This window comes from Xanthomonas sp. BRIP62418, from assembly GCF_003993495.1.
GTDB lineage: Bacteria > Pseudomonadota > Gammaproteobacteria > Xanthomonadales > Xanthomonadaceae > Xanthomonas > Xanthomonas euroxanthea.
The window spans coordinates 1-46,102 of the sequence record NZ_QEZG01000057.1 but is presented as its reverse complement, the minus strand read 5'-3'; the positions used below and the strand labels follow the sequence as shown (position 1 = coordinate 46,102).

The following is a 46,102-nucleotide window of genomic DNA, read 5'->3' as shown; positions in this document are numbered from 1 at the left end:
TGGCTGGGGCTGTGGCTGTGGCTGTGGCTGTGACTGTGACTGTGACTGTGACTGTGGCTGTGGCTGTGGCTGTGGCTGTGGCTGTGGCTGTGGCTGTGACTGTGACTGTGACTGTGACTGTGTCTGCGGCTGTGACTGTGACTGTGACTGTGGCTGTGGCTGCGGCTGTGACTGCGGCTGCGGCTGTGGCTGTGACTGTGACTGTGACTGCGGCTGTGACTGTGACTGTGACTGTGACTGCGGCTGTGACTGTGACTGTGACTGTGGCTATGGCTGTGGCTGTGGCTGTGGCTGACAGCTGATTCTGTAACGACCACTCTGGCTCGATCACCGTCACCGGCGCTACGCGGCAAGCTGCGATTCCAGCTCGACAGCAGCAGCCCGACGGGTGAAGGCCGCCTCGCCTTCCAGCTGCCCTGCCCGCTCGGCGCACTCGACAAGCTCGCGTCCGTGGATCGGCAGCAACCGAAACGAAAAACGCCGGGCAAGCCGGCGTTTTCCTGTGCACCATTCGATGGCGGCAGTTGGCAGATCGAAGCGTCGCCGCGTCAGCCCTGCGGGTCGGTCGCAGTCACCGCATCAAGCGCGACTCCCAGCGCGTAGCGAGCGGCCGTCAGATGGTGCGGCTGGCGCGCCCGGCACTGCAGTGAACGATTGGTCCATGCCGATTCCGGACAATGGCCGCGCCCACCTGACGGCTGCGCAGCAGTTTTGTCGGCCGCTCCGCGCCCGTGCATGCATGAGCGCACTCAGCCCAGCGCGCGTGCGCCCTGCTGTTGTTGCTGAGTCTGCGTTTGCTGCTGCTCCAGCGCCACCGACTGGCGGGCGGCGTTGTCGGCCACACGCTGGCTGCTCTGTTCCAGCGGGGTGTTCATCGCGGTCATGGTCTCCACGCTGACCCGCAGCTGCGCGGGGTCGTCCACGCGGCCCTGCACGGCGAAGGTGCGGGCGGCATCGGGGCTCATCATCACCGCGTCGATGCGCTGGCCGCCGGCGGCGTGCATTTCCGAGGCGAGCGAGCCGGACAACTGGGCGCTTTGCTGGTCGGGCGCGCGCCCTGCACGTGCGTCCTGCGCGTGCACGCCACGCTGCGCGTCCTGGAACAGGGCATTGCCCACATGCCCCGGTTGGTCGATACGCAGCGAGGTGTGCTCGTTGCCGTGCTCGCGTGCGTCGCGCCTGGCAGGCTCGCCCGGAGCGAGCGGGCCGCGGATGGCGTCGATGGCGTCCTGGCCGAGGCCGCGCGCGCTGCGCGTCAGGATGGTGGTGCCGGTGCGCAGCCCGTCCACATCGCTGCGGTATTCGTCGATCATGCGTGCGTTCTTTTCGGCAAGCGGACGCGCGTTGGGGTCGGTGAGCGCCGAATGCTCGCCCAGGAAGTTGCCCAGCTTGTGCGCGCCCAGCGAACCGCCGGCCGCCACCAGCGGGTAGTCGGGAATCAGGAAATTGGCCTTGCTGTTGCTGTAACCGGCGCCGCTCAACGTGGCGATTTCATCCGGCTTGGCGTAGATGCGCACCTGCCCGAAATGCGGCGAGGCCGCGCTGACCGGGTCCGACGCCATCACGTGGTTGATCACGCTGTTGCCGCCTTCGGGAATGCGGTAACTCAGGCTGGCTGCACCGTAGGCGTTGAAGGTTTCGCCCTTGAGGTCGTAGTGGTGCGCGGAGACCTGCGCAAGCGCACCGCCCAGGGAGTGGCCGGTGACGGTGACTTCGGGAGTGCGCCCCTCTTCCTTACCAAGCTCCTTTGCGTAGCCCAATGCGTTCTTGGTCAGCGCCAACGCATCTGCTGCTTGCGGGTTGGTCCGCGAGGTGACCATCTTCGCATCGGTGAGAACATCATTGACTGCGCCTTCGGTGCCTCGATGCGCAACTACGATCTCGCCACTGCCTTCGCGGCGATAGATGGTGCCTTGATAGCCGTTGGACTTGTTGTTGACGTGCTCGAGAACGGCGTAACGCTGCCCTTCAATCGTGACGACTTCTTCCTGGCCAGGCGCGCGCCGACCTACCGCGCGATCCTTATAAACATCCTCCGACAAGCCAGCGTACTGTTGAGATGGGATGGTCATGGCGCAACTTCCTTGGCAGCCAACGTGATGGTGAAGAGCTTGTCGCGAATTTCTGGCTTGAATTCTTCAGCGTTGTGCTTCCCCATGTCCGGGAAATCACTCATCTCTGAACGCGGATAACGCTCGCTCCAGTAATACTCAGTAGACGCCTGCTGCGCCTGCACCGTCTTGCCTTCGATAAACGACAGGAAGCGGGTCTCTTCCTCTGCACCGGTGGCCTTCAGCAGCACGCTGGCGCCGCTGAATTCCCAGTGGCAGACGCCGCGACCGTAATAGTCCTCGTCCTGCATCAGGTCCAGATAGACGGTGCCACGGTACTCGGTGTCGGAGATCTTCTTGAGCGCGAAGTCTTCCTGGCTGGTGATGCGCCCGGCGGTGCCGGTTTCGGGCTGGATCTTGCCGCATTCGGCTTCGTTGGTGACGTCGTACTGCGCCGCGCCCTGCACCAGGCCGAACGCACCGGGCGCCTTGTCCAGCGTCAGCGTGACCTCGTAGGCCTTGCGCGGGTTGGGATTCAACTTGGCAAGGCCGCGGCCACCGGCCTCCACGTCGGCTTCTGCGGCGGCCTCGGTTGCGGGGGATTGGGTCTGGGTCATGCTGGTCTCCGGGGCGTTACAGGCCGTAAGCAAAAGGGCCAGCAGGCTCGGGGTCAGAATCTGGCGCAAGGCCGGCCTCCATGGCGATAGGGGGAGTCAATCTAGTTCGCTGACCCGCCGGGGTCAATTTACGGCAGCTGAGGATGAGGCCCCCGTGAGCCAGTTGCCGGGCGGCGGAAAACTGCCATGATCGGGGCCATCCGCCGCCAGGAAGCGCGTCATCGCCACCGGTCCCACATCGCCAGCCGACGGCGTGGCCGTCACCCCGCGGGTGCACTGGCGGCACAGCCTGCGCATGCGGGTGTTGCTGGCCGCCACCGCGGTGCTGGTGGTGTTGCTGGCGGTGCTGGGCACGGTGTTCTACCTGGGCGCGCGCGCCGAGCTGGTGGAGGCGGCGCGCACCGAGGTGGATGGCCTGACCGAGCAGACCGCGCGCAGCCTGGCGGCGATGCTGGATTCGGTGCAGGTGAGCGGCCGCACGCTTGCCGCCAGCAGCAGTGCGGTGGGGCTGCAGCCGTTCAATCTGCGCGCCCTGCTGCTGGCCACGCTCAGCGGCGACCCGGATATCGGCGCGGCGCGTTTGATCATCGAGCCGCGTACGCAAAAGGCCCGCGACACCGGGTTTGTCTGGTACGTGCATCGCGACGGCACGCGCGTACTAGAAAAATCGGTGCAGGAGCTGGGCTACGACTACCGCGCGATGCCGTGGTACCTGCGCACCCAGCGCGAAGGGCGTGCGTGGTGGTCCGAGCCATATCTCAATCCCAATGGCGGCAGCGCGCTGTACACCAGCTACAACCTGCCGTTGCGCCGCCCGGGCGATGCGGTGGATGCCGCGCCGGTGGGCATGGTCAGCGTGGACCTGCCGCTGCAGCACCTGCGCGAGATCATCGACCAGCTGCCGCGCGACATCAGCATCCAGCCGATGCTGCTCTCGCCCGAAGGCATGCTGGTGTTCAGCCCCGACCCGGCGCTCAACCTGCGCTACACGCTGGAGCGCTACGTGGCGCATGCGCGGCCGGACCTGCTGCCGCTGCAGCGCGCGGTGGCGGCCGGCCAGCCGATCTCGTTCGCGCATACCGCCCCCGACGGCGAGCGCTTTCTGACCCATAGCGCGGCGGTGGGGCGCAGCGGCTGGACCTTTGTGCTGTCTGCCTCGGAAGGCTATGTGCTGGCGGGGCTGAACTGGCTGGCCGCGTGGGTGGCGCTGGCGGCAGTGCTGGGCGCGGTGGTGTGGTGGTGGCTGATGGGGCGGATCACGCGCAAGCTGACGCGGCCGATCGAGGAGCTGACCGACACCGCAGAGCACTTTCGCCGCGGCGAGTTCGACTACCCGCTGCCACACATCCAACGCCGCGACGAGGTGGGCGTGATGGCGCGTGCGTTCGACAGCGCGCGCGATGCGATCCGCGACCACATCGCGCAGATCGGCGAGATGACCGCCGCGCGCGAGCGCATGCACAGCGAGCTGCAGATCGCGCGCGAGATCCAGCAGGCGATGCTGCCTTCCGGGCGCACCTTCGACCGCGCCAATTCGCACCTGGAAACCTGTGCCTGGCTGGAGCCGGCCAAGGCAGTGGGCGGCGACTTCTATCACTTCGTGGAGACCGAGCCGGGGCTGCTGTGGTTCGTGGTGGGCGATGTGTCCGACAAGGGCGTGCCGGCGGCCCTGTTCATGGCGCGCGCGGTGAGCGTGCTGGAAATCGCCGCGCGCCGGCATACGCGTCCGGACAGCATCCTGATCGCCGCCTCCACGCGGCTGGCCGACAACAACGACACCTGCATGTTCGCCACGGTGCTGTGCGGGGTGATCAACGTGGTCAGCGGCGACTACTGGCTGGCCAGCGCCGGCCACGAGCCGCCGGTGCTGATCGACATCGACGGCACCGCGCGGCCGTTGCCGCTGGAGACCGGCGCGCCGCTGGGGATCGAGCCGCAGGTCGCCTACCCGGTGCTGCAGGGCCGCATGAGCGCCGGGCAGACGCTGCTGGGATACACCGACGGGGTAACCGAGGCGATGGACGAGCGTGGCGCCAGCTACGGGCTGGAGCGCCTGCTCGGCGCACTGCGGCCACGCCGCAGCGCGGCGGCGCAGTGCAAGGCGGTGATCGCCAACATCGCCCACTTCACCGGCCAGGCCGACCCGTACGACGACATCACCCTGCTGGCGATCCGGCTGCGCCAGGAGCATGCTGGGCGGGTCGCAGACGCTGGCCGGGACGCACCCGGAAAGGCAACGACCCGATGAAGCTCGATCTGGCCATCGCGCCCTCGCTGGCCCAGCTGGCCGGCGCCAACGACGCGCTGGAACACTCGCTCACGCTGGAAGGCCTGCATGCCGAGCGCATCGGCCAGGTGCGGCTGATCGTGGAAGAGCTCGGCTGCAATGTGCTCACCCACGGCCAGTGCGCCGAGCAGCCGCTGCGCCTGCAACTGCAGCTGGACCCGCAGGCGCTGGTGCTGGAGATGCACGACCCCGGCAGCGCCTTCGACCCCAGCGCCGCAGCGACGCCGGACCTGACTGCCGAGCTCGACGATCGCGAGATCGGCGGGCTTGGGCTGTTTCTGGTGCATCAATTCGCCGATCACATCGACTACCGCCGCGATGGTGCATACAACGTGGTGCGCGTCACCCTGCTCCATCCGTACGCCCCTGTCCCCGAGGCACTGTCATGACCACGCTCGCCATCCAGATCGACCCGCCGCAGGACACCCGTCAACGCGTCATCCTGACCGGGCGCCTGGACACCCACACCTACCAGGACCTGGACGCGGCGCTGTCGCCGCTGCTGGGCACGCTGATCACCACGCTGGTGCTGGACCTGACCGCGCTGGAATACATCTCCAGCGCCGGCATCCGCTGCATCTTCAAGGCGCGCAAGGCGCTGGCCACGCGCCAGGGCAAGGTGCTGGTGACCAACCCGCAGCCGCAGATCCGCAAGGTCTTCGACATGGTCAAGGCAGTGCCACTGAGCGATGTCTTCGCCTCCACCGAAGAACTGGATGCCTACCTGGCGGCGATGCAGCGCAAGGTCATCGAACAGCATGCGCAAGGCGATACGCCGATCATGCCGCATTTCGCCGAGGCATGAGGGTCGCTGACGACGAGTAGCCAACGGGCGTGGGGTGGATGCGCGTGCACCTGGTAGAAGTGCACGTGTGGTACGTGCCGAATCCCGGCATCGGACGCGCGCCTACCTGGCGATGATTGCAGTGGGTGTGCCGATCGCCTTGCGGTGTCGCCTCGCCTGCGCGCACACATATGGGTGTGCCTGCGTGCGGCATGTGCACGGCAATGGTTAGGCTATGCCGCCCTGATCCCTGCGTTGCAATGCCCAGACTGATCATCTTCGACTTCGACGGTACCCTGGCCGATTCGTTCGGTTTCTTTCTGAGCACGCAGCGCGTGCTGGCCGAGCGGCACGGCTTCCGCGCCGCGCAAGCGCATGAAGTGGACGCCGCACGCCGCCTGAGCACCCGCCAGCTACTCAAGCAATCGGGCCTGAGCAGCTGGCGCATCCCGCTGGTGGCTGCCGACTTCATCCGCCTGATGCGTGCCGCCCCGCCGATGGCCTTGTTCGACGGCATTGCCGAGGTGCTGCAGACCCTGCACGCGCGCGGCACCTGCCTGGCGTTGGTGTCGTCCAACTCGGTGGAGAATGTGCAACGCGCCCTGGGCGAGGAACTGAGCGCGACGTTCGCCGTCATCGACGGTGGCGCGCATCTGCTGGGCAAACAGCGCGCCTTGCGCCGCGTGCTGCGCGCCACCGGGCATACCGCAGCGCAGGCGGTGTACGTGGGCGACCAGGTCGCCGACTGGGAGGCGGCGCAGACGGTGGGCTTGCCGTTTGCCGCGGTGGCCTGGGGCTATGCGCATCCGGAGGTGTTTGCGGGATTGGCGGGGACGCAGCTGATCGAACGCGTGGATGCGTTGCTCGGGTTGGCGGAGTAGGCCGTTTTTTTTCGGCTGGGATTGGGGATTGGGGATTCGCTGGAGCGAGAAGCCTGCCGGTGCTGCGTGCGTGCCCTCATCCGCCCTTCGGGCACCTTCTCCCGGAGGGAGAAGGGAAGCGTATGGCGTGCACGGAATGGTCGCCGGGAGCCACGCGCCGACGTCTAGACCCCGCCCACGCGCGGTAATGGCGCCGGCACATTCAACATGCCTCCCGCCGCCACATACGCCGCCAAGGCCTGGCCCTGACTGAGCAGATGCCCGTGCATCGTGCGCTCGGCGCCTTCGGCATCGCGGCGGCGTACGCATGCCATCAGCTCGCGGTGCTCGGCCAGCGACTGCGCCATGCGCCCGGGCGTCAACAGCTGCCGGCCGCGGTGCATCTTGAGGATGCGGTGCAGATCGTGGGTGACGCGGATCAACCACGGGTTGCCGGCGTATTGCTGCACGGTTTCGTGGATCAGGTAATTGTTGCGGTAGTACTCGGCCAGGTCGCCAGCGGTGGCGGCGGCTTCCATCGCCGCGTGCAGCTCTTCCAGGCGCTGCACGCCGGCCGCGTCGATACGCTTGACCGCATCGTGCGCGCAGCGGCCTTCCAGCATGGCCATCACCGGGAACAACTGGTTGAGGTCCTCCAGTGTCAGCCGCGTGACCCGGCTGCCACGGCCGGCGTCCAGTTGCACCAGGCCTTCGGCAGCGAGCAGCTTGAGGCTTTCGCGCAGCGGGGTGCGGCTGATGCCGAGCTCCTCGGCCAGCGCCGGCTCGTCGATCCATTCGCCCGGCGGCAGCGCGTAGTCGTAGATTTTCTGGCGCAGGCGCTCGGCCACTTCCTCGTACAGCGGTACGCGCTTCTTGGCGCTGCGCGAATCAGGGGCGAGGGTCATGGCAGGCGGGTCGTCGATGCGGGCGTGGGGGCCCCCATTCTACGGGGGCGCCCCGATACCCTGCCGGACGCGGGCCGGATCACAGCCAGCCCGGCACCACGAACAGCAGCCAGGCCACCAGCGGCCCCAGCAACACCACCAGCCCGCTGTAGACCAGGAAGCGACGGAACAGCGCGTCGCGTTCTTCCTTGGCGGCCGAGGCCACCACCAACGCACCGTTGGTGGAGAACGGGCTGACATCGACGATGGTGGACGACACCGCCAGCGCGCAGATCACCCCGGCCGCGCCGAGCTGGCCCTGCATCAGGAACGGCACCGCCAGCGGGATGGTGGCGCCCAGCACCGCCGCCGACGAGGCGAACGCGGACACGATGCCGCCGACATAGCAGACCAGCAGCGCCCCCAGCAACGGCATGCCGATATGCGATACGCCGGTGCCGATGTAGTCCACCGCGCCGGCCTTTTCCAGCACTGCCACGTAGGTGACCACGCCGCTGATCAACAGCACCGTGGACCAGCTGATGCCGTCCACCGCGCCCTTCTGCGCGCTGGGCGAGATCAGCGCCAGTGCCACCGCCACGGTGATCGAGACCAGGCCGACGTTGAGGTTGTAGACCAGCGCGGCGACGCCCAGGCCGAGCAGGCCGACCAGCGTGATCACCCGATCGCGCGTGATGGCCACCGCCTCCAGCGCCAGCGGATTGGTCGACAAGGTGCCACCACCGGCCGCCACCAGGGAGCCATGCCCTTCGATCGCGAACGGGCGCTTGGAGGCTTGGTCGTCGGCCACCGCCACGTATTGCGCGTCGGCCAGCGACACCTCCTGCCGCCGCATCAGCTTGAGCCCGCCGAAGGCGCAGAAGCAGATGATCGCCATCATCAGGTTGAAGCCCAGGCTGGTGAGGAACACCGCCATCTCGGTGACGTCCAGCCCGGCCTTTTCCACCACCTTGTTGGTGATGCCGCCATACACGCTGATTGGCGAAAACCCGCCGCCCTGCGCGCCATGGATCACCAGCAGGCCCATCATCAGGGGATTGATGCGGTATTGCTTGGCAAAGCGCAGCGCCACCGGGCCGATGATGGCCACCGCCGCCGGCCCCAGCGCGCCGAACGCGGTGAGCAGGCCGGTGATGACGAACATCACCCAGGGAATCGCCACGATGCGCCCGCGTACCGCGCGCACCGCCCAGTGCACCAGCAGATCGATGGTGCCGTTCTTCTGTGCGATGGCGAACAGATAGGTGATGCCGACCAGGGTGAGGAACAGGTCGCCGGGGAAGCCGGCCAGCACCTCCTTGCCGTCCAGCCCCACCCACACGCCGCCGATGATGAAGGCCAGCGCGAAGGCCACCGCCCCCATGTTGATGGGCAATGCGGTGGCGACGATGAACATGATCACCAAGCCAAGAATCGTTGCAATTTGCGGGGTCATGCGCCCTCCCAGACACCTGATACGCGTACAGCACGGATGGCCACCCGCCACCCAAGGGTCACACCTGGTCAGACGCAGGGCGGCTGACAGAAATAAGGGGCAGCTGCCGGGCGGTTGCCTGCGCCACGCCCACATCGCCGCTCCTGGCGTTACTTCATGCCGCGCGCTCGCACGCGGCGTGGACCCACTCCACCACGCCCTGCGTGCTGTGGAAGTCCTCCACCGATCGCGCTTCACAGCCCGGCACGATGTCGCGCGCCATGCGCGCCAATGCGCTGCCTGGCCCCAGTTCGAGAAACACGCGCGCGCCGCGTTCGGCGGCCTGCACCAGCACGTCGTACCAGCGCACCGTCTGCGCGATCTGTGCGGCCAGCGTGTCCACCACCAGGGCCTGCGTGGTGACGGCACGTGCATCGATGCCGGCCAGCACGCGCAGCCTGGGCGCGTGCACGGCCGCGTTGTTCAACTCAACCGCGAAGGCATCGGCCGCCGCACGCAGCCAGGGCGTATGCGCCGGCACGCTCACTGGCAACTGCGTGATGCGTGCGCCCTGCGCCTGCGCTGCATCGCCCAGTGCCTGCAGCGCAGCGTGCGGGCCACCGAGCACGGCATGGTCGTCGCCATTGACGATGGCGATGGCCGCGCCGTGCGTCTGGCACAGCGCTTCGAGCACATGCAGCGGCAGGCCGGCCACCGCCATCAATCCGGCATGGTCCGGGCTGGCCGCGTCCATCAGGCGCGCACGGGTGGCAGCCAGCTGCAGGCAGGTGTCGATCTCCATGCTGCCGGCCACCGCATGCGCGGCCAGCTCGCCGACGCTGTAGCCCAGCACCAGCACCGGCGTGGGCAGCTGCGCACGCAGCAGCTGCCAGTGCGCCAGGGTGCCGGCGCAGACCAGTGGCTGCGCAATGGCATTGGTGTAGCGGGCATTGTCTGCGGCAAGCGTGTATGCCGAGGCGCCGAGCACCTTGCTCGCGGCAGCGATTACCTCGGCCGCGGCCGGCGCATCGGCAACACGCGCGAACATTGCCGCATGCTGCCCACCCTGGCCGGGACAGAGCACGGCCAGGCTCATGCGGTGGCCTGCTGGCAGGTAACGCCGTGCGCCGTGCGAGTGGAGTCCTGATCCGCCCTGCAGGCCTCGTCTCCGGGGACAGCGAGAAGGATGCCGTTTCCTGCTGCACTGAGAAGGGCAGCACGACTGCACGCGCGTGCGCACACTGCCTTCGCGGCTGCTAGTGGCCGGTGTGTGCTCATGCGCTCTCCTGACACTGCAGGAACCAGGCACAGGCCAGCAGGTCGGCGCTGCCGCCCGGGCTCAGACGCCGCGCGACGAACTGCCTGCCAATGGCGTTCAAGCGCGCGCGCCACTGCGGTTGTGCGATGCCGCCTTCGGCGAGAAATCCACGCGCCTGCGTCTTTGCGTAAGCCAGCCCTTCCTGCCCGCCGCGATGCAACAGGTTGAGGTCATCGACCTCGGCAACCAGGTGCATCAAGGTCTGCGCCAGTGCCGCTTCGCGCGTGGCGCCGCTGTGCACTGCGCTGCGCAGAGACGGCAACGCGATCTCGCGCAGCAAGGGATAACCGTCCGCGGCCTGCTCGCGCACGCCGCCGATCCGAAACCGTGCACGCGCGCGCTGGCCATTGCTGCGTGGATCCAGCGGCGCGGCGCGCAATGCATCGCGCCACTCCTGCACCGCGTTGCAGACGGCTTCGCCAACCGGGCGGCTCCCGTGCAGGCCACGCAAGCGCGCCGCCTGTGCAGTGAGCACGCCGAGGCTGAAGATCGCACCGCGGTGGGTATTGATGCCACCGGTGGCGCGCAGCATCGCCGCTTCGGCCGCGATGCCGAGCTGGCGCACATGCTCGAACGGCGCGTTATCGATGCCCGCCTGTGCAATCGCGACGAAATAGCCGCGCAGGGCAAACAGGCTGCGCAGGAATGTCGTGGCATCCATATCGGCATGGCTGCCGCTGTCGAACGGCGTGACCAGGCCGGGCTTGGGCGCGCAGCTCAGTTCCGCGTGCAGGGCGGCGACCGCGAGCCGCCCCAGACGGTGCGCCAGCGCGCTGGCGGTGCCGGCTTCGGCATGCCATGTGGCTTGTAGCGCGACGTTGTCTTGCACATCGCCATGCGTGCGTGCAGCACGCGACGGCGCGTAAACGAGATCCGAACCATCGCCTGGTGGAGCAAGGCGCAGTCTTGGCTGCTGGGATGCTTCTTGCGGTACTGCCTGTGCCAGTGCCGAGGGGATGTCCGCAGCAACCAAGCGCGTCGATGGGCTGTCTGCATCAGGCCGGGACGGCGCGATGCCCGTTTCTTTTGATGTTGTCGCTCGCGGCTGCCGCTCGGCCGCAGTGCACTGCGTCCCCGCGGGCCTGGCATCAGCAACGCGTTCGACCAATGCACTCATGCCGCGCTCCACACCGGAAACAGCGCGCTGCGCGGCAGCAGGCGGCAGCCATTGGTGGACTTCACCAACACCTGCTGCGCGCTGCCGGCGTACTCGCGCCAGTTCACCGCGGTGTCGTCGGGCAGCAACAGCTCGCCGTCTGCGCGCAATCCGTGGCGGTGTTCCCAGCGCTGCAGCAGCGTCACCACTGCCTGCGCCTGTTCGGGCGTGGCGATGGACCACAACAGATCCAGGTCCGATTGCGCATGCACATACGCAAGCCCGGTCAGGGCCTGCCATGCGAAGCTGCCAAAGACGCGCGGCTGCAGGGCGCTGGCATTGGCCTGCGCTCGCAAGGCCTGCAGTGCAGGCTGCAGCGTGGCGGGTGCGGCTGCGATCACCGCGTCCAGCGCCAGCGGCGCAGTGCTGCGCACGATAGCGTCCAGGCCGGCACTCAACGCCAGCCGCTGTTTGCCTTCGTTTGGCGGCAATGGCACGCCGAGCGGCACGCGGCCGGGCGCCTGGCTGCCATCGCCACGCGCCACCACCGCCGGCCACCCCGCGGCGAACCACTGCTGCAGCCGTGGCTGCGCACCTGGCGTCAGCGCTTGCCAGCGCGCGTCCGGATGCAGCCACACCAGTGCGTGGCGGGCGGGCATGCTCAGGCCTCGCCTGCGGCCACGGCGGCGGCGACATCGCGCGCCAGGGTGCGCCCGCCACGTTGCGCGCCAAGTGCCCGGCGTTGATCGTCATTGCCGGGCGCAGCCAGGGCGTCGAGCAGCGCCTGCGCCAGGTCGCCGTCCCAGAGCGACTCCACCGCGCCCATGCGCACGTAGTTCTCCACGCCCGGCGCGAACACCGGCGAGCTCTTGCTCAGCGCCTGCAAGGTGTCCACGCTCTGCTTGGTCACGCGCGCCATCGCGCGCAGATCCATCACCCGGATCTGCGCGTCCGGCAACGCGTGGATATGGTCGGCCATCAGGCCGAACGACAGGAAGCCGCCGCTGACCGATTCGCCATACACCAGTGTGACCAGCCGCGCGCCGCGCTTGCGCGCCAGATCCAGCGTGCGTGCCAGATGCGCGAAGTAGCCGTTGATGCCGAGCAGTTCGTCGCGGCGTGCAAGCCGTTGCCCGGCGGTGTCGGCCAGCATCACGATCGGCCGCTGCGGATGTGCGCGCGTGCTCGCCAGCACGGTCGCCGCCAATGCCAGCGCATGGTCCACGCCGACTTCCAGCTTGTTGGCGGTGCCGATCACCGTGACGGCGCCCGCGGCCGTGGTGGCGCTGCCGGTGAGCACATCGTCGTTGCAAGCGATGGCGTGGCCGAGCGGAAACAGCTGGTCCAGCAGTTGGCTCAGTTCCATGGCGTGCTCCGGTCGGCGGTGGCGGCAAGGAAGGCGTCGGTGTCCAGCAGCGGCAGCCGCTGCGCATCGACGATGCCCTGGCGTTGCCAGATCTCCAGCCCATCGCGGCAATCGCCATAGGCGTCAATGCGCTTGGACAATTGTTGATGCGCCACTTCCAATGCCTGCAATGCGGCCTCGCCCGCCGGCTCGGACAGGGTGTCCAGCGTCTGCGCGGCGGCATCGGCGAATGCAGCGATGCGGTCGGCCACCAGCGTCTGTGCCTCGCCCAGCAGATAGCGGTGCTTGCCGCCGGTGACGCGCCACACCAGGGCGCGGTCGCGGGCGTCGAACTCTTCCACGCCGCGTACGGTTTCGATCACGTCCGGGCCGGACAACGACAGGCGACCTTCTTCGGACATGATCACCGCGCTGCAGCAGCGCGCCACGATGCCCATGCCGCCGAAGGCGCCGTTACCGCTGCCGATCAAGGCCAGCACCGGTATGCCGGCGGCGCGCGTGTCCAAGGTGGCGCGCATGATCTCGGAGATGGCGATCAGGCCGGCATTGGCCTCGTGCAGACGCACGCCGCCGGTGTCGAGCAGCAGCAGCACTGCGTCCGGCTGGGTGGCGGTGGCGCGTTCGAGCAGGCCGGTGAGCTTGGCGCCGTGCACTTCGCCGACGCCGCCTCCCATGAAGGCGCCTTGCTGCGCGGCGATCAGCACGGTGCGCCCACGCAACGTGCCTTCGCCGACGACGATACCGTCATCGAAGGCGCCGGGCGTATCCAGTTGCGCCAAGTGCGGGCTGATCAGGCGGCGACGTGGGCCGACGAATTCGCGAAAGCTGCCGGCATCCAGCACGCCGTCGATGCGCTCGCGCGCGTCAGCCTCGTAATAGCTGCGCTCGGCCACGGGAATGGTGGTGCTCATACAAGTCTCCCAACGACATGCGTAGGAGCGCACCCGGGCGCGACCAGGGCATTACCGGGAAAGCCCGTCGCGCCCGGGTGCGCTCCTACGGGGTGACTGCGAAGTACCGGTGCGTCGTCCCTGCACTCGGCCACGGAGATGGTGGTGCCTAAGTGATTCCGGATGACCGGCGTAGGAGCGCACCCGGGCGCGACCAGGGCATTACCGTGAAAGCCCGTCGCGCCCGGGTGCGCTCCTACGGGGTGACTGCGGCGGTTCATGTGGTAGCTCCCTGCAGGACGTCCACCGCCTGCTCCAGGCGCAGGCTCACCACCGCGGGCGTGGCGCCGACATCGTTGATGCTGATGCGCACATCGCGCAGCGGATGGCGCGCGGCAAAATCATCCAGCACCGCCTGCCAGATCGCGCCGAAACCGCGTGCGGCGGTGAGGATCTCGATCTCCATCACGCCGTCCAGCGGCACGCGCTCGACCAGCACTTCCAGGTTGCCGGAGGCGACCACGCCGACCAGCGCATGGTCCAGCCCGGCGCGCGCGCCATGCTGGCCATCGAAGCGATACCGCAGGGTTTCCATGCCGTGCCCCTACCAGTTACGAAAACGTTTCGGCGGGTCGTATAACCCACCGGACCAGCGCACCAGATCCTTGACCGTGCGCGCGGCGAGCAGGTCGCGCGTGGCATCGCGCGGCCGGATGCCCAGATCTTCGGGCCGCCTGATGACACCGCGATCGCGCAGGTTCTCGACCGCGCGTTTGTCGCGGCCCAGGCCGACGGCGGTATACCCGGACACGCCACGGATGGCCTGTTCGCGTTCTTCGGCGCTGCGGCACAGCAACAGGTTGGCGATGCCTTCTTCGGTGAGCACATGGCTGACGTCGTCGCCGTAGATCATCACCGGCGGCAGCGGCATGTTGGCGCGCTCGGCCAGCTCCCAGGCATCGAGCCTGTCGACGAAGGCCGGCGCCATGTGTTCGCGGAAGGTTTCCACCATCTGCACCACCAGCTTGCGTCCGCGCGGCATCTCGCCGGGGCGCGCCGCCTCGCGCCCGGCCTTGAGCCAGGCGTCGCTGGCGTGCCGGCGGCCGCGCGCATCCGAGCCCATGTTGGGTGCGCCGCCGAAGCCGGCGATGCGGTCGCGCGTGGCGGTGGAACTGTTGCCCTGCAGATCGATCTGCAGGGTAGAGCCGATGAACATGTCGCAGGCGTACAAGCCGGCGGTCTGCGACAACGCGCGGTTGGAGCGCATGCTGCCGTCGGCACCGGTAAAGAAGATGTCCGGGCGCGCGGCGATGTAGGCCTCCATGCCCAGTTCCGAACCGAACGAATGCACCGAGTGCACGAAGCCCGATTCGATCGCCGGGATCAGCGCCGGATGCGGATTGAGCGCCCAGTGCCGGCAGATCTTGCCCTTCAGCCCCAGCGATTCGGCATAGGTGGGCAGCAGCAATTCGATCGCGGCGGTGTCGAAGCCGATGCCGTGGTTGAGCCGGTCCACGCCGTACTCGGCGTAGATACCCTTGATCGCCATCATCGCCATCAGCACCTGGATCTCGGAGATCTGCGCCGGGTCGCGGGTGAACAGCGGTTCGATGTAGTTGGGCCTGGGCGCCTGGGTAACGAAGTCCACCCAGTCGGCCGGGATGTCCACGCGCGGCAGGGTATCGACGATCTCGTTGACCTGCGCGATGACGATGCCGCCCTTGAACGCGGTGGCCTCCACGATCACCGGGGTGTCTTCGGTGTTGGGGCCGGTGTAGAGATTGCCGTGGCGGTCGGCGGCCTGCGCGGTGACCAACGCGATGCGCGGGGTCAGGTCGATGAAGTAGCGGCCGAACAATTCCAGGTAGGTGTGGATGGCGCCGATCTCGATGCGGCCTTCGCCGACCAGCCCGGCCAGGCGCGCGGCCTGCGGGCCGGAGAACGAGAAATCCAGCCGCTTGGCGATGCCGCGCTCGAACACGTCCAGATGCGCCGGCAGCGACAACACCGATTGCACCATGTGCAGGTCGTGCACGCGCGCGGGATCTACCTCGGTCAGGCAGCGCGCCAGGAAGTCGGCCTGCTTCTGGTTGTTGCCTTCCAGGCAGACGCGGTCGCCCGGCTCGATCACCGCCTCCAGCAGCGCCACCACGTCGTCGGCAGCCACCACGCGCCCCTGTGGCGCCAGCGCGGCGGCCCGCTGCAGGCGCTGGCGCCGGCTTTCGGCCTGGGTGTCCCACTGTCGACTCATGCGTCTGCCTCACCGGGCCAAGCCCGTAATGTCGAAGTAATTACATCGTAATTATGGAGACCAGTTGTGTCTAGCCGCGTTGCAGCATGGGCCGCAGTGATAGCCATGTTGGTCAGCGGGGCGACAGGCAGGTGCTTGCGGGCCAACCTACTTCGATATATCTTTTCAGCATTCTTCGATATATCGAATGAAAATGCGCTCCCACCGCGACGACCTGCCGAGCGAGCTCGATCCATCCGTGGCGACCAGTGCCACGCGCCGTGGTGGCGCCGGGCGCGCGCGGCCGCTGGAACATGGCGACCTGCGCTTGCTGCTGCTGGCGCTGATCGAGCAACAGCCACGCCATGGCTATGAATTGATGCGGCAGATCACCGCGCTGTTCAAAGGCCTCTACACGCCCAGCGCAGGTGCCATCTATCCGGCACTGGCGCAGCTCGAAGCCGATGGCTGGGTGCAGACCGCGCTGGACGAGGGCCGCAAGCGCTACCAGGTCACCGCCTCCGGCCGTATGCACGTGGCACAGCAGCGCGATGCACTCGATGCCGCATTGGCCCGCACCCATCGCCGCGCGCGCGAGCTGATCAAGGCACAGACACCGGCGCCGATTCGCGAAGCCATCCACCGCATCAAGCACGGCCTGTTTGCGCGGCATGGGCAATGGACGGATGCAGAAACCACACGCATTGCCGCGCTACTCAACGCCGCCGCTGACGGCATGGAGCGCGATGACGGCTGAGTGCGCCCATCGCTGTGGTCCGAAGCCAACCGATGCCGGTTTGAATGCGCCTTGCGGCAGTGACGCGTCATCGCGGTGGTTGCGTTGCGCGGCGTCAGTGGCATGCATGAATTGCTGTACCTGCGCTGCTCCGTGATTTGATCAGCGTGTCGCTGCAAGACATCGACCTCGCTTGTTTGGCAGATGCACGCGGCTTCGCCCGTACCCGCATCCGCCCCTGCGGGCACCTCCTCCCGATGGGAGAAGGCTGAGCAACAACCGCTGTTTTTCGCCAGTTGTCTGGCTAGATCGTCACATCACCGTATGCAGTCACTCCCCCGCCGCGCAGCTGCGCGCCACCTCCAGGAATCGCACCACATGGCCATCCACACCCACACCCAACTCCGCCGCGACCCGCGCCTGCGCTCCGTGCAGGTGGTGCGTTGCGAATCGCTGACGCCACAGATGCGCCGCATCGTGTTCGGCGGCAGCGAGCTTGCCGGCTTTCAGAGCGAGGCACCGGACGACCACGTCAAGCTGTTCTTCCCCAATGCCGATGGCGCCTTCGTACTGCCGACGATGACACCGGACGGCCCACGCTATGCCGAAGGCGCCCTGCCCTCGCCCGGCCGCGATTACACGCCGCGCTATTTCGATCCGCAGAGTGGCGAGTTGCGCATCGACTTCGTGCTGCACGGCGACGGCACGGCCTCCAGCTGGGCGGCGCAGGCACAGCCCGGCGACACCCTGACGATCGGCGGCCCGCGCGGCTCGTTCCTGGTTGCCGACGACTACGACCACTACGTGCTGATCGGCGATGAAACCGCCTTGCCGGCAATCGGCCGCTGGCTGGAAGCCATGCCCGCCGACATGCATGCAGAGGTCTTTATCGAAATCACCGATGCCGCCGAGCGCCAGGAGCTGCTCAGCGCCGCCGACGTGGACGTGTACTGGCTGGAACGCAACGGCTTCGATGCCGCCAGCAGCACCCTGCTGGAAGACAGCCTGCGCGATTACGAGCCGCATGACGGCGACACGTTTTACTGGATCGGCACCGAATCCATGCGCGCGCGTGCGATGCGCAAGTTTCTGGAAGAGCACATGGGCGTGGATAAGTATTCAGTACGCGCGAAGGGCTACTGGAAGGCGAATCCGGCGGCGGAGTGAGGGCGGGCACGCGCGTGGTGCCGGGCTGAGGGTAGAGCCCTCGCGGCCTGGGCCGCTCCTACAAAGGTCGGATGCTCATGCGTTGTGGTGGGGCTGAGGGTAGAGCCCTCGCGGCCTGGGCCGCTCCTACAAAGGTCGGATGCTCATGCGTTGTGGTGGGGCTGAGGGTAGAGCCCTCGCGGACAGGGCCGCTCCTACGAAGAGCTGGTAGGCGCCCAAGCAAAAGCCCGCCGATCGGCGGGCTTTTGCGTTACACGCATCGGTGCGATTGCTCGCACCGATGCATCCATTGCGCTGCGACTTACTTGGCAGCGGCAGCGTCACCGGCCTTGGCCTGCAGGGCTTCGGTGGTGATGCGGATCTTCACTTCGTCGCTGACGTTCGGGGCGTACTGGCCCACGCCGAAGTCGGTGCGCTTGATGGTGGTGGTGGCGTCGAAACCGGCCGCCGGCACCTTCTTCATCGGGTGCTCGCCGGCACCATTGAGGGTGACGTCCAGCACGACCGGCTTGGTCTGATCCTTGATGGTCAGATCGCCAGTGACCGTCAGCTTGTTGGGGCCGGCCGCTTCGACCTTGGTGCTCTTGAAGGTGGCGGTCGGGAACTTGGCCGCGTCGAAGAAGTCACCGCTCTTCAGGTGCTCGTCGAACTTGGCGGTGAAGCTGTTCAGACCCGACAGCGGCAGGGTGACCTGCACGGTGGACTTGGTCACGTCGGCTGCGTCGTACACCAGGGTGCCGTCGACATTGCCGAAGTGAGCGGTCGGGTTGGAGAAGCCGAAGTGGCTCCACTGCGCCAGCACGTCGGTGTGGCTCGGGTCCAGGGTGTAGGTGCCCGAGGCCACTTCCACGGCCGGCGCGGTCGAGGCGGCCGGTTCGGCGGCGGCAGGTGCCGTTGCAGCGGCATCGGCCGGGGCGGTGGCGGCCGGGGTTTCGGCAGCAGGCGCGGCGGCGTTGTCGGCCGGCTTGGAGCAGGCGGCAATGGCGAGGGTCAGGGCGAGCGGCAGCAGCAGTTTGTGGGTAGTCTTCATTGAAACTCCTTGAGGATGAGGGACCGCATTGGATCAACGCGGATGGAACGGACGCAGACGGACGAGGACTGCAGGAAAACGGGAAACATGCGCCTGGGGCCGATGGCACAGGGCGCACGCTCGTCGGGTGGTGCGGGGGGCGCTCCGAAGCCGGAGTGTACGTCGCTCCCCGCCTGGCGGCGCGCCGGCTGCGCCCGCCTGACGGTGTGCGCAGCCGGTGTCTCACCGCCGTTATTCGATGCGTGCGGCTTCGTCGAAGCTCAGGCGCGGCAGCCGCGGGAACAGCCCGGCCGGATCGCCGTAGCCAAGATTGATCAGAAAGTTGGACTTGATCGGCGTGCCGGCAAAGAACACCGCATCCACCTTGGCGTTGTCGAAGCCGGACATCGGGCCGGCATCCAGACCCAGCGCACGTGCGGCCAGGATCAGGTAGGCGCCCTGCAGCGAGCTGTTACGGAACGCGCCGGTTGCGCGCATCTCGCGCGAGCCTTCGAACCAGCTCTTGGCGTCGGCATGCGGGAACAGGTACGGCAGCTTTTCGTGGAACTCCTCGTCGGAGCCGACGATCACCGTGACCGGCGCGGCCAGCGTCTTGGCGGCATTGGCTTCCGACAGCGCAGGCTTGAGCTTCTGCTTGCCCTCGGGCGTGGTCACGAACACGAAACGCGCCGGCGACCCGTTGGCCGCGGTCGGGCCCCACTTCAGCAGATCGTAGAGCTCGCGCAGCTGCGCTTCGCTCACCGGCTTGTCGAGAAAGGCGTTTTGCGTGCGGGCGGTACGAAACAGCTGATCCAGCGCGGCAGCGTCGAGCAAGTCGGACATGGAGACTCCGGGAAGCAAGGGAATGGGCGACAGTAGGGTGCAGCACCGGCGCCAGCGTGAAGACCCGCAGTGTAGAGTGGCGCGATTGCTGCAACACACGCTCAATCTGAAACAAATCTATGTCGGATCTGAAACGATGGCGCTGACCTGGGCCGTGAGCGACGGCCGCGCCGGCAATGCCCGCCAGGCCGAGGCCTTGGCGCAGGCGCTGCACTCCACACCGGTCACCGCACTGCATCTGCAGGCCCGCGCGCCGTGGCGTTGGGCCGCACCGCGTCTGTTGCCGGGGGCGCAGGCCGCATTTGGCGCGGAATTCGCGCGGCATTTGCAGCCGCCTCCGGCGCTGGCGATCGGCTGCGGGCGCCAGGCCGCCCTGGCCACCCGGCTGCTGCGCGCGCGCGGCAGCCAGGCGGTGCAGATCCTGGACCCGCGGCTGGACCCGCGCCACTGGGATCTGTTGATCGTGCCCGAGCACGATTCGCTGCGTGGCGCGAACGTGATTACATTACTCGGCAGCTTGAACCCGGTGGACGATGCCTGGCTGGCCGCCGGGCGCGCCGCCTTCGCACCGCTCGGCGCGCTGCCCGGCCCACGCGTGGCGCTGTTGATCGGCGGCCCGACCGCGCAGGTGCCCTGGACCACCCAGGCGCTTGAGGCACTGTGCATGCAGCTCCGCGCGCAGGTGCTTGCGGCCGGCGGCAGCCTGCTGGTTACCATCTCCCGGCGCACCCCGCCCGAGGCGATCGCGACGCTGCGCAAGGCGCGTGCAGGCCTGCCAGGCGTGCTGTGGTGCGACGAGCGCGACGGGCCGAACCCGTATGCCGGCCTGCTGGGCTGGGCCGATGCGATCGTGGCCAGCGCCGACTCGGTCAACCTGCTCTCCGAAGCCTGCGCCACGCCGGTGCCGGTGGTCGCGGCGTTTGCCGAACAGGCGCAAGGACGGGTGGCGACGTATCTGCGGGCACTGCAGGCGCATGGCCGTCTAGGCGATGCACGGGATGTCTTCGCAACGCCGTTGCAGCTGCGACCACTGCGCGAAACCCAGCGCATCGCCGCACTGGTGCGCGAGCGCCTGCACGTATGATGGTGCCGCCGTGGATGCCACGGGGCAGCCACACGGACGATCAATCCCCATGCAATGCGAACACACACGGCGCAGCTGGCCTGCAACAACGGCGTTGCTCATCGCCCTGACCTGCGCACTGCCTGCCATTGCCGCGCCGGTGTGCACGCCGCACTATCCGACACCCGCCACGCTGGCGGCGATGTTCGACATGGCCAGGTCCACCCAGCAGGCGCTGGACGCAGTGGACGGTGCGCAGGTGGTGCTGCTGGCACGCGGCGGCCAGGATCTGAGCCGCTATGGCCTGAAACACAGCCACCTGGCCTTCGCGCTGCGCGAGGACGACGGCACCTGGCGGGTCAAGCACCTGCTCAATCACTGCAAGTCGGACACCTCGGCGCTGTATCACGAGGGGCTGAGCAACTTCATCGGCGAAACTGCCCTCACTGCCGATCTGCGCGTCGGCGTGCCGGCACCGGCGCTGCAGCAGCAACTGCGCACGTTGCTGCAGGATCCGGCCACGCTGGCACATGCGCTGCACGAGGCGCGCTACAGCATGATCGCCTACCCGTTCTCCACCGATTATCAGAATTCCAACCAGTGGGTGCTCGAGGTGCTGGCCGCGGCATTGGCGGCGACCCACGCAGCAGATGCGGCAACTGCGCCGGTGAGCGATCGACGCAGCGCGCAAGCCTGGCTCAAGCGCAACGGTTACCAACCCACCCGCCTGCATCTGGATCTGAGCAAGCGCATCGGCGCCCGTTTCTTCGTCGCCAATGCCGCAGTGACCGACCATCCCGCCAGCGAGCGCATCTCCGGCAATTATTCGGTGATCACGGTCGAGTCGGTGTTCGATTTCCTGCAGCAGCAACACATGCTGCGGCAGGACCAGTCCATTCCACACAGCGTTGCCACGCACGGAGCAGCTCCATGAACATCCCTCTTCGATCTGCCGGCCTCGGGCTGCTGCTCGCCATCGCGTTCGGCCAGCCGCTGCCGGCCACTGCAGGCTTGACCACGATCACCCGCGGCGATGCCTCGGCGATGTCGGCGATCCTGGTGATCTCCGCGCCGTACTTCGTGTCGTTGGCGCTGGGCCACAGTGCGGTGGCAGGTTCGGAAGCCCTCGGCGACGCATCGCACAAGGCCTCCGCAGGGCCGTTGCCGCCGATGCGGGTCAAGTCGGTGGAGAAAGCCACCGACGGCGGCTGCGAAGTGCAGTTGCAGGATCCGGCAAACGCCGACAACACCGCCTTGCTGCGCTGGCCGGCACGCCAGGACGACCCGACTGCGGGCTTTCGTGTTGGCGAGACGGTGACCTTCCAGCCGAGCCCGGCCGGTGCCGGCTGGACGGTGCAGTCGCCCCAAGGCCAGGCGCTGGCGTTCGTGCCGACCGCAGAATCCGCTGCGCAGAACAGCAGCAAGATTTGGTGACGCCGGCAAGCTCCTGACCGACGCACCAGGTCGGGATGGGGCTGTGCTGACACACTGTTTGCGGGCACGGCGGGACGCGCGGGACGCGCGGGACGCGCAGAGGCATTTTCCGCAGCCTGTCGAACTGCCTGCGCGACGGTTTGTTGATCGTCACCGACGCGCACAGCCGCGTGCAGTTGCAGAGCCTTTGCGCACCGATGCCTGGCACGCACGCAATTGCCCGCGTGCTCCTGGTCGCGCCGCCCGTGGCAACGGTGTACATGCGGGTTGGCGATGTCTTCGGAGGCATGTGCGTGCTGCACGCCGGCATGCGCTCAAACGGCAGCGCAGCAGCACGCTGGATCGATAAGGCACCGCGGCCACGCGAACACAAGCAATCCGCACGGCATCACTCCACCATGCCTGCCGCCATCCGCTGACCAAGACACTGTTGCCGCCGGCAGCACGCCGCCGTGTTAGCCATGCATGGCCGATGCGCACTGGCCCGCATGCGCCAACGCGCGGATAATCCGCGCTGCCCTGTCACTGCCGCACCGTCATGTCCAACCGCTCGCCGACGCCGTTCACCCCGCTCACTGCGCGCGCGTTGGCATGGGCGGTCTCGGCCATGGGCGCGGTGGTGCTGTTGTCCAACATCCTGGTGCAATATCCGATCAACGACTGGCTGACCTGGGGCGCGTTCTCGTATCCGCTGGCGTTCCTGGTGAGCAACCTGATCAATCGCCGCTTCGGCCCACGCGCGGCGCGCAAGGTCGCCTGGTGCGGCTTTGCGCTCGCGGTGGCGTTGTCGCTGTGGCTGGCCACCCCGCGCATCGCAGCGGCCTCCTGCACCGCCTTCATCGCAGCGCAGTTGCTGGATATCAGCGTGTTCGACCGGCTGCGCAGTGGCAATTGGTGGCGCGCGCCGATCGTGGCCACCACCTGCAGTGCCACGCTGGATACGGCGATCTTCTGGAGCATCGCCTTTGCCGGTGTCGGCCTGCCGTGGATCAGCTGGGCGGCCGGCGATCTGGCAGTGAAGCTGGGCATGGGCGTGTTCCTGCTCGGCCCGTTCCGCGCGCTACTGTGGCGCAGTGCGCCGCGGCCGCAGGGCTGACCGCAGCGCCTACGTACGGGCGATCAGGCAAACAACAGACGCGGTGGTTGGATGCGATTCCAACCCACTGCGCTTTGCAACCCGGTCTGCATACCACTCGCCTCATAGCGCAAGCGACGCAACTTCCGGATACCGGCCGATCAAGGCGATGGCGCTGCCACGTCCTTGCCGGCCGGAAACGCCAGTCCTTGCGCGTGCGCGGTGGTGAAGATGCTGTGCCGTGCCTGCTGGATGGCCGGGGTCGGTGCGATCAGCCGCGGCCGGCGATCCAGCGTGCAACTCAGGCCCGCTTCCACCAGCGTGGCATGGGCCTGGTGCAGCGCTGCTGCGCTCTCGGCCGACAGCCACTGCACCTGCACCAGCGCATCGATCAAGGCGGGCGTGGCGCAGGCCAGCAGCAGCGCGGGATGGTGTGCGGCCTGCCCGAGCACGCCGGCCTGCAGGACGAATTCCAGATCGACCAGGCCGCCGGCACCCTGCTTGAGATCCAGTCGCCCCGCATCGCTGCGATCCAGCTCGCTGCGCATGCGCGCGCGCATCTTGCGCACGTCCTCGTGCAGCGCTGCGGTGTCGCGCACGCGTGTCAGCGTGTCGCCACGTACCTGCGCGAAGGCCGCGCACAGCGCCGCATCGCCGGCCACCGCACGCGCGCGCACCAGCGCCTGATGTTCCCAGGTCCAGGCGCGGGCGTGCTGATAATCGCGGTAACTGGCCAGCGAGGACACCAGTGCGCCCTTGCCGCCGTCCGGGCGCAGCCGCACGTCGATCTCGTAGAGACGGCCGGCGCCGGTTTCGGCAGCCAGCAAGGTCATCACCTTCTGCGCCAGCCGCGCAAACCAGCGCCCGGCGTCCAACGGTCGCTTGCCATCGGAAGCCTCCACCTGCCGCGGGTGGTCGTAGAGAAACACCAGATCCAGGTCCGAGCCGAAGCCCAGCTCCAGGCCACCCAGACTGCCGTAGCCGATGATGGCGAACGTGCCGCCCGGCACCTGCCCGTGCGCAGCGATCAGTTCGCGGCGCGCCAGCTGCAGCACCGTCTGCACCACTGATTCGGCCAGCCAGGCCAGCTGCTGGGTGCTGTCCACGGCCTGCTGGCGGCCATCGAGCGTGGCCAGTGCAATGCGGAAGCTCAACGCGAGGCGGCGCTCGTTGAGTTCGCGCAGCGCCGCTTCGGTGTCCTCGATCTGCAAGGTGTCCAGGCACGCAGCCTGCAATGCGTCGCGGTCGGGCAACGGGCCGCTGATGCGGGTGTCGAGCAGTTCGTCCAGCAACAGCGGATGTGCAGCCAGGCGTTCGGCCAGCAGGGCGCTGCGCGAGAGCACATTGACCAGGCGTGCGAGTGCGCTGGGCTGTTCGTCCAGCAGGGCCAGGTAGCTGGTGCGGCGCAAGGTGGATTGCAACAGGCCGAGCATGCGGCGCACGGCGGCATCGGGCTGGCTGGCGCGGGTGGCCGCATGCAGCAGCGCAGGCATGACACGGTCCAGGCGCGCGCTTGCGGTATCGGAGAGCGCACGCACGCCGGAGGACTGCGCAAAATCGGCCAGCACCTGATGCGCGCCGCCTGGGTCGTGCAAGCCAATGCCGGCCAACGGCGCGGCATCGCCTTCGGGCAAGGCGCGCCAGTAATCGGCAAGCGCATCGGGTGCGCTGGTGCGGACACGTGGTGCCAGCAGCTCGGCAAATTCGGCGGCAACGCGCGCGCGTTGCGGAGCGAGTGCCTGCAACAAGGCCGGCCAATCCGCGTGGCCCAGGCCCAGCGCGATGCGTTCGCGATCCAGCGGCGCCTGCGGCAAGGCATGCGTCTGTGCATCGCGCAACATCTGCAGACGATTCTCCAGCCGGCGCAGGAAGCGATACGCCTCGGTCAATGCGCGCCCGTTGTCCGCATCGATCTGCCCTGCGTCCACCAACGCCTGCAACGCCGGCAGCAGGCGACGCTCGCGCAGGCTCGGTTCGCGTCCGCCGCGAATCAGCTGCAGCGATTGCGCCAGGAACTCGATCTCGCGGATGCCGCCCGGCCCGCGCTTGATGTCGTCCAGACGATCGTGCCGGGCGACTTCGGCAGTGATCGCCGCCTTCATCTCGCGCAAGCCGTCCAGCGCGGTGAAGTCCAGATAGCGCCGGTAGACGAAGGGGCGCAGCGTCTCCAGCCAGGCTTCGCCGGCATCGATATCGCCGGCCACCGCGCGCGCCTTGAGCCAGGCATAGCGCTCCCAGTCGCGCCCTTCGCGCTGGAAGTACTGGTCCATGCCGGTGAACGACAAGGCCACCCGCCCGGCCGTACCGAACGGACGCAGGCGCAGATCCACACGATGGCTGAATCCATCGGCGGTGGTTTCGTCGAGCAGCTTGGCCAGCTGCTGGCCCAGGCGTGCGAAATATTCCTCCGCCGCCAGCGGACGGGCACCATCGGATTGGCCGCCCTGCGGATACGCGTAGACCAGATCCACATCCGAGGAAAAATTCAGCTCGCCCCCACCGAGCTTGCCCAGCCCGAACACCACCAGCCGCTGCACACTGCCGTCTTCGGCAATCACCTGGCCGTGGCGATCGCGGAATTGCTGCTCCAATGCCTGCAGCCCACATTGCAGGCAGGTTTCGGCCAGGCGGGTGGCACCGGCCAGGGTGGCATCGACGCTATCGAGACCGAGCACATCGCGCCAGACCAGGCGCGTGGATTCGGCGCTGCGATAACGCCGCAGCTGCGCTGGCCAGGCCTGGGGCTGTGCGGGGTCCAGCACCGGCAGCGGCAACGGCGGTGGATCCGGCTGCGCCAGGTGCTGCAACAAGGCCGGCTGGCGCGCCAGGGTATCGAGCGCAAACTCGCTGGCGAGCGCAACCTGTGCGAGCTGCCGATCGACGTCATCGCCCGGCCAGGGCTGGTCGGCCGGCACGGCATGACGAACACGCGCCACGGCCCGCTCGATCAGGGCGGTGAGCGCAGGAGACACGGACATGATGGGCGGCGACATGCGCCGATTCTGGCATCCCTGCGCGATGGCGGCATATGTCTACGGTTGATCCAGCGGTGTCGAGGGTCAGCAATGCAACTACCGGGTTTACCGCCGCGCTGCGTGTAGTCCCATCAGCACGCGGCCATGTCGGCGGGCGTGATGTCCTCACTGGTTGCGGGCTCCTTGGCGGCTTGTTCGACGTCTCTTTTTTAGGCGTTGTGCCCCGAAGGGGCCTCAGCGTGTGGATAGCTCAGTTGCGGAGCAATTGATGTGCGACTTGGCTGCAGGGCCCTTGCCCGCCCACCATCGCAGGACACGCCGCAAGTACGTCCCTGTAGGCTTTTACGCGGCATCCATGCCGTGTAAGGTCCCGCGACGGTGGGCGGACAAGGACCAGTCAAACTGGTCGGTATGTGTGGCCTTCAAACAACAGCAAACCACAGCACGTGCCAACCCACCACCCCGCATGCGACGCAGCCCAGCAGCACTGCCAGCCACGCACTCCAGCGCGGCGCGTACGCCAGGCCCAGCGCTACCCACAGCGCGGCCACGCTGACAAACCCCAGCCACAACAAGGTGCCCACCGCTCCGCCCCAAGCGAGCACGCACAGCACCAGCGCGGCGATCAACAGACAGACAGCCATCGCGCGCAGCAACCAACGCTGCATGACCGGCGCAGTGCGGCGGCCGGTGAGCTGCTCGTAATGGCGATGCATCGCCACGGCCAGGGCCATCATTGCGGCATGGCAGAGCGCGGTGCCCAGCAACGCAGCCGTCAGCCCATCCATGGTGGATGTCCCAGCGCCCAATTCACGCCCCCCAGCGCAGCGATACCCACGCCCAGCCAGCCCCACATGCGCAACGCACTGCGCGCTCGAAACATCCACAGCACGACGACGGTGTAGATGGCGAAACTCAGCAAGGTCATGCTCAGCACCGAGACCGCAGGCGACACGCCGACTAATCGCGACAGCAGCTGCGCCAGCACGCTGCAGCCGGTGGAGGTCAGCGCATAGCCGCCGACGCTGGCAGCGAGTACGCGACCGGCAACCGACCAGCGGTAGCAAGTCACCGACGCGGCGCTCGAAGAACGCTTCACAACACATCCATCACAGCAGCGGCGCCGCGCCTGGCGCGTGTCGGCAGCGGTCGCACGGCGCTGCGGTGCGCCCGATACGCCGCGTAGGCGAAAGCAACGCCGAGGGCGAGCGAGACCAGCTCGACCCCGGCGCGCTGCAGGTCGTCGGCAGCCAGATACACACCCAGGTGCTGTCCGGTGGTGACCGCATTGAGCAGCGGCAAGCCCAGGCACAGCAACGCGGTCATCGCCAGTTGTTCCACCCAGGCACGGGCGGGCCGGCGCAGCAGCGCATGCAGCAGTGTGGCCGCCCACGCCCACAGGAATGCGTGGATTTCGATCTGGCTGCGCGCGGCCTGCGCAGCCGGCACCAGGCGGTTGGCATAGAAATACGCAATGCTGGCCAACGCGGTTCCTGCGAGCGCGGCGGCATTGAGCGCTTCCACCACCCGATAGATGCCGGCCGTGGCCGCGCCGAACTCCTGCTCGCTACGCCGACGCCGCTTGATCGAAAACAGCACCGTGCCGGTGGCCATCATCAAGGTGCCGGCCAGGCCGCAGATGAAATACAGCCACTTGCTGGTCCAGCCGCCGAAACCGGCCACGTGCAAGGTCTTGATGACCTCTTCCACGTCCTGCGCATGCATGTCCGTCCGGGCGGCATCCGCATGCTGCTCCAGCACCGCACCGCTGTTCGCATCGAACACCACGCTGTTGGCAGGATTGAGCAGGCGCCGCGAGCGGCCGGTATCGGCCACGCGCGCGATCACACGCAGCCTGCTGTCAGGGCGATCGGGCCGCTCGATCACCAGTGTCTGCGCAGGCGCACCATTGCGCACCGCTGCACGCTGCACCAGTTCCGGCAGATAGGCGGGCACGCTGTTGACCGCGATTTCACCTGCGCCGGCCGCAGGCGCTGCCGGCGTCAGCGCATCGGCATACCACGTGTACGCGGCCTCGTCGCTGCCATACAGCGCCTGCAATGGCCCGGGCATGTAGCTGGTGGCGAAATACGCCAGGCCGGTGTAGACGATCATCAGCAGGAACGGCAGCGTCAGCACCGCCGTGGCGTTGTGCGCGTCCAGCCACGAGCGCTGGCCCTTGCCCGGGCGGAAGGTGAAGACATCCAGAAAGATCCGCTTGTGCACGATCACCCCGGACACCAGCGCGATCAGCCCGCACATGGACACCCAACCCACCAGCCAATAGCCGGGAATGCCGCCGTGCAAGGTGTAGTGGAAGCTCATGAAATGCCGGCCGCCTTCGGTCTGCCGGCCCCACGGCGATGGCAGCAGCTCGCCGCTGCCGGGATCCAGCGCTGCCTGGCCCTGGCCATCGGATGTCCGCCAGACCAGCGTGAGCGCCTCGCCCGGATGCGTAGGCAGGCTGATCCGCCACAGGCGCGCCTGCGGCGCAAGCTGGCGCAGTTGCGCCAGTGCACGCGGCACCAGCGCGTCTTCCGACAGGACCGTGTGCATGCGCGCACTCGGCAGGGCCGGTGTGGCCTGCATCCAGCTGGTGATCGGATCGCGAAACACGCTGAGCGTGCCGGTCAGGAAGATCGCGCACAGCAGCCAGCCGCAGCTCAGGCCGCACCAGGTGTGCAGCCAGGCCATGCTTTGGCGAAAGCCATCTTTCATCCGGCATGCACCAGGCACCACCGCAGCACGCGTGCACGCATCACAGCGCGCCGCGCAGGGTCACCATCACATTGCGCGGTTCGCCGTAATAGCGCCCGTTAACGAAGCTCGACAAGGTGGTGTAGTAGTGCTTGTCGAACACGTTGTTGAGATTGACCGCCACCGACCACTGCCGGTTGACCTGATACCGCGCCAATGCGTTCCAGACCGCGCGCCCCTGGATCGGCGCAGTGGCAGTGCCGATCTGCCGGTACGCCGCGCTCTGCGCGCTGACACCGCCGCCGACGGTGACATCCTGCAGCACGCCCGGCAGCCGGTACGTGGTCCATACCCGCAGCAAGTGCTTGGGCGTGTAGCTGTTGAAGGTCTGGCCCTGGCTGCTGACATCCTGCAGGTAGGTGGTGCGGTTGAAGGTGTAGCCGGCAAACACGTTCCAGTCGCGCAGCACCTCGCCGCTGACTTCGGCATCGAAGCCACGGCTGCGCACCTTGCCGCTGTCGATGTAGCAGAAATCGTTATTGCGGCAGGTGGGGCTGGTGCTCAGGTCGGCCTGGGCGCGGTTTTTCTGCTCGATCTGGAACAGCGCAAACGCGCTATTGATGCGCCCGTCCAGCCACTCGCCCTTGAGGCCCAGCTCGTAGTTGGCCCCGGTCATCGGCTTGAGCATCTCGCCGGCTTCGGTCTGCGCGTTCTGCGGCTGGAAGATGTCTGCGTAACTGGCATAGGCCGACCAGGTCGGGCTCAAGGCGTACAACAGGCCGGCGTACGGCGTGACCTGCCCGGTCTCGCGGGTGTGCTCGATCGATTGCGATGGCGACAGCCCGGTGGTGGTGGTGTTCCAGCGGGTGTCGTGCCAGCTCACGCGGGTGCCGACGATGGCCCTCAACGGATCGGTCAGCTGCCAACGCAATGCGCCATACATGCCGAATTCGCGCGAAGTGCCATGCCGGGCCTCACGTGCATTAGCGAAGATCTCTTCGTCGCTGATCGCCCGCACATTGCGCTGCAGAGCGAACACATTGAAGGTCTGGAAGTTGTTCTTGTTGCCGTAGACGGTATCGACCGTGTTCTCGGCAAAATTACTGCCCAGTACCACCTCATGCCGGCGGCCCAGCGCATTGAACTGCCCGATCACATTGGCATCGAAGCCGAACGCATCCGCATCGGAAATGGTGCGCGCGGCCAGCAGCGCGCCGGTGCCGTTGGCCGGATTGATCGCGCGGCTGGAGCTGGCGTATTTCAGATCGTGCAGCTCGCGTACCTGCACCGCACTGAGCTTGAACACCCAATCGGCAGTGAAGCGATGGTCCAGGTCCAGATACAGCCCGCGATTGGACGAGGACTGCCGGTTCCATGCCGCACCCAGATTGGTCTGGCGCGGCAGGCCGATATCGCGGCCATCGCTGAAACTGGGCAGACCGCCGAAGAACGGCCGGCCTTCAACTTGTTCGTAGCTCACGCCCAGGCTGAGCTGGGTCTGCGGCGAAAACGCGTAGTCGAGCGTGCCGTAGTAGGTAGGCGTGCGGCGCGTGACGCCATCCACGAATGAGCGCTGGTCCTGGTAATCGATCACCCCGCGCGCGCGCAGTGCGCCATCGGCGCTCAGGTTGGCACTGGCATCGATCAGCGTGCCGTAGCGATCCCAGCTGCCGCCCTGCACCATCACGCTCACGCCCGGCACGTCCAGCGGGCGCTTGCGCACCAGGTTCACCGCGCCGCCCGGGTTGCCCGCGCCCTGCAGCAGGCCGGCCGCACCGCGCAGCACTTCGGCGCGATCGTAGATGCCCATGTTGGCGCTGTAGTTGCTCGCCCGGCCATACATGCCGCGATTGAGTGGCACGCCGTCGTACTGCACCGTGGTGATGTCGAAGCCACGCGAATAGATGTACTTGCCGCCCTGCGGGCTCTGCACGATGGTGATGCCGGTGGTGCTGGCCAGCGCGTCGTAGACCGAGGTGATGTTCTGCTCGTCCATCAACTGGCGGGTGACCACGCTGATCGACTGCGGAATGTCCTTGAGCGACTGCTCGCCGCGGCCGATGCTGACCGCCCGCGCGGTATAGCTGCCGGTGCCGCTGGTGGCCGCACTGCGGTTGGCCTGCGCGGTCACCTTGACGGTGGGCAGCAGCCACGCATCCACCTCGCTCCTGGTCGCGCTGGGCTGCGGCGCGGCGCGCAGCACGTAGCCGCCGGTCTGCAACGGCACGGCCTGCAGGCCGCTGCCGGCCAGCAGCGCAGCCAGGGCGGCCGGTGCGGTATAGCGGCCCTCCAGCCCGGCGGTGGTCTTGCCGTCGGTCTGCGTGGCGGTGAAGCTCAGCAACAGGTTGGCCGAACCGGCCAGTTCACGCAGTGCAGGTGCCAACGGGCCGGCGGGGATGCGATACGCCTGGCGGGCATCCTGCGCGGCAGGCGCGGTCTGGGCGATGGCGTCGGGCATGCCGGCGCAAAGTGCCAGGCTGCACAGCGCAAGCGCCACGGCCGTGCCGAGCGGCCGCTGCACGGCGCTGCGCTGAGACGAGGAAGAGGAAAGTTGGCCGCGGCGGCGGGCAGTGATCGACATGCTGTTCCCACAAAGGTTTGGTGTCGCACTGACACCGTCATTGGGGAGGTGCCACAACGGCGGCGATCGGGCAGCCCGGATGCATCTTATTTTTTGGCGACGTGCCGGCTGGCAGCGCCTCAGCCCTGCCCGGCCGCCTGCACCGTCACCCAGTAACGGCTGCGCCGGCTCACCCGCACCGGCAGCACGCTGGGCAGCATCGCCAGGATGCGGTCGGTGTCGTCCAGCGGGAACACGCCGGAGACGCGCAGGCCGCCTACCAGCGGGTCGCAGCGCAACAGCCCGGAGCGATAACGGCCCAGTTCGGCGACAAACGCATCCAGGCGCCACTCGTCGGCAATCAGCTGCCCGCGCACCCAGGCGGAGCCCTGTACATCGGCCGGCGCGATGGCGCCGAGCGTGTCGGCGGTAAAACGGCACTGTTCCCCCGCCTGCACGCGCCCGACGGCCTGCGCGGCCGCATGTGGCCGCACCTCCACCGCGCTTTCCAGCACGCTCAGCCGGGTGTCGTGTTCGTCCTGGCGCACGCAAAAGCGCGTGCCCAATGCGCGGATATCGCCCTGCGCGGTGCGCACCAGCAACGGCCGCGCATCGTGGCCCGCGCCCAGCGCCTGCGCGGTGGTCACCATGATCTCGCCGGCCAGCAACTGCAGCAGCCGTTGCTGCGCGTCGAACCGCACATCGATGGCGCTGCGGGTGTTGAGGGTGATGCGGCTGCCATCCTGCAACTGCACCTCGCGGCGCTGCCCCGTCGCAGTGGCGTAATCGGCGGTGGCGCGCTGCCAGCGTTCGGTGCGCGAGGCCAGCACGCCGGTGGCCCCGGCCACCCCACCCCATAGCAGCAGATTCAGCGCCTTGCGCCGGCCCGGCGATGCCTGGCCATTGCTGCCGGCATACGGCGACAGGCTGCGATAGGCCGCCTGCGGGGTCAGCGTCTTCAGCCGCCCGGTCACCGCCTCGATATGCGCCCACGCCCGCGCATGGTCCGGATGCGCATCGCGCCATTGTTGCCAGCGCTGCAGCTGCGCCTGGCTCGCGGTGCCGGACATCAGCACCGTCAGCCACTCGGCAGCCTGATCGGCGACCTGCGCACTGATCGGCTGCCCGCCGGCCAGCGGTGCTCGCTGGGCATCGGCGGCGCGCGCGCGGCGTGAGGCGGCATCAGCCATCCGTGCGGCTCACGCCGACAGGGCGAACAGGCAATGCCGGTTGGCACGCGTGAGATATTGCTTGACCGAGCTGCTGGACACGCCCAGCCGCTGCGCGATCTGCGCGTAGCTCAGCTCCTGCAGATGCGCCAGCAGAAAGGCTTCCTTCACCTTGGGCGGCAGCCCATCCAGCGCCTGGTCCACCTGCTGCACCGCTTCCAGCGCCAGCAATTGCAGCTCCGGCGACGGCGCCAGTTCTTCCGGCAGCGCAGCCAGCAGTTCCAGGTAACTGGTTTCCAGCAACTTGCGCCGCTGCCGGTGCGCCATCAAGCGGCGCGCGATGGTGGCCAGGAACGGGCGCGGTTCGCGGATCTGGTCGGCCGCCCCTGCGCTGATCACGCTGATGAAGGTGTCCTGCGCCAGGTCGGCAGCCACGAACGCATCGCCCAGCTTGCGCCGCAGCCAGCCCTGCAGCCAGCCGTGGTGGTCGGTGTACAGGCGCTCCACCTTTTGATGAAGCGCGCCTTGCGTGACCGACACGATGACCTCCTGAACGGCTGGTCCGGACGGCAAGGCGCCCGGCGACAAATGAGAATTGATCTCATTCTAGCGGAAGCCGGCCGAGCCTGCAGCCGCAGCCACCGGCCGATCCGTCACGCGGGTTGGGCGACGTGTGGGCAATTGGCGCCCCTGCCTGAGCCGGCAGTGGCCTGGCCAACCCTTCGACAGCTGGGCGTCTGGCAGGCGTGCGGCGGTGCGGTGGCTTGACTCGCCAGGCGTCGGGCAATAAAAAAGCCCGCTTGCAGCGAACTGCCAGCGGGCTTTGCTCCCTCCCCCACGTCGGGATGCAGGATCATAGTGCGCGCCCCGAACGCCACTTGCACGCTGCACTGCAAAACAACACCAGGCAGTACAGAACTGGCGTTTTCTTCTTCACGTCGCGTTGGCGCGCGGCAGCCTCAACGCAGCAGATCGGGCTGGGCCTGATACCACTCCGGTGCACGCAGCAGATGCCATTGCGGGGTCTGGCCGCGCAGCCCCACCGCTGCGCTCAACATGCCCCAGCGCGCGAGCAGGCTGCCGCTGCGTTGGCTGCCCTGCAATCGCAAGCGTGCATCCACCTGGAAGCGTTCGTTGCGTGCCTGCAGCCGGTCGACGATGACGGTGTCGCCCTGCCAATGCACACGCCCGGTCACCTGCGCCTGGCCTGCATCCACCAGCCGCAGCATCCAGTTCGGAATCGAACGGTCGCGCGCGTATAGCGACATCAGGAATGCCAGGTCACGCACCTGGATGCGCACGCGTCCATCCACACCGACCGGCTGGCGCCATTGCATGCGGGTGTCTTCCAGCACGATGCGCGCCCACCAGCCATCGCGGCGCTGACCATCGGGCCCGGTGAATCCGACATTGCGCAGCTGGATGGTGCTGGCATCGAGACGGAAGTTTTCTGCACGCAGATCGCCGCGCTGCAGGCGCAGGTCCGCATTCACGTCGCCACGCAGTGCCAGGCCGGCAAACTGCAGCCGCGCCGCACGTGCGCCGATCCGCAGGCCGCCCTTGCCGATGCGGCCGCCGGGTTCGATCTGCAGATCGCCGCTCAATACACCGTTGCCGCCATCGAAGCGCAACTGCTGCTGCGGGAGATAGCGGTTGTAGGCACGCAGATCCGGCACGCGCGCATTGGCGAACCGCAGGTGCGCGCGCGTGGCGTCGCGCAACGTGGCCAGGTTGCGCGCGTCGGCGCGCGTCTGCAGCTCCAGACGCAGGTCGCGGCCCTGCACGAATGGACGCGTGGGCGCCTCGTCGTGCGCAATCGAGAACTGCTGCATCTGCAAGGCAAGTGCCGGCAGCAGCTGTCCGCGCGCATCGGCGCTCACACGCAGATCGGCACTGGCCTGGCCATCGATCGCATGCCCCATTACGCCGACATGCGCACGCACGTGCGGCACCTGCAGGCGGCTGCCGGCGCCGAGCTGGCCGCGATCGATGCGCAGATCCGCATCCACCAGGCCCTCGCCTTCCAGCTTCAGCCAGTCCACATCGGGAAACAGCGCCGGAATCCAGCTCAGCGAAGACAGTTGCCAATGCAGGCGCGCATGCCCGGAGGTGCGCGGCAGCAGGCTGCGCATCGATTGCAACGGCAGTTGCCGGCCTTGCACGCGCAGATCCGCATCCAGGGTCAGCCCGGCATCGGCCGGCTCGGGCATGCTGACTTGCAGACGCATGTCCTGATCCACCTGCAGTTGCGCTGCAAGCTCGCCCAGCAGGGCAGCCGGCGTGCGCGTGCCATCGTGCAGCGGTGCGCGCCATTGCAGCTGGCTGCCGGGCTGCAGGCTGCCACGCGTCCAGCGCAACTGCCCATCCGCACGCCCCTTGCCGGCACGTGTGGCGAGCGTATGGCGTCCTTGCGCATTGCGTGTGACATCCAGTGCTGCGGTGTCGCCATGCACGGTCAGCTGCGCATCGGCAAGCTGCAGCATCGCCAGCCCGCGCGCCTGCTCCGGCGCATGACGCGCGATGCTGGCGTCGATGCGCAGCTGCCCGTTGCGCAGCACCTCGCTACCACCCCAGCGCATCCGTGCATTGTCGAAGCGCGCCCGCGAGGGAAACAGTTCCATCGGCCCGCCGCGCAATTGCTTGAACAGGCCCAGCTCCAACTGACCATCGCCTTCGATCTGCAGCTGCCGCAGCGTCACTGCCTGCACCTGGTCGGCGACGATGCGGTCGAATTGCAGGGTCCAGGCCGGAGCGGTCGATGCGGGACCTGCGGGTACGCCAGCGGTCTTGGCGCCCCCGGCGGATTGCGGCACACCGGTGGATGCCCCGGTCGTACGTGCGGGCGGCTGCGTGCTCGCCGCGACGTCTGGGGTGCGTGCGGGTGGCTTGTCCTGCGCAGTCGTTGGCGTCGTCGTACTGGCTGCGTCAGCCGATGGCGCGGCAGCCACCTGCGTGTTCGGCGCTGTCGCCGGTGCTGGCATCGCCACGGTACCGGCTGTGGGCACAGCCGCCTGCATGCCGCCACGCACCCCGTGCGCATGCACCTCCGGCACCAGCAACTGCCGGTGCAGCAACGGCAGCAGCTGTACCTGCCCGCTCATGCGCTGCGCGCTGACGTTCCAGCGGGTGCGTGCCGAGCGGCCTTGCAACTCCACCCTCCACAGCGTCAGCCGGCCTGGCCACCAGGTCACTGCCGGGCCCCAGTGCATGGTGAACCTGTCCGGCTTGCGATTGAGCGCGGCCGGCCCGAGTGGCGTGTTGAGCAACAGGTTGCCGAGCAGCAGATAGCTTGCGTACACCACCAGTAACGCCAGCAACGGCCAACGCACCAGGCGGGGCAATCTTTGCCAGCGGGCGCGAACAGGCATCGTCATGACGGCAAGGCTCCTGAAGACCGCGCACGCGGCATGACGCAGTGTGCCAAGGAAACCGTGAGCGCGGTGCGCAGCGGCGCGTGCGGCGGGGCACCGGCAGGTTGCCCGGTGTGCAGTCGATGTCCTGCACGCGCGGCAATGCGCGCACTACCTCTTCGAAGACGACAAAGCTGGCCGCGTTAACCAAGCCTCAAACAAGGAACCGCTTACTTCGCTTTCGACACCGCCGGCAGCAATCCCGGCTGCGCGTCGTACCATTCGCGTGCACCGGCCAGGTGCCATTGGCGTTGCTTGCCATCGAGTTCGATCCCAGCGCCCAGCACGCCCCAGCGCAGATACAGGTCGCCGCGCCGCTGCTCGTCGTTCAAGGCCAGCCGCGCACGCAGCGACAGGCGTGCATTCTCCGCATGCAGGTCGTCGACCAGCAGTTGCTGCTTGCGCCAACGCACCCTGCCGGTGGCGTCGAGTTCGCCCGAATCCAGCAAGCCCAATACCCAACGCGGGTAGTCGGCGCGTTGCGCAAACACCGACAGCAGCGGCGCGATATCGCGCATGCGGATCGCCGCGTCGGCATCCACCTGGAACGGTGCGCTGGCCTGGATGGTGCCGGCACCGACCTGCATCTGCCCCCACCAGTTGGCATCGGCGCTGTCCTCGCCCACCCGCATATTGCGCAGGCGCACGCGCGTGCCGCTGAGGTCGAAGAACTTGTTCTTGAAATCGGCGCGCTGCAGCTGCGCCTGCAATTCGGCATCGCCGCGCATCTGCACGCCGGCCAGCGCCAGATGCGCGCCCTGCCCGCGCAGGTTGGCGTGGCCGCTGCCCACATCGCCGGCGGCATTGAGCGCCACATCGCCGGTCAGGCTGCCGCTGCCGCCGAGCAGGCGCACGTTGTTGCCCGGCAGGTAACGGTTGTAGACGGTGAGATCGGGCACGCGGGCATCGCTGAAACGCAGCTGCGCCTTGAGCGTGTCGCGCAGGCGCGCCAGTTCGGCGTCGCCATGCATGGCCAGCTGCAGATCGCGGCCGTCCAGCAGGATCTGTTTGGGTGCAGCGCGCGGCGCGGCCTTGAAGATGGGGATGCTCACGTCCAGATGCGCCTGCGGCGTGGCGGCATCGTCGATGTGTCCATGCGCCTTGGCGAAACCGGCCAGCCGCGTGTCGAACACCTGCGCCACTGCCTCCACCCGCGGAATCTCCAGGCTGCTGCCGCTGGCGAGCCGGCCTTGCGCCAGGCGCAGATCGGCCTCGACCAGGCCACCGCCTTCGAGCTGGAACCAGGGCTTGCGCACGAACAGCTCGGCAATCCAGTTCAGCGATTCGAACTGCCAGCGCCCACGCACCTGCCCGGACAGGCGCGGCAGCACCTGCGCAGGATCCTGGAAGGGGATGCTGCGTCCGGCAACGCGCAGATCGGCCTGCAGCTCGCTGCCCGTCTTTGCGTCGCGTGGCAGCCGTGCCTGAACGCGGATGTCGCGCGCCACGTCCAGCTGCAGCGCCAGCATGCCGCGGTCGGTCGCCCCGACGCCGGCCATCAACGGCAGGCGCCAGACCGCATGGCTGCCTTCCTGCAGCGTGCCGCGGTCCAGCGTGATGTCGGCCTCCACCCGCGCCGCCGACGGCCCGCTGCGGATGTCCACATGCGGCGCACCGGTGTCGATCTTCAACGCCACCGTAGCGGCCTTCAGCTGCAGGCGCGCGTGGGTGATGCCGAGCTTGCGCAGGCCCGGCGCTTCATCGCGGTAGTGACGCGGAAACTGGAATTGCGCATCCAGCTGCGCGCCATTGAACACCTGCACCCCGTCATAGCTGACCACCGCATCGCTGAAGCCTGCCTCGGAGGGAAACAGCTCCGACGGGCCACCCTTGAGCTGCTTGAGGAAGCCGACGCTGCCATGGCCCTGCCCGGCGATCAGCAGCTTGCCCAGGCGCGCGCTGCGGATGCTGTTGCTGGTGATCGCATCGAAGCGCAGCGTCCAGCCCTGGTCGCCGCGTGGCGGTGGCGGAATCGGGGTGTCGGAGGTTTCCACCTCCGCGCTCAGGCCGGTGGCGTGCAGCCACGGCAGGCGTACCTCGCGTCGCAACAGTGCCAGCAAGGCCACGCGCGCATTGGCGCGATCGGCATGAAACACGTACACGGTGCGGTTGGCCTGCCCGCGCATGCGCACGTTCCAGGCCATCACCTGCCCCGGAAACACCGTCAGTGCCGGGCCGGTCTGCATGGTGAATTTATGCGGCTGCCGATTGGTGACGGCATCGAACAGCGGCGTGTTGAGAAACAGGTTGCCGGCCAGCAGATACAGCGCATACAGCGCCACCAACACGACCACTGCGATGCGCCATGGCCGGGGCCAGCGCTGGAAGCGGTCGCGAAGAGAGGGCATGGGCGCAGGCACAAGTCGAGTCTGCCGCCACTATCGCGGTTGCGCTGGCGGCGAAGCGTGAACGTGGGCGATGGTCCATTACCGCACACGCTGCGCGCCAGCTGGGGCTGCATGGCGGCCGGCTGCAGCGCGGGTGGTGCGCGAGACGGCCGGCCAGGTCCGCCAGGTGACCGCACGCCGGCCAGCGGCGACACCAACGCCACATATGGCAGCGTCCCAGATGCGCAACGGGAGTGGATGAAGCCTCGCCCGTGCCGTGCTCCTGCCACGCAACAGGTCGCTTCGCACGCGTCCGACGCGGCCCGCGAGGCGCATTGCACCATGGTCGCAGCGCGGCCGACGCACGCAGCGGCGATAATGGGACGTCTCCTGACTGCTGTGCCGCCCATGTCCGACGAACGCATCCTGTACGCGCCGCTGCGCGAGCGCCTGGTTTCTGCCGAGGCCGCTGCCGCATTGATCCAGCCCGGCGAGACCGTGGCGATGAGCGGCTTCACCGGCTCCGGTTACCCCAAGGCGGTGCCGATGGCGCTGGCGCAGCGCATCGAAGCGGCGCATCTGCAGGGCCAGCCGTTCCAGATCAAGTTGATGACCGGCGCGTCCACCGCGCCGGAACTGGATGGCGCACTGGCCAAGGCCGACGGCATCGCCATGCGCATGCCGTTCCAGTCCGACCCGGACGCGCGCCAACGCATCAACGCCGGCACGCTGGACTATATCGACATCCATCTCAGCCACGTCGCCCAGCATGTCTGGTTCGGTTTCTACGGGCAGATCGACACCGCCGTGGTGGAGGTCTCGGCGATCCGCGCCGACGGCAGCCTGGTGCCGTCCACCTCGATCGGCAACAACAAGACCTGGCTGGACCTGGCCAGCAAGGTGATCATCGAGGTCAACGACTGGCAGCCGGCCGGCCTGGATGGCATGCACGATGTCTACTACGGCACCGCGCTGCCGCCGCAGCGCAAGCCGATTCCGCTGATCCACGGCGACGACCGCATCGGCGAGCCCAGCCTGCGCTGCGATCCGGACAAGATCGTGGCAGTGGTGCGCACGCATGGCCCGGACCGCAACAGCCCGTTCGCCGCTGCCGACGACAGCAGCGAACGCATCGCCGAACACTTGATCGCGTTCCTGCGCCATGAAGTAAGCAAGGGCCGGCTACCGGCCAGCCTGCTGCCGCTGCAATCGGGCGTGGGCAATATTCCCAATGCGGTGCTGGCCGGGCTTGCACGCAGCGGCTTCCGCGATCTGGAGGCCTTCACCGAGGTGATCCAGGACGGCATGCTCGCGCTGCTGCGCGATGGCGTGCTGCGCTACGCCTCGTGTACCGGTTTTGCGCTCAGCCCGGAGGGCAACGAGGAATTCAAGCGCAATATCGATTTCTACCGGCAGCGCATCATCATGCGCACGCAGGAGATTTCCAATCACCCGGAACTGGTGCGCCGGCTCGGCTGCATCGGCATGAACGGCATGATCGAGGCCGACCTGTACGGCAACGTCAATTCCACCCACGTGATGGGCAGCCGCATCATGAACGGCATCGGTGGCTCCGGCGACTTCGCGCGCAATGGCTTCCTGTCGATCTTCCTGAGCCCCAGCATCGCCAAGGCCGGCAGCATCTCGTCGATCGTGCCGATGGTCAGCCATGTCGACCACACCGAACACGACGTCTCGGTGATCGTCACCGAGCAAGGCCTGGCCGATCTGCGCGGCCTCACGCCCAAGCAACGCGCACGCCAGTTGCTCGATCACTGTGTGCACCCGCGCTACCGCGATGCGCTGGAAGATTACGTGGCGCGCGCCAATCGCGACAGCTATGGCAAGCACACCCCGCATCTGCTGACCGAGGCGCTGTCGTGGCATCAGCGCTGGTTGGAGACCGGGGATATGTTGGGGTGAGTGGGGAATCGGGAATCGGGAATCGGGAATCGGGAATCGGCGGTTGTAGCCCATCGCCTCGGCGCGATAGGTGGTTTGGAAGAACTTCGATGCTGGATGGTGCTTTGGCCGCCGTTGCAGAGGTCAGAGCGCGGTTGTCATGCTGGCGTTTGACGCTGGCCGAGCTGCATTGCCGGTGCCGACCTGCGTGACATCGCCACGTCATGCAGGTGGCGGATAACGTTCCTGCCCGCTCGCATTCGGCGGCAGGACGGCTCTCTCCCCCTCCTGCCGCTGGGCGCGACGGGTCATTGGCGGGTGGTGCCAAATCCGCCGGGCCGGCTCCCTGCACCGGCCCGGCGTTCGTGTTCTGGAGCGGCCATCAACACGACTGTGTGCATCGCGCCAGGCTGCTCGACCGGCGTGTTGACCGCTTGCCGCCCAAGCGCGCGCTGTTTGGGATGTGCAGCGTGCTGGACGCTTTGCACTTTGACTATGCGAAGCACCGGATGGAATCTGCGGCGCGTCAAGGTGCTGCGCGTTGAGATACTGCAGTCCGGATGAGATGGGCTTTGTATTTATGCCCTTGCGCGCCGGCGAGTGCGCCGCATCGTTTGTGGGCATGCAGTCTCAGATCGCTGTCGTCCGCCGTACGCGCATCCCCCGCTCCACGACTCCGCCCGTGCAGGCAGCGCGCGCGTGCCAAGACACGCGCGCCAGTGACGCGCACGCTGTGCCTTGGCGCGCCGCAGGGAGCAGGGCTTCTCCCTTCTCCCTGCGGGAGAAGGTGGCGCGCAGCGCCGGATGAGGGTGCGGGCGAAGCCGCGTCCCCTCACCCGGCTGCCCCGACGATCACGCCGCTTCGGCAACCCGCCTGGCACGCCGCGCACGCACGGCCGTCGCCAGGCGCTCCAGCACCTGCACCGAGGCGTCCCAGCCCAGGCAGCCGTCGGTGATGCTCTGGCCGTAGGTCAGCTCGCAGCCGGGCACCAGCTCCTGGCGTCCGCCGACCAGGTGGCTCTCCACCATGACGCCGACGATGCGCGTCTCGCCGCCTTCCAGCTGCGTGGCGATGTCGTCGATGACCTTGGGCTGGTTCTCGGGGTTCTTGCCGCTGTTGGCATGGCTGGCATCGATCATCAGGCGCGCCGGCAACCCGGATTTGTTGAGCACCTGGCTGGCCGCTTCCACATTGGCCGCGTCGAAGTTGGGCTGCTTGCCGCCGCGCAGGATCACATGGCAATCCGGATTGCCTGCGGTTGCGGCCACCGCAGTGTGGCCGTCCTTGGTCACGGCCAGGAAATGATGCGGGTGCGAGGCCGCGCCCACCGCATCCACCGCGATCTTGACGTCGCCACCGGTGCCGTTCTTGAAGCCCACCGGGCACGACAGGCCCGAGGCCATTTCGCGGTGCACCTGGCTTTCGGTGGTGCGCGCGCCGATCGCGCCCCAGGCCACCAGGTCGGCGATGTACTGCGGCGAGATGATGTCGAGGAATTCCACACCGGCCGGCAGGCCGAGGTTGTTGATGTCGCGCAGCAGACCGCGCGCCACCCGCAGGCCCTTGTTGATCTGGAAGCTGCCATCCAGATCCGGGTCGTTGATCAGGCCCTTCCAGCCGATGGTGGTGCGCGGCTTTTCGAAGTACACCCGCATCACGATCTCCAGCGCATCACCGAACTGCTCGCGCAGCGGGCGCAGACGGTGCGCATAGTCCATCGCCGCGACCGGATCGTGGATCGAGCAGGGCCCGATCACCACCGCCAAGCGGTCGTCGTGGCCATGCAGGATGGCGTGCAGCGCGGCGCGCGAGTTGGTCACGGTCTCGGAAGCGCGCTCGTCGCAGGGCAGCAGCGACAGCAGCTGCGAAGGCGGGGCAAGGGCTTCGATCTTGCGGATACGCAGGTCATCGGTCACAGGCGGCATAACAGTGTCTCGGTGGGCGGTGTTGCAACAGGGAGCCAGGCGCGGCGGCAACAAAAAAAGCCGCCAGTGTGCGCTGGCGGCTTTTCGGGAATGCTGCTGAAGATTTCTTCAGGGTGAGCGCAATCCGTCCTCCGCCAGCGGCATCGGAAAACCGTAGTACCAAAAGTAAAACTGGCTGCGGGGTGCGTTCATTGAGTGCATTGATACCACGCACGTTTCGGCCGTGCCACTGTTTCATCGGCAACGGAACGTTGCAGCGCGCTGCCGGCGCCATCCGGGTCGATGACCTGACCCGCACTTTATCGTGTCCAACCCCCTGCAATTGCGGCGTCTCAAACGCAACCTGCGCAGGGATGCAACGCCGATACGCCGCGGGCATAAGCACGGCCGATCATGACGATGCGAACAATCGATCACCAACTCCGCGGACTTCGGGACTGGGCGCGGTACACCCGACCAGCCCTCTCTCCCCTACATGGCTTCAACCAGCGCCGGCTTCGATGTTGGGTCACTGCGCTGCGCACTTGGACAACGCACCCAGCGACAAGTAGCGGTGACTCCCGCGCTGCCAAGATCCAGTCAGGCCCTGCAGCAGAAACGTTTCGTGTCGACCATCGTCGGCAATCACGCAACCCCACCTGCTGCAGGGTGGATGACAAATGGCGCGCCCGTTTTTGCCTGCACCGCACGCCACGGCGCTATGCCGTGACGTGTGGTGCGGCCGCCACGCTCAATCAGAAGGTGAACACATATTCCGCCGCCACTTCGCGGCCGATCGGATTGAACAGCGTGGTGTTGTAGAAGCCGTAGCCGTAGAAGCGCTCCTTGTTCTCGTAGCCTACTTCGTTGAACACGTTGTTGACGTAGAAGTTGACCTTGGCGTGGTCGGTGATCTTGTAGCCGGTGCTGAGGTTCCAGTAGATCGCCGGGCCCACGCGGCCGAAGTAACGCTTGCTGCTCTCGCCCAGATGCACGTTGGCGGTGTCGGTGACCACGCATTCGTCGGCGGCACTGGGTTGGTAGCCATCGTCGAAACGCGCGCAGGTGCCCCAGTTGACCGCGCGCATGGAGCCGAGCCGGCGGAAGTACACCGTCCAGTCCCAGGCGCCGCCGTTGTCCCAATGTACGCTGCCCCGCACACGGCTGCGCACGCGTTCGTCGCGGCGGTTTTCATCGCTGTCGGTGCGGTAGATCTGCTCGCGATAGGCCAGCAGGTTGTTGTAGTCCAGCGACAACTGGAAGTTGCCCAAACCCGCCGTGGCAAGCCGGTATTTCAGCGAGGCGTCGATGCCGGAGGTTTCCATCTGCGCCAGGTTGATCGGGCCGCGCTCGATGCTGGCGATGGTGCCGTCGGCGTTGCGCGTCACCCGCGAGGTGATGGTGTCGCAATAGCCGGCACCGCCGGGATTGTTCCAGGCGCCGCCGCTGATGGTGGTGCCGGTGCGGCAGCCGGCTTCGGCCGACAGGATCTCGTCGCGGTCCAGATCCTTGATCATTTCCTCCAGCTCGATGCGGTAGTAATCCACGCTCAGCGACAGGCCCTGCACGATGTCCCACACCACCCCGCCGGTGAACGAGCGGCCGGTTTCCGAGCGCAGATCCGGGGTGCCGCGACGGTTCACATCCACGGTGTAGTAGATGTTGCTGTTTTCGTCGTTGCAGCCGCCGGTCTGATACGCGCCAGAGGCAATGCAGCGGTACTGGTCGATCACGGTCTGGTTGGTGGAGCTGGGTTCGCCGAGCACGTAGTGCATGTCAGGCGCGCGGAAGCTGGTGGCCAGCGTGCCGCGCAACAGCAGGCTCTCGACCGGCCGCCATTCCAGACCCGCGCTCCAGGTGGTGTCGCTCTGGGTGCCGACATCGGTCGCAATCGCAGCCGAGGAACGGTAATTGCCGTAGCGATCGTAGCGACCGGCGATGTTGGCGCTCAACGTCGACAGCAGCGGGATCTGGAATTCCAGCCCGGCCGAACTGCGCAGGCGTTCGCCACCACCACTGTCCACCACGTCCACCGGGTAGCATTCATTGGCGCAGGGGTCGGGCGACAGCTGGTAGCCCTGCTTGGCGACTTCGGCCACGGTGGCGAAGCGGATCGGCCCGGCCCAGCCCTGCACCAGGTCGCCGCTGAGGCTGAAACTGGCCTGGTTCACCCACGAATAGGCCGAGTTGTGCGATTTGGCGACCAGGTCGTCGTACTCGCTCGAGGACAGCGGCGCATACAGCCGCGCCTGGTTGATCGCATGGATCGGCGTGCCATCGGCAGCGGTGCCGATGGGGCTGCCGAGGAAATACGCGGTGGCGCGCGCGGTATCCACGGTGCGCACGTATTCGTCCACCGTGTAGCGCGAGCGGCCCACGCTCAGCTCCCAGTCGAAGCGGTCCGCCCACGCCCCGCGCAAGCCGGCGCTCAGGTCCCAGGACTGCTCCTTGTTGTAGTTGGCCAGCCGGTCCCAGCCGCCGGCTTCGCGCCGGGTGAGCTGACGGATCAGGTTCAACGAGCGCCCGGTGGCCGCATCCTGGAACGGGCCCAGATATGCGTACGGCGGGTCATAGGTCCAGCGCCCGATGCTGCGGTTGGCCGACAGCGTGGCCCAGGCTTCGGTGTGCTCGCCGAATTTCCAGGTGCCGTAGAGATAGGCCGAATAATCCTCGCTGCCGGTGACCAGCCCCCAGTCGCCGTAGTCGCGCGCCACGCCGCAGTAATCGCCGGCATTGGTGACCACCCCGGTGTTCTGGTCGTAGCTCAGCCGTTGCCCGTCGATGAACTCGCCGCCGAAGCGCGCGCAGGTGCCGGCAGGTGGCGCCAGGCGTTCGCTGGTGTTGGCATCGACCAGGCTCAGGCCGGTGAACGGGTTGAAGCCGTAGCGGCGGTTCTGCCCGGTCCAGTTGGAATAGGACATGTCGTCGGAGTCGTCCATCTGCGGGCGATCGCGCCCGTTCAGCGGATCGCGGCGGGTGGCCTGCAGCGCGTAGGTCAGGCTCCAGTTCTCGCCGGTGCGTCCACCTGCCCACGACACGTCGAAACTGTCGCGGCCGCCTTCGGTCGCAGTGCCGCTGCGCAGGCGCACCTGGTCGCCCTGGTAGTCGCGCTTGAGGATCACGTTGACCACGCCGGCCACTGCGTCCGAGCCGTAGATGGCCGAGGCGCCGCCGGTCAGGATGTCGATGCGCTCCACCGCCGCGGAGGGGATGTTGCTGTAGTTGGAAAAGTTGCTTTCGCCGCCGTACGGCAGCGGGTAATCGGCCACGCGGTGGCCGTTGACCAGCAGCAGCGTGCGGCCTGGCCCCAGGTCGCGCAGGTTGATCGGCGAGGCATTGGGCGTGTGCGAGCCCCATTGCGTATCGGCCTCCACCGAGCCCTGCTGGTTCATGCTGTTGAGCACGTCGTAGACGGTGGCAAAGCCCTCTTGCTGGATCTGCTGCGCGGAGATGGTGACCACCGGCTGCGCGCCTTCGACCTGCGCGCGCTTGATGCGCGAGCCGGTGACGCTGACAGCGTCCAGCGTGGAGGTGGCACGCGGTTGATCCGGCTCGGCCTGCTGGGCAGTGGCCGACGGTGCGACGGCGGCGGTCAGGGCAAGGGACAAGGAAATCGACAAGGCAAGGCGATGACTGCGGCAGTTCATAAGATCCCCGGGAGAGGCCGGCATGGCCGGCGTGGCGTTCCACTGCAACGACGCCTGCGAGCGATGCACTGCATCGCCGCCCCCTGTCCGATGGCCCCCCGACCGTTCGGCGCAAGCGCCTGCCCAGCGACGCTAGGGTTGCGATGACATCGGTGTCAACACCTTGTCATGCAAGTGTGATTGACGTCGCGATCTGCGCGGTTTTGCGATGGTGCACACGGTTGGGGCCGCGAGCCGGTTGCGCGGGCTGGTGGCGCATCGGCGCGGCGTAGGAGCGCACCCGGGCGCGATTGGGGCATTCCCGGTAAACGCCTCGTCGCGCCCAGGTGCGCTCCTACGGGTCATGGGGTCATGGGGTCATGGGG

37 protein-coding genes and 1 other RNA gene are annotated in these 46,102 nt (G+C 67.5%); 13 read left to right on the top strand and 25 right to left on the bottom strand.

The annotated features are described in order from the left end of the window. The coding region (locus tag EO174_RS23025; RefSeq protein ID WP_206515099.1) for a hypothetical protein at window positions 1–302 on the top strand (302 nt) is incomplete at its 5' end. Between the two features lie 285 nt (window positions 303–587). Here EO174_RS23025 and EO174_RS21555 read toward each other — a convergent pair. The 3 genes from EO174_RS21555 to EO174_RS21545 all read right to left on the bottom strand — a co-directional run bounded on the left by EO174_RS21555 (window position 588) and on the right by EO174_RS21545 (window position 2,668). Continuing rightward, window positions 588–663, bottom strand: a non-coding RNA gene (locus tag EO174_RS21555) — sX9 sRNA. An 86-nt stretch (window positions 664–749) separates the two neighbouring features. Further along, the gene (locus tag EO174_RS21550) at window positions 750–2,072 is read right to left on the bottom strand and encodes an XVIPCD domain-containing protein (protein WP_126947433.1); all 1,323 of its coding nucleotides are present in this window, start codon (window positions 2,070–2,072) and stop codon (window positions 750–752) included. After that, window positions 2,069–2,668: a hypothetical protein gene (locus tag EO174_RS21545; RefSeq protein ID WP_164740296.1), complete on the bottom strand. Its 600-nt coding sequence runs from the start codon at window positions 2,666–2,668 to the stop codon at window positions 2,069–2,071. The genes EO174_RS21550 and EO174_RS21545 overlap by 4 nt, the downstream gene beginning before the upstream one ends. A gap of 295 nt (window positions 2,669–2,963) precedes the next feature. On the opposite strand from EO174_RS21545, the gene EO174_RS21540 reads away from it, so the two are divergent. The 4 genes from EO174_RS21540 to EO174_RS21525 all read left to right on the top strand — a co-directional run bounded on the left by EO174_RS21540 (window position 2,964) and on the right by EO174_RS21525 (window position 6,620). Continuing rightward, entirely contained in the window at window positions 2,964–4,916 is a 1,953-nt protein-coding gene (locus EO174_RS21540; RefSeq protein ID WP_241240060.1) for a SpoIIE family protein phosphatase, read from the top strand. Then, complete coding sequence (locus EO174_RS21535; protein WP_126947427.1) at window positions 4,913–5,344, top strand: ATP-binding protein; 432 nt, start codon at window positions 4,913–4,915, stop codon at window positions 5,342–5,344. Before EO174_RS21540 ends, EO174_RS21535 begins: the two co-directional genes overlap by 4 nt. After that, window positions 5,341–5,760 carry an STAS domain-containing protein gene (locus EO174_RS21530; RefSeq protein ID WP_126947424.1) on the top strand — a complete coding sequence of 140 codons (420 nt, stop codon included), beginning with the start codon at window positions 5,341–5,343 and terminating at the stop codon, window positions 5,758–5,760. Before EO174_RS21535 ends, EO174_RS21530 begins: the two co-directional genes overlap by 4 nt. A gap of 239 nt (window positions 5,761–5,999) precedes the next feature. Beyond that, complete coding sequence (locus EO174_RS21525) at window positions 6,000–6,620, top strand: HAD hydrolase-like protein (RefSeq protein ID WP_126947421.1); 621 nt, start codon at window positions 6,000–6,002, stop codon at window positions 6,618–6,620. A 164-nt stretch (window positions 6,621–6,784) separates the two neighbouring features. Here the strand turns inward: EO174_RS21525 and EO174_RS21520 are convergent, their stop codons facing one another. The 9 genes from EO174_RS21520 to mdcA all read right to left on the bottom strand — a co-directional run bounded on the left by EO174_RS21520 (window position 6,785) and on the right by mdcA (window position 15,839). Beyond that, window positions 6,785–7,504, bottom strand: a complete 720-nt coding sequence (locus tag EO174_RS21520) for a GntR family transcriptional regulator (protein ID WP_104649291.1) — start codon at window positions 7,502–7,504, stop codon at window positions 6,785–6,787. 79 nt (window positions 7,505–7,583) lie between these two features. Continuing rightward, window positions 7,584–8,939: an SLC13 family permease gene (locus tag EO174_RS21515; RefSeq protein ID WP_039523211.1), complete on the bottom strand. Its 1,356-nt coding sequence runs from the start codon at window positions 8,937–8,939 to the stop codon at window positions 7,584–7,586. A 154-nt stretch (window positions 8,940–9,093) separates the two neighbouring features. Further along, window positions 9,094–10,014: a malonate decarboxylase subunit epsilon gene (gene mdcH / locus EO174_RS21510; RefSeq protein WP_126947418.1), complete on the bottom strand. Its 921-nt coding sequence runs from the start codon at window positions 10,012–10,014 to the stop codon at window positions 9,094–9,096. Window positions 10,015–10,192: 178 nt separating this feature from the next. After that, window positions 10,193–11,005, bottom strand: a complete 813-nt coding sequence (gene mdcB / locus EO174_RS21505) for a triphosphoribosyl-dephospho-CoA synthase MdcB (protein WP_241240059.1) — start codon at window positions 11,003–11,005, stop codon at window positions 10,193–10,195. A gap of 344 nt (window positions 11,006–11,349) precedes the next feature. Beyond that, a complete protein-coding gene (gene mdcG, locus EO174_RS21500; protein ID WP_126947413.1) occupies window positions 11,350–11,991 on the bottom strand; it encodes a malonate decarboxylase holo-[acyl-carrier-protein] synthase in 642 nt (213 codons plus the stop codon). A 2-nt stretch (window positions 11,992–11,993) separates the two neighbouring features. Continuing rightward, on the bottom strand, window positions 11,994–12,698 hold the full coding sequence (mdcE, locus tag EO174_RS21495) for a biotin-independent malonate decarboxylase subunit gamma (protein WP_115675883.1): 705 nt from the start codon (window positions 12,696–12,698) through the stop codon (window positions 11,994–11,996). Then, window positions 12,689–13,609, bottom strand: coding sequence for a biotin-independent malonate decarboxylase subunit beta (locus EO174_RS21490; RefSeq protein ID WP_126947410.1), 921 nt, complete (start codon window positions 13,607–13,609; stop codon window positions 12,689–12,691). The genes mdcE and EO174_RS21490 overlap by 10 nt, the downstream gene beginning before the upstream one ends. A gap of 256 nt (window positions 13,610–13,865) precedes the next feature. After that, window positions 13,866–14,183: a malonate decarboxylase acyl carrier protein gene (gene mdcC, locus EO174_RS21480; protein ID WP_126947407.1), complete on the bottom strand. Its 318-nt coding sequence runs from the start codon at window positions 14,181–14,183 to the stop codon at window positions 13,866–13,868. A 9-nt stretch (window positions 14,184–14,192) separates the two neighbouring features. Next, on the bottom strand, window positions 14,193–15,839 hold the full coding sequence (gene mdcA / locus EO174_RS21475) for a malonate decarboxylase subunit alpha (protein ID WP_126947404.1): 1,647 nt from the start codon (window positions 15,837–15,839) through the stop codon (window positions 14,193–14,195). A gap of 193 nt (window positions 15,840–16,032) precedes the next feature. Between mdcA and EO174_RS21470 the strand changes: the two genes are divergently transcribed. Continuing rightward, window positions 16,033–16,575 (top strand): PadR family transcriptional regulator, encoded by a 543-nt coding sequence (locus tag EO174_RS21470; RefSeq protein WP_126947439.1) that lies wholly within the window; start codon window positions 16,033–16,035, stop codon window positions 16,573–16,575. Between the two features lie 357 nt (window positions 16,576–16,932). After that, complete coding sequence (locus EO174_RS21465; protein ID WP_126947401.1) at window positions 16,933–17,721, top strand: siderophore-interacting protein; 789 nt, start codon at window positions 16,933–16,935, stop codon at window positions 17,719–17,721. Window positions 17,722–18,022: 301 nt separating this feature from the next. Here the strand turns inward: EO174_RS21465 and EO174_RS21460 are convergent, their stop codons facing one another. Beyond that, window positions 18,023–18,751: a YceI family protein gene (locus EO174_RS21460; RefSeq protein ID WP_104583572.1), complete on the bottom strand. Its 729-nt coding sequence runs from the start codon at window positions 18,749–18,751 to the stop codon at window positions 18,023–18,025. Window positions 18,752–18,982: 231 nt separating this feature from the next. Further along, complete coding sequence (locus EO174_RS21455; RefSeq protein ID WP_126947398.1) at window positions 18,983–19,573, bottom strand: malonic semialdehyde reductase; 591 nt, start codon at window positions 19,571–19,573, stop codon at window positions 18,983–18,985. A gap of 136 nt (window positions 19,574–19,709) precedes the next feature. Between EO174_RS21455 and EO174_RS21450 the strand changes: the two genes are divergently transcribed. From EO174_RS21450 to EO174_RS21430, 5 genes are all read left to right on the top strand, one after another. Further along, window positions 19,710–20,657, top strand: coding sequence for an ELM1/GtrOC1 family putative glycosyltransferase (locus tag EO174_RS21450; protein WP_126947395.1), 948 nt, complete (start codon window positions 19,710–19,712; stop codon window positions 20,655–20,657). A gap of 49 nt (window positions 20,658–20,706) precedes the next feature. Next, window positions 20,707–21,570 carry a DUF2145 domain-containing protein gene (locus tag EO174_RS21445; protein ID WP_126947392.1) on the top strand — a complete coding sequence of 288 codons (864 nt, stop codon included), beginning with the start codon at window positions 20,707–20,709 and terminating at the stop codon, window positions 21,568–21,570. Beyond that, window positions 21,567–22,070, top strand: a complete 504-nt coding sequence (locus EO174_RS21440) for a hypothetical protein (RefSeq protein WP_126947389.1) — start codon at window positions 21,567–21,569, stop codon at window positions 22,068–22,070. Before EO174_RS21445 ends, EO174_RS21440 begins: the two co-directional genes overlap by 4 nt. A 143-nt stretch (window positions 22,071–22,213) precedes the next feature. Then, window positions 22,214–22,489, top strand: coding sequence for a hypothetical protein (locus tag EO174_RS21435; protein ID WP_126947386.1), 276 nt, complete (start codon window positions 22,214–22,216; stop codon window positions 22,487–22,489). Between the two features lie 119 nt (window positions 22,490–22,608). Then, window positions 22,609–23,166 carry a VUT family protein gene (locus EO174_RS21430; RefSeq protein ID WP_126947383.1) on the top strand — a complete coding sequence of 186 codons (558 nt, stop codon included), beginning with the start codon at window positions 22,609–22,611 and terminating at the stop codon, window positions 23,164–23,166. Between the two features lie 140 nt (window positions 23,167–23,306). On the opposite strand, the gene glnE is transcribed toward EO174_RS21430, so the two are convergent. The 9 genes from glnE to EO174_RS21380 form a co-directional block, all read right to left on the bottom strand. Continuing rightward, on the bottom strand, window positions 23,307–26,138 hold the full coding sequence (gene glnE / locus EO174_RS21425; protein WP_126947380.1) for a bifunctional [glutamate--ammonia ligase]-adenylyl-L-tyrosine phosphorylase/[glutamate--ammonia-ligase] adenylyltransferase: 2,832 nt from the start codon (window positions 26,136–26,138) through the stop codon (window positions 23,307–23,309). Between the two features lie 404 nt (window positions 26,139–26,542). Further along, window positions 26,543–26,908 (bottom strand): DUF3325 domain-containing protein, encoded by a 366-nt coding sequence (locus EO174_RS21415; RefSeq protein WP_126947377.1) that lies wholly within the window; start codon window positions 26,906–26,908, stop codon window positions 26,543–26,545. Beyond that, complete coding sequence (locus EO174_RS21410; protein ID WP_126947374.1) at window positions 26,896–27,219, bottom strand: hypothetical protein; 324 nt, start codon at window positions 27,217–27,219, stop codon at window positions 26,896–26,898. Before EO174_RS21410 ends, EO174_RS21415 begins: the two co-directional genes overlap by 13 nt. Next, complete coding sequence (locus EO174_RS21405; protein ID WP_126947436.1) at window positions 27,216–28,814, bottom strand: PepSY-associated TM helix domain-containing protein; 1,599 nt, start codon at window positions 28,812–28,814, stop codon at window positions 27,216–27,218. The genes EO174_RS21410 and EO174_RS21405 overlap by 4 nt, the downstream gene beginning before the upstream one ends. Window positions 28,815–28,878: 64 nt before the next feature. Further along, window positions 28,879–31,398, bottom strand: coding sequence for a TonB-dependent siderophore receptor (locus EO174_RS21400; protein WP_126947371.1), 2,520 nt, complete (start codon window positions 31,396–31,398; stop codon window positions 28,879–28,881). Between the two features lie 119 nt (window positions 31,399–31,517). Then, entirely contained in the window at window positions 31,518–32,567 is a 1,050-nt protein-coding gene (locus tag EO174_RS21395) for a FecR domain-containing protein (protein ID WP_126947368.1), read from the bottom strand. A 9-nt stretch (window positions 32,568–32,576) separates the two neighbouring features. Next, the gene (locus tag EO174_RS21390) at window positions 32,577–33,086 is read right to left on the bottom strand and encodes a sigma-70 family RNA polymerase sigma factor (RefSeq protein ID WP_126947365.1); all 510 of its coding nucleotides are present in this window, start codon (window positions 33,084–33,086) and stop codon (window positions 32,577–32,579) included. Between the two features lie 419 nt (window positions 33,087–33,505). Continuing rightward, the gene (locus EO174_RS21385) at window positions 33,506–35,920 is read right to left on the bottom strand and encodes a hypothetical protein (protein ID WP_126947362.1); all 2,415 of its coding nucleotides are present in this window, start codon (window positions 35,918–35,920) and stop codon (window positions 33,506–33,508) included. Between the two features lie 206 nt (window positions 35,921–36,126). Beyond that, window positions 36,127–38,304 (bottom strand): hypothetical protein, encoded by a 2,178-nt coding sequence (locus EO174_RS21380; protein WP_126947359.1) that lies wholly within the window; start codon window positions 38,302–38,304, stop codon window positions 36,127–36,129. 387 nt (window positions 38,305–38,691) lie between these two features. Between EO174_RS21380 and EO174_RS21375 the strand changes: the two genes are divergently transcribed. Next, the gene (locus tag EO174_RS21375; RefSeq protein WP_126947356.1) at window positions 38,692–40,206 is read left to right on the top strand and encodes an acetyl-CoA hydrolase/transferase family protein; all 1,515 of its coding nucleotides are present in this window, start codon (window positions 38,692–38,694) and stop codon (window positions 40,204–40,206) included. Between the two features lie 831 nt (window positions 40,207–41,037). Here EO174_RS21375 and EO174_RS21370 read toward each other — a convergent pair. Together EO174_RS21370 and EO174_RS21360 are read right to left on the bottom strand one after the other, a co-directional pair. Further along, the gene (locus tag EO174_RS21370) at window positions 41,038–42,111 is read right to left on the bottom strand and encodes a 3-deoxy-7-phosphoheptulonate synthase (protein ID WP_104649313.1); all 1,074 of its coding nucleotides are present in this window, start codon (window positions 42,109–42,111) and stop codon (window positions 41,038–41,040) included. Between the two features lie 734 nt (window positions 42,112–42,845). Continuing rightward, window positions 42,846–45,737 carry a TonB-dependent receptor gene (locus EO174_RS21360; protein ID WP_126947350.1) on the bottom strand — a complete coding sequence of 964 codons (2,892 nt, stop codon included), beginning with the start codon at window positions 45,735–45,737 and terminating at the stop codon, window positions 42,846–42,848. Window positions 45,738–46,102: the final 365 nt, after the last annotated feature.

Coding starts and splice junctions, on each gene's coding strand:
- EO174_RS21550 (WP_126947433.1), bottom strand. CDS start 2,072: ATGACCATCCCATCTCAACAGTACGCTGGCTTGTCGGAGGATGTTTAT.
- EO174_RS21545 (WP_164740296.1), bottom strand. CDS start 2,668: ATGACCCAGACCCAATCCCCCGCAACCGAGGCCGCCGCAGAAGCCGAC.
- EO174_RS21540 (WP_241240060.1), top strand. CDS start 2,964: ATGCGGGTGTTGCTGGCCGCCACCGCGGTGCTGGTGGTGTTGCTGGCG.
- EO174_RS21535 (WP_126947427.1), top strand. CDS start 4,913: ATGAAGCTCGATCTGGCCATCGCGCCCTCGCTGGCCCAGCTGGCCGGC.
- EO174_RS21530 (WP_126947424.1), top strand. CDS start 5,341: ATGACCACGCTCGCCATCCAGATCGACCCGCCGCAGGACACCCGTCAA.
- EO174_RS21525 (WP_126947421.1), top strand. CDS start 6,000: ATGCCCAGACTGATCATCTTCGACTTCGACGGTACCCTGGCCGATTCG.
- EO174_RS21520 (WP_104649291.1), bottom strand. CDS start 7,504: ATGACCCTCGCCCCTGATTCGCGCAGCGCCAAGAAGCGCGTACCGCTG.
- EO174_RS21515 (WP_039523211.1), bottom strand. CDS start 8,939: ATGACCCCGCAAATTGCAACGATTCTTGGCTTGGTGATCATGTTCATC.
- mdcH (WP_126947418.1), bottom strand. CDS start 10,014: ATGAGCCTGGCCGTGCTCTGTCCCGGCCAGGGTGGGCAGCATGCGGCA.
- mdcG (WP_126947413.1), bottom strand. CDS start 11,991: ATGCCCGCCCGCCACGCACTGGTGTGGCTGCATCCGGACGCGCGCTGG.
- mdcE (WP_115675883.1), bottom strand. CDS start 12,698: ATGGAACTGAGCCAACTGCTGGACCAGCTGTTTCCGCTCGGCCACGCC.
- EO174_RS21490 (WP_126947410.1), bottom strand. CDS start 13,609: ATGAGCACCACCATTCCCGTGGCCGAGCGCAGCTATTACGAGGCTGAC.
- mdcC (WP_126947407.1), bottom strand. CDS start 14,183: ATGGAAACCCTGCGGTATCGCTTCGATGGCCAGCATGGCGCGCGCGCC.
- mdcA (WP_126947404.1), bottom strand. CDS start 15,839: ATGAGTCGACAGTGGGACACCCAGGCCGAAAGCCGGCGCCAGCGCCTG.
- EO174_RS21470 (WP_126947439.1), top strand. CDS start 16,033: ATGCGCTCCCACCGCGACGACCTGCCGAGCGAGCTCGATCCATCCGTG.
- EO174_RS21465 (WP_126947401.1), top strand. CDS start 16,933: ATGGCCATCCACACCCACACCCAACTCCGCCGCGACCCGCGCCTGCGC.
- EO174_RS21460 (WP_104583572.1), bottom strand. CDS start 18,751: ATGAAGACTACCCACAAACTGCTGCTGCCGCTCGCCCTGACCCTCGCC.
- EO174_RS21455 (WP_126947398.1), bottom strand. CDS start 19,573: ATGTCCGACTTGCTCGACGCTGCCGCGCTGGATCAGCTGTTTCGTACC.
- EO174_RS21450 (WP_126947395.1), top strand. CDS start 19,710: ATGGCGCTGACCTGGGCCGTGAGCGACGGCCGCGCCGGCAATGCCCGC.
- EO174_RS21445 (WP_126947392.1), top strand. CDS start 20,707: ATGCAATGCGAACACACACGGCGCAGCTGGCCTGCAACAACGGCGTTG.
- EO174_RS21440 (WP_126947389.1), top strand. CDS start 21,567: ATGAACATCCCTCTTCGATCTGCCGGCCTCGGGCTGCTGCTCGCCATC.
- EO174_RS21430 (WP_126947383.1), top strand. CDS start 22,609: ATGTCCAACCGCTCGCCGACGCCGTTCACCCCGCTCACTGCGCGCGCG.
- glnE (WP_126947380.1), bottom strand. CDS start 26,138: ATGTCGCCGCCCATCATGTCCGTGTCTCCTGCGCTCACCGCCCTGATC.
- EO174_RS21415 (WP_126947377.1), bottom strand. CDS start 26,908: ATGGATGGGCTGACGGCTGCGTTGCTGGGCACCGCGCTCTGCCATGCC.
- EO174_RS21405 (WP_126947436.1), bottom strand. CDS start 28,814: ATGGCCTGGCTGCACACCTGGTGCGGCCTGAGCTGCGGCTGGCTGCTG.
- EO174_RS21400 (WP_126947371.1), bottom strand. CDS start 31,398: ATGTCGATCACTGCCCGCCGCCGCGGCCAACTTTCCTCTTCCTCGTCT.
- EO174_RS21395 (WP_126947368.1), bottom strand. CDS start 32,567: ATGGCTGATGCCGCCTCACGCCGCGCGCGCGCCGCCGATGCCCAGCGA.
- EO174_RS21385 (WP_126947362.1), bottom strand. CDS start 35,920: ATGACGATGCCTGTTCGCGCCCGCTGGCAAAGATTGCCCCGCCTGGTG.
- EO174_RS21380 (WP_126947359.1), bottom strand. CDS start 38,304: ATGCCCTCTCTTCGCGACCGCTTCCAGCGCTGGCCCCGGCCATGGCGC.
- EO174_RS21375 (WP_126947356.1), top strand. CDS start 38,692: ATGTCCGACGAACGCATCCTGTACGCGCCGCTGCGCGAGCGCCTGGTT.
- EO174_RS21370 (WP_104649313.1), bottom strand. CDS start 42,111: ATGCCGCCTGTGACCGATGACCTGCGTATCCGCAAGATCGAAGCCCTT.
- EO174_RS21360 (WP_126947350.1), bottom strand. CDS start 45,737: ATGAACTGCCGCAGTCATCGCCTTGCCTTGTCGATTTCCTTGTCCCTT.